Genomic DNA, 57185 nt, shown 5'->3' on the forward strand with positions numbered 1-57185 from the left:
GAACAAATGGATGATGAAACAAAGATTTCTTCTTTTATAAAGAAGGATCGCTAGCATTAAAAATGAGCTTATCGCTCTTTCTATAAACTAACTTCTGTTGGTCTTTAATGGAGAGTTTGATCCTGGCTCAGGACGAACGCTGGCGGCGTGCCTAATACATGCAAGTCGAGCGGGGTTGTTTAGAAGCTTGCTTCTAAACAACCTAGCGGCGGACGGGTGAGTAACACGTAGGCAACCTGCCCACAAGACAGGGATAACTACCGGAAACGGTAGCTAATACCCGATACATCCTTTTCCTGCATGGGCGAAGGAGGAAAGACGGAGCAATCTGTCACTTGTGGATGGGCCTGCGGCGCATTAGCTAGTTGGTGGGGTAAGGGCCTACCAAGGCGACGATGCGTAGCCGACCTGAGAGGGTGATCGGCCACACTGGGACTGAGACACGGCCCAGACTCCTACGGGAGGCAGCAGTAGGGAATCTTCCGCAATGGGCGAAAGCCTGACGGAGCAACGCCGCGTGAGTGATGAAGGTTTTCGGATCGTAAAGCTCTGTTGCCAGGGAAGAACGTCTTGTAGAGTAACTGCTACAAGAGTGACGGTACCTGAGAAGAAAGCCCCGGCTAACTACGTGCCAGCAGCCGCGGTAATACGTAGGGGGCAAGCGTTGTCCGGAATTATTGGGCGTAAAGCGCGCGCAGGCGGCTCTTTAAGTCTGGTGTTTAATCCCGAGGCTCAACTTCGGGTCGCACTGGAAACTGGGGAGCTTGAGTGCAGAAGAGGAGAGTGGAATTCCACGTGTAGCGGTGAAATGCGTAGAGATGTGGAGGAACACCAGTGGCGAAGGCGACTCTCTGGGCTGTAACTGACGCTGAGGCGCGAAAGCGTGGGGAGCAAACAGGATTAGATACCCTGGTAGTCCACGCCGTAAACGATGAATGCTAGGTGTTAGGGGTTTCGATACCCTTGGTGCCGAAGTTAACACATTAAGCATTCCGCCTGGGGAGTACGGTCGCAAGACTGAAACTCAAAGGAATTGACGGGGACCCGCACAAGCAGTGGAGTATGTGGTTTAATTCGAAGCAACGCGAAGAACCTTACCAGGTCTTGACATCCCTCTGACCGCTGTAGAGATATGGCTTTCCTTCGGGACAGAGGAGACAGGTGGTGCATGGTTGTCGTCAGCTCGTGTCGTGAGATGTTGGGTTAAGTCCCGCAACGAGCGCAACCCTTATGCTTAGTTGCCAGCAGGTCAAGCTGGGCACTCTAAGCAGACTGCCGGTGACAAACCGGAGGAAGGTGGGGATGACGTCAAATCATCATGCCCCTTATGACCTGGGCTACACACGTACTACAATGGCCGGTACAACGGGAAGCGAAATCGCGAGGTGGAGCCAATCCTAGAAAAGCCGGTCTCAGTTCGGATTGTAGGCTGCAACTCGCCTACATGAAGTCGGAATTGCTAGTAATCGCGGATCAGCATGCCGCGGTGAATACGTTCCCGGGTCTTGTACACACCGCCCGTCACACCACGAGAGTTTACAACACCCGAAGTCGGTGGGGTAACCCGCAAGGGAGCCAGCCGCCGAAGGTGGGGTAGATGATTGGGGTGAAGTCGTAACAAGGTAGCCGTATCGGAAGGTGCGGCTGGATCACCTCCTTTCTATGGAGAATCGTTTCCTGCGATGGAAACATTCAAATATGAAGTGTAAGCTTCAAAATTCATCATTCCATTTGTTCAGTTTTGATGGAACTTGTGAGGGGCCATAGCTCAGCTGGGAGAGCGCCTGCCTTGCACGCAGGAGGTCAGCGGTTCGATCCCGCTTGGCTCCACCAATTACAATTTCATCATAAACTGTATGAGAATCGTTAACTCCTTGGAGATTGATTGATAATCAAACAGCCTTGCACCTTGAAAACTGGATACCGAAACGAAATTGCGTTTTAGAATATTCCTTTAAGCTGATCTTGTGTAAACAAGTGAAATAAAGGTAGCAGGTAAGGAAAGATCTTTTGCCTCTGGCAAAAATCATTCTTTATCGAACATCGACATGTTCTTTCTTGGAAAGAAAAGTCTAGGTTAAGCTACAAAGAGCACACGGAGGATGCCTAGGCGCCAGGAGCCGACGAAGGACGTGGCGAACAACGATAAGGCCTCGGGGAGCTGTAAGCAAGCTTTGATCCGGGGATGTCCGAATGGGGAAACCCGGCTGTCTTCATCGACAGTCACTACTCACTGAATTCATAGGTGAGTGAGAGGCAGACCAGGGGAACTGAAACATCTAAGTACCCTGAGGAAGAGAAAACAATAGTGATTCCGTCAGTAGCGGCGAGCGAACGCGGATTAGCCCAAACCAAGGAGCTTGCTCCTTGGGGTTGTGGGACGTCTCACATGGAGTTACAAAGGAACCGGTTAGATGAAGAGGTCTGGAAAGGCCCGCCAGAGAAGGTAAAAGCCCTGTAATTCAAAACTTGTTCTCTCCGAGACGGATCCCGAGTAGTGCGGGGCACGTGAAACCCCGTATGAATCCGGCAGGACCATCTGCCAAGGCTAAATACTCCCTGGCGACCGATAGTGAAGCAGTACCGTGAGGGAAAGGTGAAAAGCACCCCGGAAGGGGAGTGAAATAGATCCTGAAACCGTGTGCTTACAAGAAGTCAGAGCCCTATTTATGGGTGATGGCGTGCCTTTTGTAGAATGAACCGGCGAGTTACGTTCCCGTGCAAGGTTAAAGTGAAGAGCTGAAGCCGCAGCGAAAGCGAGTCTGAATAGGGCGAATGAGTACGTGGACGTAGACCCGAAACCGGGTGATCTACCCCTGTCCAGGGTGAAGGTGCGGTAACACGCACTGGAGGCCCGAACCCACGCATGTTGAAAAATGCGGGGATGAGGTGGGGGTAGCGGAGAAATTCCAATCGAACCCGGAGATAGCTGGTTCTCCCCGAAATAGCTTTAGGGCTAGCCTCGGAAAGAAGAATCGTGGAGGTAGAGCACTGATTGGGTGCGGGGCCCGCAAGGGTTACCAAGCTCAGTCAAACTCCGAATGCCATAGATTTAGTTCCGGGAGTCAGACAGTGAGTGCTAAGATCCATTGTCGAAAGGGAAACAGCCCAGACCATCAGCTAAGGTCCCCAAGTGTGTGTTAAGTGGGAAAGGATGTGGAGTTGCACAGACAACCAGGATGTTGGCTTAGAAGCAGCCACCATTGAAAGAGTGCGTAATAGCTCACTGGTCGAGTGACTCTGCGCCGAAAATGTAACGGGGCTAAACACACCACCGAAGCTATGGCTTGATGCTTGCATCAGGGGTAGGGGAGCGTTGAATGCGGGTTGAAGGTGTACCGTAAGGAGCGCTGGACTGCATTCAAGTGAGAATGCCGGTATGAGTAACGAAAAGATCTGTGAGAATCAGATCCGCCGAAAGCCTAAGGGTTCCTGAGGAAGGTTCGTCCGCTCAGGGTAAGTCGGGACCTAAGGCGAGGCCGATAGGCGTAGTCGAAGGACAACAGGTCGAAATTCCTGTACCACCGTAATCCGCTATGAGCGATGGGGTGACGCAGTAGGGTAGTGACGCGGACGGATGGATGTCCGTCTAAGCAGTGAGGCTGGTGTGTAGGCAAATCCGCACATCGTTAAGGCTGGGCTGTGATGGGGAGCGAAAATTATAGTAGCGAAGGTCATGATCTCAGACTGCCAAGAAAAGCCTCTAGCCAGGAGAAGGTGCCCGTACCGCAAACCGACACAGGTAGGCGAGAAGAGAATTCTAAGGCGCGCGGAAGAACTCTCGTTAAGGAACTCGGCAAAATGACCCCGTAACTTCGGGAGAAGGGGTGCCTCGGTAGGGTGAATAGCCCGAGGGGGCCGCAGTGAAAAGGCCCAAGCGACTGTTTAGCAAAAACACAGGTCTGTGCGAAGCCGCAAGGCGAAGTATACGGGCTGACGCCTGCCCGGTGCTGGAAGGTTAAGGGGAGTGGTAAGCTCGCAAGAGCGAAGCTATGAACCGAAGCCCCAGTAAACGGCGGCCGTAACTATAACGGTCCTAAGGTAGCGAAATTCCTTGTCAGGTAAATTCTGACCCGCACGAATGGCGTAACGACTTGGGCGCTGTCTCAACGAGAGATCCGGTGAAATTTTAATACCTGTGAAGATGCAGGTTACCCGCGACAAGACGGAAAGACCCCATGGAGCTTTACTGCAGCTTGATATTGAATTTGGGTACGATCTGTACAGGATAGGTGGGAGCCGTCGAACTTTGAGCGCCAGCTTGAAGGGAGGCATCCTTGGGATACCACCCTGATCGTATCTAGGTTCTAACTTGGTACCGTAAACCGGTGCGAGGACAGTGTCAGGTGGGCAGTTTGACTGGGGCGGTCGCCTCCTAAAGAGTAACGGAGGCGCCCCAAGGTTCCCTCAGAATGGTTGGAAATCATTCGAAGAGTGCAAAGGCAGAAGGGAGCTTGACTGCGAGACCTACAAGTCGAGCAGGGACGAAAGTCGGGCTTAGTGATCCGGTGGTACCGCATGGAAGGGCCATCGCTCAACGGATAAAAGCTACCCTGGGGATAACAGGCTTATCTCCCCCAAGAGTCCACATCGACGGGGAGGTTTGGCACCTCGATGTCGGCTCATCGCATCCTGGGGCTGAAGTAGGTCCCAAGGGTTGGGCTGTTCGCCCATTAAAGCGGTACGCGAGCTGGGTTCAGAACGTCGTGAGACAGTTCGGTCCCTATCTGTCGTGGGCGTAGGAAATTTGAGAGGAGCTGTCCTTAGTACGAGAGGACCGGGATGGACGTACCGCTGGTGTACCAGTTGTTCCGCCAGGAGCACCGCTGGGTAGCTATGTACGGAAGGGATAAGCGCTGAAAGCATCTAAGCGTGAAGCCCCCCTCAAGATGAGATTTCCCAATTAGTAAGACCCCTTGAAGACGACGAGGTAGATAGGTTGGGGGTGGAAGTGCAGTAATGCATGGAGCTGACCAATACTAATCGGTCGAGGGCTTATCCTAAGATAAAACGCAAATAAGTTTCGGATCCAGTTTTCAGGGTGTAACCTTGAACGTATGTACAAGTGACATACAACAAGCGCATGGCTATTTGTTCACACGATATGTGATGAAGCTAATAACCTTACGGAAGAATTTGCATAGCAAATTCATGTTTGGTGGCGATAGCGGAGGGGTTCCACACGTACCCATCCCGAACACGACCGTTAAGCCCTCCAGCGCCGATGGTACTTGGACCGCAGGGTCCTGGGAGAGTAGGACGTCGCCAAGCAAAAGTGAAAAGGATGATAATCTCAATGAGATTATCATCCTTTTTTTATGCATTTTTAGATGGCCACCTGCTTCTAAGGTTGACAGAGAGAATGGGGTTTGCCACACTCTAAGTGTGTAATCTTTTTTATGGATGTCCAAGTATACGAGCGAGGTGATGAAGATATGGAGATCAGACAATTACAGCGTGAGGAATTTGAAGCGGCTATTGAATTATCTCAATATGCTTTTCAGTTTACAATGTCCCTAGAGGATCTGGAAAAGGCCAAGAAGAAATTCAAACCAGAACAAACATGGGGAATATTCGACGGACATGACTTAAATGCTAAACTGACTTTGTTACCGCTTCAGGTATACATAAATGGTCAGGTTTTTGATATGGGGGGCATTGCTGGTGTGGCGACGTGGCCAGAAAAGCGTCGCGGAGGCATGGTATCACGTTTATTGACGCATGCACTTGAAGAGATGAAGTCTGCGGGACAAAGTCTTTCTTTTTTGCATCCATTCTCCTTTGCCTTCTACCGTAAATTTGGATGGGAAACGTATACAGAGTACAAAAAATACGTCATTCCCATTGATAAATTCCCTGCAAAACTTAAAACAGAAGGTACAGTCAAACGCGATATCAAGGATATTTCAGAACTGGACCAAGTGTATCAAGCGTATGCATCTCGTTATAATGGCACGCTGGTACGAGATAAGGAATGGTGGCAAGAGCGGATTTTAAGTGAGAACTATCGAACTGCGGTATATTACTCAGAAACAGGCGATCCGCAAGGATATGCACTATACAAAATTGAAGATAAACAGTTGAATTGTGATGAGTTGGTATATGAAAATGAGACGGCTCGTCGGGCTTTATGGACTTATTTTGCAAATCATGACTCAATGATAACCCAAGGTAAATTTATTTACGTTCCAGCAGATGACAATTTGCCATTTTTACTTGATGATCCTCGAATTCAACAGGAAACTGTGCCTTATTTTATGGGGCGTATTGTGGATGCAGCTGCTTTTGTAGAAAGATTCCCTTTTGAGCAGATTGGAGAGGAAACAAGTTTAACCTTAAATCTGACTGATCGGTATGCTCCATGGAATGAAGGAGTATGGAGATTAACGATTACGACGAAAGGGCAAGGGTGTCTGGAGAGAGTGAACAAAAGCATTTCATCTAAAAATGCCATAGTAGTTGACTTGAAACTTGGGATTCAGTCACTGACGACTCTGATGCTTGGCTACCAGCAGGTTGATGATCTGTGTAAATGGGGGCGTATTGAAGGTAGCAGTGAGTATGTGTCTGCCCTTAAACGCGTAATACCAGTAAATCAAACGTTTTTATTGGATTTTTTCTGATAAAGGCCTATTTAGATCTTTTAAGCTCATCTTTCAGAGAATATAACTTGTGTGGTTATCATTATTTTCAACTCTTTCTGTAATGGGAAGAGTTTTTTTATGGTATTGTATAAAACATAATTAGATTGCGAAAAATGGTATTGACCCCTTGGCAAAAATGAATAATGTGCTATAATGTGAATATAGTCAAAGAAAGTCAAAGTCAATCAAACCTAGTGTGATTCTGTAGAAGTATTATGCTGATGGATTGGCCGTATGAAGTAATTTCGATAGTAAAGAAGCAAACGAGAATTGAAATGATTTGCGTATAGTTAGGAGCTGACTCTTATGAACATAAGAGAAGTGTATGATTAATCGCAAATAAAGGCCACACTAGAGACAAGACGGTACATTTCAATGGATGTAGAACAGGCAATAGCCTCAATACAGCTTAGATTCGTGACTTTACCGTTTGGTTAAGTTCAATATACGGCGGACTCTGTGGAGCGTGAAATGTACTTGAATACTTGCGTTTCCGTTAGTGGAGGATGATGAAATGCGCAATGTTTCCGATATTATTGAACAATATTTGAAGAGTATATTGCTGGAAAGTCCCCAAGGTTTGGTGGAGATTCAGCGCAATGATCTGGCTGACCGCTTTTCCTGCGTTCCGTCGCAAATTAATTATGTAATTAGCACCCGGTTTACGCTGGAAAAAGGCTATGTGGTGGAAAGTAAACGCGGTGGTGGGGGCTACATTCGTATTCAGCGAATTCAGCTACCCGCACAGCATGCCATCCATACACATCTTCATCAGAGCATCGGGGAGGAAATTAGCCAATCAGCAGCAGAAGGACTGATTTATCAGTTAGAGGAAGCCCATTTTTTAAGCAAAAGGGAAGCTAATCTAATGAAGGCTGCTTTATCGAGAGATACATTATTACTGAAGCTTCCCTATCGTGATCAACTGCGAGCAAGATTGCTTAAGGCTATGCTGATCTCGTTGCTGGCGACCAAATAGTGTGTGAATAGAGACTAATGTTTGGATGTAGGGTGGGTATTAAATCCTGACATTGAAGGAGGTGCTTTTATGCTGTGCCAAGAATGTAATATGCGGCCGGCAACTTTGCATTTCACCAAAATTGTGAATGGCGAAAAGACAGAGTTTCATATTTGTGAGACGTGTGCGAAGGAAAAAGGGGAGATGATCCCTGGAACACCTAACGGCTTTTCAATTCATAGCTTGCTGTCGGGGATGTTGGATTTTGACTCCAGTACAAAGAGCCAGTCTCCAGGCCACAGTGGTCCGCAGAACCTGCAATGCAAGGATTGTGGCATGACCTATGCACAGTTTAGTAAGCTGGGACGTTTCGGATGCCCGTCGTGCTATCAATATTTTGATAATCGTCTGGACCCTCTGTTCAAGCGTGTGCATGGCAGTACGAATCATGTTGGTAAAGTTCCGGTTCGCACTGGTGGCCGACTGAAGGTTAAACGGCAAATTGACGATTTGAAAAAAGAGATGCAACAGCACATTGTACAGGAAGAGTTTGAATCAGCTGCTGAGCTTAGGGATCAAATCAGAGAGCTTGAAAAAGAAATGACTGAAGAGTAAAGTTTGTGAAGAGTAGGAGGGATGCGTAATGCCCAATATTCGGTTTACGGAGAAGCCGCTAAGTGACTGGATGCGTGGTGATGCTGCGGATTCGGAGATTGTCATTAGCAGCCGGGTAAGAATTGCGCGTAACTTGCAGCATCTGCCTTTTCCCATGCTTGCTACCAATCAGCAGTCGGCAGAAGCACTTCAGCGCTTGACGGATATCCTTCAGTATGATGATTTAGGCGGTTTTGGTACTTTTCATACGTTGAAAATATCCGAGTTGGATGAGATCGACAAGCAGGTGCTGGTTGAGAAGCATTTGATTAGTCCTAATTTGGCGAACGAATCTCGTAACGGTGCTGTCTTAATTAGCGATGATGAATCGGTTAGTGTTATGATAAACGAAGAGGATCATCTGCGTATCCAGTGCTTATATCCGGGATGTCAGGTTAGAGAAGCTTGGGAACGCGCTATGGTTATTGATGATGCATTTGAAGCGCATGTTGATTATGCATTTGATGATCGGAGAGGTTTTCTAACCAGTTGTCCAACGAATGTCGGCACAGGTATGAGAGCTTCGGTGATGATGCATTTGCCCGCATTAGTCATGACTCATCAAATCAATCGTATATTGTCTGCTGTTTCACAGGTAGGTCTTACAGTTCGCGGCATTTACGGTGAAGGCAGCGAAGCGGTCGGAAATTTGTTTCAGGTGTCTAATCAGATTACACTGGGACAAACCGAAGCGGAGATTATTGAGAATCTACATGGCGTGGTGCTACAAATTATTGAGCACGAGCGTTCTGCCAGAGAAAGGCTAATGAATGAATCTATGCTGCGAATTACAGATCGGGTGATGCGTTCATTCGGTATTTTGTCGTATGCAGCAGTATTGGATTCCAAGGAGGCTGCACAGCGGCTGTCTGATGTACGTCTTGGCGTAGATTTGGGAATTTTGGAGCGTCCTTCCACCGCAGCGATGAATGAGCTGAATGTGATGACACAACCCGGGTTCCTGCAAAAAAGCTTTGGGGATAAAATGAATACCGAAGAGCGCGATATGTACCGGGCGAAGCTGATCCGGCAAAAATTAGGCACAACCCTTTAATATATAAAATGATCTGAAATACACACTGTGGAGGTGCAGGATATATGATGTTTGGAAGATTTACGGAACGTGCACAGAAAGTGCTTGCTTTGGCTCAGGAAGAAGCAGTTCGATTGGGACACAACAACATTGGTACAGAGCACATTTTGCTAGGCCTCATTCGTGAAGGTGAAGGAATAGCAGCGAAAGCCTTAATCGGTTTGGGCCTGGGACTGGAAAAAATCCAGGATGAAGTGGAAACGTTGATTGGACGCGGTCAAGAGCAACCGACGAACATTGCCTATACTCCACGTGCCAAAAAAGTCATCGAACTGTCTATGGATGAAGCCCGCAAACTGGGCCATACCTATGTAGGTACAGAACATATTTTGCTGGGTCTTATTCGTGAAGGCGAAGGCGTAGCAGCACGGGTACTGAATAACCTGGGCATCAGTCTGAACAAAGCGCGTCAGCAAGTGCTTCAATTGCTCGGCAGCAGCGAGGCTGTTTCCAGCCATCACGGTGCTCCAGCTAATGTCAGCACGCCAACCCTGGACAGTCTGGCACGCGATCTGACGGCATCTGCGAAGGAAAACAACCTGGACCCTGTTATTGGGCGTAGCAAGGAAATTGAACGCGTAATTCAGGTGCTCAGCCGCCGTACAAAGAACAATCCGGTTCTGATTGGTGAGCCTGGGGTAGGTAAAACGGCGATTGCCGAAGGATTGGCTCAAAAAATCATAGCGAATGAGATTCCCGAAACGTTGCGCGACAAGCGCGTAATGACACTGGATATGGGCTCTGTGGTAGCAGGCACCAAGTATCGTGGCGAATTCGAGGATCGTTTGAAAAAGATTATGGACGAGATTCGTCAAGCGGGTAATATCGTGTTGTTCATTGACGAGCTGCATACGCTGATTGGTGCTGGTGGAGCGGAAGGCGCAATTGATGCGTCCAACATCCTGAAACCTGCTCTGGCACGTGGCGAGCTGCAATGCATCGGTGCGACCACGCTGGATGAATACCGCAAATATATTGAGAAAGATGCTGCTTTGGAGCGTCGCTTTCAACCCATTACAGTGGATCAACCTTCTCCAGAAGAGGCGATTCAAATTCTGTATGGTCTGCGTGACCGTTACGAAGCGCATCACCGTGTAAAGATCACAGATGAAGCTATTGAAGCGGCCGTAAAATTGTCAGATCGTTATATCACCGACCGCTTCCTTCCAGATAAGGCTATTGATCTTATTGATGAAGCGGGCTCCAAAGTAAGGCTGAATTCTTACACTGTACCGCCAAACCTGAAACAGCTGGAAAACCGTCTGGAAGATATCCGGAAGGAAAAGGATTCAGCGGTACAAAGTCAGGAGTTTGAAAAAGCGGCAGCCCTGCGCGATACAGAGCAAAAAATCCGCGAAGAGCTAGACGTGACGAAAAACCAATGGAAAGAACAACAGGGGCGTACAGATTCTGAAGTTACCCCAGAGGATATCGCTCAAGTCGTTGCAATCTGGACAGGTGTTCCAGTCAGCAAGCTGAAAGAGGAAGAAACACACCGCTTGTTGAATATGGAAGAGTTGCTGCATGAGCGGGTAATTGGACAGGACGAAGCAGTTAAGGCAGTAAGCCGGGCGATTCGCCGGGCACGTGCCGGACTGAAAGATCCGAAGCGTCCAATTGGGTCCTTTATTTTCCTCGGTCCAACTGGGGTTGGCAAAACAGAGTTGGCACGCGCCTTGGCTGAATCCATGTTTGGAGATGAAAATGCGGTTATCCGTATTGATATGTCTGAATATATGGAGAAACACTCAACGTCTCGTCTGGTAGGAGCGCCTCCAGGGTACGTTGGATATGAGGAAGGCGGTCAACTGACCGAGAAGGTACGTCGTAAGCCTTACTCTGTTGTATTGCTGGATGAAATTGAAAAAGCACACCCAGAAGTATTCAATATTCTTCTGCAAGTACTGGAAGATGGTCGTCTGACAGATTCCAAAGGTCGTGTCGTTGATTTCCGTAATACACTCATCATCCTAACATCAAATGTTGGTGCACAGGCGATTAAACGTAACTCCACGCTTGGTTTTACAGCTGTAGTGGACGCTGGAGCGGATTACGATAATATGAAGGGCAAAGTGATGGATGAATTGAAGAAAAGTTTCCGTCCTGAGTTCTTGAACCGGATTGATGAAATTATCGTTTTCCATTCTCTCGAAGAAAAACATATTGCTGAAATTGTGTCACTCATGTCTGAGGAGCTGCGTAAGCGCCTGAATGAGTATGAAGTGGACTTCGAGTTGACAGACAATGCTAAAAAATTCCTTGCCAAGGAAGGCTTTGATCCAGCGTATGGTGCGCGTCCATTGCGTCGTGCAATCCAGAAGCATATTGAAGATCGCCTGTCCGAGGAACTATTGACTGGCAACATCACTAAAGGTGACTCTCTTTTCATTGATGAGGAGAACGGTGCATTGACTGTAACGAAAAAGGATAATGTATCTGCCAAGTCCTAAGGCAGTTTACTAAATAAATAGTAGAAAAGGGTGTCTCGCAGGCTGGAAAGCTATTGCGAAGACACCCTTTTTGTGTATAAAACACGGTGAAAAGGTTGGGTAAATGCTTTGGGAAAGTTTGTGATATTGCTTTACGTCCGCCAAGCTTCAATGGTAAACTTTTATTGTTACAGCTCTTTCTGGGCTGTATGAACATAAATTTGACATCATCGTCGTCAATAAGGAGCCAAGGAACAAAGTATGGCTAAAGTGAAAACTAAGTTTTCCTGTACGGAATGTGGATATGAATCGCCCAAATGGTACGGAAAATGTCCTGGATGCCAGGCATGGAATTCCATGGTCGAAGAAACGGAAAGCGTTGTAAAAACTCAAGGAATGGGGTCTTCCCTTCTTACTCATAGCACAAAAGACAAGCCACTCCCTATTATAGAGGTGGAGAGTGGCAAAGAAACACGAATTTTGACGGGGATTGGCGAATTGAATCGAGTACTCGGTGGAGGTGTGGTGCCGGGTTCACTCGTTTTGGTGGGCGGTGATCCGGGAATCGGTAAATCTACGCTTATGCTGCAAACATCTAATGAGCTGGCTTTAACTGGTTTAAAGGTGCTGTACGTGTCTGGTGAGGAATCTGTCCGTCAAACGAAACTACGTGCAGATCGACTCGGTGCCTTGTCCCCCAGCCTATACGTATTATGTGAGACGAATTTGGAGACGATTGAAGAAGCGGTGGACAGCTTGAAGCCGGAGTTTTTGGTCATCGACTCGATACAGACTGTATATTTGCCTGAGGTGACGAGTGCACCAGGTAGTGTGGCTCAGGTGCGGGAATGTACTTCACGCTTTATGCGAATTGCCAAGGGGCTAGGTATTGCTACGGTACTGGTAGGGCATGTGACCAAGGAAGGTGCCATTGCAGGTCCGCGTTTGTTGGAACATATGGTTGATTGTGTGCTTTATTTTGAAGGAGAGCGTCATCATACGTATCGGCTTTTGCGTGCAGTTAAAAATCGTTTTGGTTCTACAAATGAAATTGGTATTTTTGAAATGGCTGAAAGCGGTTTGCGTGAGGTATCCAATCCTTCCGAGTTGTTTCTGTCTGAACGCCCACTAGGGGTGGCGGGTTCTACTGTTGTAGCCAGTATGGAAGGAACCCGGCCTGTATTGGTTGAACTGCAAGCATTGATTGCAGCTACGCATTTTCCATCTCCACGCCGGATGGGCACAGGAGTCGATCATCATCGAATGGGATTAATCATAGCCGTGCTAGAAAAGCGGATGGGCATGTTTTTGCAAAACCAGGACGCTTATCTCAACGTAGCCGGAGGTGTAAAGTTGGATGAACCGGCGGTAGATTTGGCTATAGCTGTGAGTATTGCTTCCAGCTTTAGAGATGCTCCTACAAAGCCGTATGATGTGATTTTTGGCGAGGTGGGACTGACAGGTGAGGTGCGCGCGGTATCCCGAGCAGAACAGCGAGTACGAGAAGCGGAGAAACTAGGTTTCAAACGGGTGATCATGCCGGAGAAAAGCTTGAAGGGTTGGACACATCCGAAAGGGATACAAATTATAGGAGTAGGAACGGTGGCAGATGCACTAGCAGCCGCATTAGATTAGGGGGCATTGAGAATGAAAGAAGCGAGCCAACTGGATAAAATGAACGATTTGCTGCGGCTTGTGGCACCGGGAACTCCCTTTCGCGACGGGTTGGAAAACGTTTTGCGTGCCAAAACGGGTGCTCTTCTGGTCGTTGGCTATAGCCCAGAAGTTATGGAAGTCGTGGATGGCGGTTTCTCCATCAATTGTGATTTTTCACCGAACTATTTATATGAGTTGGCTAAAATGGACGGCGCAATCATATTAAGCGAGGATTTAAAACGAATTTTATATGCCAATACGCAACTGATTCCGGACTCCTCCATTTCTTCAATTGAAACAGGAATTCGGCACCGGACAGCAGAACGAGTTGCAAAGCAGACTGGCAAATTAGTTGTGTCTATTTCCCAGCGGCGTAATATTATTACCTTGTATCAGGGGACATTACGGTATGCGCTCAAGGAAATCGGGGTTATTTTAACGAAAGCCAATCAGGCTATTCAGACGTTAGAAAAATATAGATCTGTGTTGGGGCAAGCCTCTACGAATTTGACAGCATCTGAATTTGAAGAGCTGGTTACCATGCCGGAGGTCGTTAATGTCATCCAACGGATCGAAATGGTGCTGCGCATCAAAATGGAGATCAAACGATTTATTAACGAGCTCGGAAATGAGGGCCGTCTAATTAGTATGCAGATGGAAGAGCTTGTCAGCAATATTGAGGAAGAAGCATGGTTGTTGTATAAGGATTATGCCAAAGACGATAGCGACGAAAAGATTCGTGAAATTATATTGGGACTCAAACGTTCTACGGACGACGAATTGTTGGATGTGAATCATATTGTACGTTTACTAGGCTACCCTTCTTCAGCTGCGACATCAGAGGAGTATATTGCTGCACGCGGCTATCGGGTACTGAACAAGATACCGCGTTTACCGAATGTGATTATTCATAATCTGGTAGAGCGGTTTGGACGTTTTCCACATGTCATCACAGCAACGATAGAAGAACTGGATGAAGTGGATGGTATTGGAGAGGTTCGTGCGCGTACGATTAAAGAAGGTCTTAAACGTTTGCAGGAACAAGTTTTCATTGACAGGCAAATGTAAATGTAATACAGTGAAAGGATTATAATGGAACAATTCATACATTGAGGTGAAGAGATGATTACCAAATCAATTCCGAACTTGTGTACCTTAGGTAACTTGTTTCTCGGAATGATCGCCATTTTATTGGCTGTAGACGGAAAATACAGTCTTGCCGCTATTATGGTTATTGTCGCCATGTTGTTGGACGGACTGGATGGAAGAATGGCCCGGGTCCTGAATGCCCAAAGCGAATTCGGTAAAGAACTGGACTCCTTATCAGATATGATATCTTTTGGTGTTGCTCCCGCAGTTATTATGTACATGGTTGCTTTTCATGATGCGAATTCGGCTCTCGCTTGGACGGTTACTGCCATTTTCCCGATGTGCGGAGCGTTGCGTTTGGCTCGATTTAACGTACGTCCTGGTGTACCAGGTTATTTTACGGGTCTACCAATTCCGGCAGCAGGTGGCGTATTAGCCACTTTGTCCTTATTCCATAACGATATTTCTTTGTTATACATGTCGATTGCCATGTTGCTGGTCTCTTATTTGATGGTCAGCTCCATGAAATATCCAAATTTTAAAAAGGTTGGCCTCCCGAAAAAAGCAATTTGGGTGGCTCCATGGGTCGTAATTGCAGCGGTGGTGTTGGCTGTTAAATTCCCTGACCAGCTGTCGAAGCTGATTTTTGTGCCACTGGTGCTGTATGCATTGTATGGTATGAGGCTGAACATTCGTAAACTATCACGCAGACGTGGGCGTGATCGGGATCGTTCCAGTCAGGAAGAACAGGACGATCAATATCGTCATTCACAGCGGTAGTATCAAGCAAGTATAAGCATTTATTTCCTTGAATTATTTCAAGGAGATAAATGCTTTTTTTATGCATAAAAAGTGAAAACACAGGGTTAGTTATGTGGGAAATGGATCATACTGGTAAGAGAAATGCTATGTATCCAATAAATAGCAGACTAATGAAAAGAAAATAAAGGAGGTATAGAGATTCAATGTGGAGAAAGGCTATTTTAACTTTTACAGGATTGTGCGGAGCATGGTTTGGCTATACGTTATACCAGCGGGTAGGGGGCATTGTATCGTGGATGCCAGAATGGTTGAGTGATGGGTCTTTACCGGGAATGGTTGTTTGGATGATGGCGGGAGCAGTGTTATTTATGGCCGGGTGCTCATTCGCAGGAGCATCCGTGGCGAACCGGTTGCAACAGGGCATTGAAGGCTTGGTACGAATTCCGATGAACGAGATGATGGCAGGTGTGATTGGTTTAGCGGTGGGATTGATACTTTCCTTAGCAGTCTATCCGCTTTTTTCATGGTTGGGGGCCCCGGGTCAACTTATCCAGACGGCTGTTACCGTGATATGTGGATATGTGGGATTGATGGTTGGACTAGAAAAGCGGGACGAGCTGTCATCCTTTTGGAGTTCTGGCTTTTTTGGTCGGGGAACGGGTGCAGAAGAACGCAAGCTGGAGGAACATAAAATTTTGGACACCAGCGTCATTATAGATGGGCGTATTGCAGATATCTGCAAGACAGGTTTTATTGAAGGAACGATTGTGATTCCTGAATTTGTGTTAGAGGAGCTTCAGCATATTGCAGATTCATCAGATTTACTTAAGCGTAATCGTGGACGACGGGGCCTGGATATTTTGAATAAAATCCAAAAAGAGCTGGATGTGAATGTGCTCATTTACGAAGGTGATTTTGAGGAAATTTCAGAGGTTGACAGTAAGTTGGTCAAGCTGGCAAAGGTGTTACAGGGTAAAGTTGTAACTAACGATTTTAACCTGAATAAAGTATGCGAACTGCAAGGTGTATCAGTGCTGAATATTAACGATTTGGCGAATGCAGTGAAGCCTGTCGTACTGCCCGGTGAGGAAATTATGGTGCAGATTATTAAAGACGGCAAGGAGCATGGGCAGGGTGTAGCCTATCTGGATGATGGTACGATGATTGTTGTGGAAGGCGGACGTGACTATATTGGCTCTCTTATGGAGGTGCTGGTCACGAGTGTACTTCAGACCTCGGCCGGACGTATGATCTTTGCCAAACCGAAATTATTGGAAAAAGCTCAATAAACGCGGTATGATGAAGTAGATGTGTTATCATACGGATCGTCCAAGTGCGATCAGGGCAGGAGTTATTTGAATGAACAATCGGGTAGGAGTTGTCATTGTGGCAGCAGGGCGCGGCTCCCGTATGGGGACGCAGGAGAGCAAGCAATTTCTGCTTTTGCGGGACAAGCCCATCTTCATACATACACTTGAAATATTCGCAGCTATGCCCGAAGTGGATGAAATGGTGATGGTGACTGGGACAGCAGATGTGGAACGCTGCCGAGATTGGATTCATCAATACAAAATCGGTAAAAATGTACGGGTGGTGGCTGGTGGCAGTGAACGCCAGCATTCGGTCTATCGCGGTCTGCGCCACTTACAAGCGGATTGGGTGATGGTGCATGATGGTGTGCGTCCACTCATTCAACCTGAGCTTGTACGTTCATGCCTTGAGGCAGCCCAGCGTACTGGTGCTTCTGTAGCGGCAGTACCTGTAAAGGATACGGTCAAGCAAGTGAACGGGGATGGTATCATTACAGCAACGCCGGATCGCCGAAGTCTGTGGAGTATTCAAACGCCACAGACTTTTCGTCTTTCCGATCTGCTGCGAGCCTATGAGGAAGCGGAGCAGTCGAGATTCTTGGGAACAGATGATTCTATGCTGATAGAGCGGCTAGGCATTCCGGTTACTGTCGTTCAAGGCAGCTATAAGAACATCAAAATTACTACACCAGAGGATTTGGATATGGCGGCGCTATGGGTGAAAACAGAGGGAGAGGATATCAAATGATCAGAGTGGGACAAGGATTTGACGTCCACCAGCTGGTGGAAGGAAGGCCATGCATCATCGGAGGTGTGAATATTCCGTATGAAAAAGGTTTATTGGGCCATTCCGATGCAGACGTACTGTTGCATGCCATTAGCGATGCTATCCTGGGCGCGCTTGGCTTGGGAGACATCGGGAAGCATTTTCCAGATAATGACCCAGAATTTAAGGATGCTGACAGTCTTAAGCTACTGGAGCATGTGTGGGGGCTAGCTAAAGAGCGAGGATATCGCCTGGGGAATATCGATTCTACGATTATCGCACAAAAGCCCAAAATGGCATCGTATATTCCGCAGATGAATGAAGTCATCGCTCGGGCGCTGGAAGCAGAGGAGCTATCCCAGGTGAACGTCAAGGCGACCACGACAGAGCAACTCGGGTTTCCCGGCCGGGGTGAAGGAATCGCGGCTCAATCGGTTGTCTGTCTTATCAAGTAAATGCTATCATCTTGAGTAATTCAATTTGGAGGAGATTATATGAGCACGGAAGTTCGTGTACGTTATGCACCAAGCCCTACAGGGCATCTGCACATTGGAAATGCCAGAACGGCATTATTTAATTATTTGTTTGCCCGCAATCAAGGTGGGAAATTTATTATTCGTATCGAAGACACAGATGTGAAGCGCAATATTGAGGGCGGAGAAGAAAGCCAACTTAAATATTTGAAATGGTTGGGTATGGACTGGGATGAGAGCGTAGACGTGGGAGGAGAGTTTGGACCTTATCGTCAGACTGAACGCTTGGACATATATAAAACATACTGGCAGGATTTGCTGGATCGTGGTTTGGCTTACCGCTGTTACTGCACTGAAGAAGAGCTGGAGCGCGAGCGTGAAGAGCAGACGGCACGTGGGGAGACACCGCGCTATTCTGGAAAACATCGTGATCTAACAGAAGAACAGTGCCAGGCATTTGAAGCAGAGGGCCGTGTACCAAGTATTCGTTTTCGTGTACCGGAAGATCGTGAATATACGTTTGACGATATCGTTAAAGGACAAATTACGTTCAATTCCAAGGAAAGCGGCGATTTTGTTATCGTCAAAAAAGACGGTATTCCGACATATAACTTCGCTGTAGCAGTTGACGATTATTTGATGAAAATATCGCATGTACTACGGGGCGAAGACCATGTTTCCAATACACCGCGGCAGTTGATGATCTTTGAAGCTCTCGGGTGGGAACCGCCACGCTTCGGTCATATGACGCTGATTGTAGGTGAGGATCACAAAAAGCTCAGTAAACGTAACGAATCCATTATTCAGTTTATGGAGCAGTATGACAAGTTGGGCTATTTGCCAGAAGCTATATTCAACTTCATCGCACTGCTGGGTTGGTCCCCAGAAGGCGAAGAAGAGATCTATGATCGGGAACAACTGATTTCGATTTTCGATCCTAATCGTTTGTCCAAAAGTCCAGCTGTGTTTGATACAAATAAGCTTGCTTATTTGAACAATCACTATATTAAAAAGGCTGATCCTGAGCGAATTGCCAGCATGGCGATTCCACATCTCCAGACAGCGGGGCTGTTGCCTACTGAGCTGTCTGCGGAACAACTGGATTGGGCTAAGGCCCTTGTTCGCTTATACCAGGAACAGATGACATCTGCGTCCGATATTGTAACGTTGTCTGAGTTGTTTTTCCGTTCACATCTGGAACTGGATGCTGAAGCAGCAGCTGTATTGGCCGAAGAGCAGGTTCCTGAGGTACTTAGAGCTTTTGCAGGTAAAGTTGAAACGAGTGAGGAATTTACAGCTCCACAAATGGCTAAGCTGATCAAAGAAGTTCAAAAGGAAACCGGTTTTAAGGGGAAACAATTATTCATGCCGATTCGTGTGGCTCTTACAGGCCAAACGCATGGACGGGATCTGAATGAAACTATCTTTTTGCTTGGACGTGACAAGGTACTGGATCGTCTCAAGGCACAAATTAAAGGCTGATATTTCTTGTCAATTTGTTGTCTTTTCGCTATAATGACTCCATTGATACGGATTGATATTTACGTGTAAAGGCTGCGAACAGGAGAAGTACACTGCATAAGGGCATCTGCCAGAGAGGACGGTCGAGGGGAAACCCCAGGCTGAGAGCCGTCCAGTTGACCTGCGGAGGAAATGCGCCTGGGAGCCGTGCGCCCGAACCCTCATTAGCATCAAATGCTGATGTGACAAGGGCGTGCCGATTCGTTCCCGTTACAGGACGCCAAAGACGGATTATCTGCTTTTTATGCAGCAGATATGTTCGAAAGCAGAGTGGGACCACGTTCATGCGTCTCTGCAGCTTAGGCTGCGGAGGCGCTTTTTCTTTTTTATCAGACTCAGACTCGTTATAGATAGAAAAATGTCGAAGAGTGCTGGTGGATGCGAAAATTGGCGGAACGTGAAGTGTTGTGATGATGCGGCAAGGATATGAAGGGAATAGGAGGGCGACATGTTCAGACATTTCAAATCCGACATTCAGACTGTTTTGGATAATGATCCGGCCGCCCGGAGTAAGCTGGAGGTCATTTTTACGTATTCCGGTGTTCATGCCCTTTGGGCACACCGAATCGCACATTGGTTTTATTTGCGAAACTGGTGTACTCTAGCCCGTGTTATATCCCAGGTATCAAGGTTTATGACAGGCATTGAAATTCATCCTGGCGCTCGTATCGGAGATCGGCTGTTCATTGACCATGGCATGGGAGTTGTCATCGGGGAAACCTGTGAGATTGGCGACGATGTCGTATTGTATCAGGGGGTCACACTCGGCGGGACTGGGAAAGAGAAAGGGAAGCGCCATCCGACCATTGGGAATAATGTTGTTATCGGCTCTGGTGCGAAGATATTAGGCTCTTTCACGATTGGGGCACAATCCAACATTGGCTCTAACTCGGTTGTGCTCAAAGAAGTTCCACCAAACAGTACGGTGGTGGGCATCCCGGGGCGAGTTGTCAGACAGGATGGTAGGCGTCCAGACCGACTTAGTCATCAGTTGCCTGATCCGGTTGTGGATTCTATGCGAGAGCTTCAACGGGAAATAGAACGTTTGCGTGCAGAAATGTCTGATTTGAAGGATGGGGCATCCGCTCAGAAACATCAGGTGGCCCAAGAGAATACATTAGAAAAATGATTTTCATGAGGGAGGAACATAACAATGCCGCTTCAAATTTATAATACAATGACGAGGAGTCGGGAGCCTTTTGTGCCACTGGAGCCTGGAAAGGTTAAAATGTATGTATGCGGTCCTACCGTGTATGATTACATTCATATTGGCAATGCACGACCTGTAATTGTATTTGATGTGGTGCGTAGCTACCTGGAGTACTTGGGCTATGATGTAAACTATGTGGTGAATTTTACGGATGTCGATGATAAACTAATCCGCAAAGCTCGGGAACTTGACATGAATGTTTCGGCAGTTGCTGAGAAATTTATTGCTGCCTACCATGAGGATCTGACAGGATTGAATGTTCCTGCTGCCAGTATGAACCCTCGTGTAACAGAGAGCATGGATCTGATTATTGATTTTATTAAGGAATTGGTAGACAAAGACTATGCCTATGAGAATGATGGCGACGTGTTCTATCGGACCAAAAAGTTCAAAGATTACGGACAACTGTCAGGTCAAAATCTGGAAGAGCTTCAGTTCGGAATTCGTATCAATGTGGATGAACGCAAGGAAAATGCCGAGGACTTTGTACTCTGGAAGGCAGCGAAGCCGGGCGAAATTCATTGGTCGAGCCCTTGGGGAAATGGACGACCAGGCTGGCATATCGAATGCTCTGCTATGGCTCGCCATTATTTGGGGGATACACTGGATATTCATGGGGGCGGACAGGATCTGCAATTTCCGCATCATGAATGTGAATGCGCACAATCCGAAGTGATTACAGGTAAGCCATTATCCCGCTACTGGATGCATAACGGATATATTCGCATAGATAATGAAAAAATGTCGAAATCACTCGGTAATGGTATTTTAGTTAAAGATTTGCGCGCTCATCACAAGCCTGAGGCTATACGTTATTTTATGTTGTCGACGCATTACCGAAATCCGTTAAACTACAACCAAGAGACTATGAGTCAGGCGGAGAACAGTGTCGAACGGATCGCCAATGCAGTTGCCAATGTGAAGCATCGTTTAGCTAATGCGCTGAAAGGTAATGAGGGAGTATCGACGGAACTGCAAACGAAGCTCGACGGAATTTTGCAGCAGTTTGGCGAAAAAATGAATGATGATTTCAACACACCTGATGCGATTACTGCTGTATTCGATTGGGTTAGCGAAGCAAACCATTTGTTGCAACGAGATGTCGTACATCAGGCAGAATTACAAGCTGTATTGCATACCTTTCATTCGATGAATAACGTGCTTCGCATTTATTCGGAGCCGAGTGAAGAGTTGCTGGATGACGAAATTGAGCAGTTAATTGCAGAACGTGTCGAAGCTCGTAAGACCAGAAATTGGGGTAGAGCTGACGAAATTCGCGATCTGTTGGCTGCAAAAGGCATTGTGCTTGAAGATACGGCGCAGGGGATGCGGTGGCGGCGAAAATGAATGATAAGCCACTGAACTCAGGAGCATCGGAAGGTACGGGGAACTGGTTCCCGTACCCTGCGTCCAAGCCAGCACGTTTGATGCCTCCCATTGCACTAGCTTACATTGGTGATGCAGTGTACGAGGTAGCTGTCCGGCAATATTTGTTGGCACAGCCTAACCTGCGTCCAAATCATCTGCATCGGCGAGCCACAGGGCTAGTCTCCGCCAAGGCGCAGAGTCGCATGTTAGGGCTATTGGAAAATGTACTGACGGAAGAAGAACGCGATATTGTCCGACAAGGAAGAAATGCTAAATCAGGAAGTTTGCCCAAAAATGCTGATGTGCTTGAGTATCGGCACGCCACTGCACTGGAGGGGTTGATTGGATCTCTTTATTGTGATGGACATTTGGACAGATTAAGAGAGTTGATTACGTACGGAATTGCGCAAATGGAAAATACAGGAAAATCATAAATGGGAATGGACTGGATGGAACAAGTATCAGCCGTTTCCCGGGAGGAAGCTAGAGATGGAAGAAGAATGGATTGCCGGTAAGCATTCGGTAACGGAGGCATTGCGTTCAGGCAGAACAATAAATAAAATTTGGATTGCGGATAATGCGCAAAAACATTTGACACTGCCGATTACAGCTGAGGCGAAAAAAGCAGGAATTATTGTTTTGCAGGTGGACAAGCGTAAGCTGGATCAAATGGTTCCGGGCATTCAACATCAGGGAGTGGTCGCGCAAGCTGCGCCTTTTGCCTATGTTGAAGTGGAAGAATTGCTCGCAACTGCTCGTGATAAGGGAGAAGAGCCGTTTTTGATTTTGCTGGATGAGATTGAAGACCCTCATAATTTGGGCTCCATCCTTCGTACAGCGGACTGTACTGGAGCGCATGGTGTTATTGTGCCGAAAAGGCGTTCTGCAGCTGTAACTGTAACGGTGTCCAAAACATCGGCAGGTGCTGTGGAGTACGTTCCGGTGGCGCGTGTAAACAATCTGGGACAAACCATTGATCGTCTTAAAGAAGAAGGTGTATGGGTAGTTGGCACGGATGTTACAGCGACAGACCCTGTCTTTGGGAATGGAGTATTCACGGGACCAGTAGCCATTGTCATTGGTAACGAAAATAAAGGTATGGGCCGTTTGATTCGTGAGAAATGCGATGTACTCGTCAAGCTGCCAATGGCGGGGCAAATTAATTCCCTTAATGCTTCTGTAGCTGCAGGTGTTGTCATGTACGAAGTATTGCGCGGACGACAGGCACGGGGCTAACGATATGGCTGACACGCGGGATGTTCTGCTTGTGGACGGTTACAACATGATTGGAGCCTGGCCCGAACTTTCCGCACTGGTACAATCTGGTATGCAGGAAGCGAGGGACAGACTTCTTGAACGACTGGCGGATCATCAGGCGTATTCCGGCAGAAGAGTCATCGTCGTATTTGATGCTTACAGGGTACCAGGATTAGGTAAAACTTTTGCTCAGAGCAAAGTCCAGATTTATTTTACCAGAGAAAAAGAAACTGCTGATGAGTGCATCGAGCGATTGGTTCGGGAGCTGAGCAGTAAAAGAAGAAGTATTTACGTAGCGACAAGCGATCAGGTAGAGCAACATGTCGCATTTGGACAAGGTGCACTTAGGGTGTCGGCGCGAGAATTACTGATCGAGATTGAGGAATCCGAAAGAGAAGTGCAGAAGCGAATCCAGCAGGATAGTGCTAAGTTGTCCCGTAACTCGCTAGATTCCAAACTGAGTCCGGAGCTTCGAAAGTTGTTTGAACGATGGAGAAGAGAATAAACCAATAATTGGACGCCACTCCATTTTGAAACCATTGACAATTTTGTTAGCGCTCTTCTTTTTTAGGTTGTTGTGGTTGACGGTATCAGGTTACATCGCGTATACTTGTCGTATATTTGAGAGAGTAACGGGTACCTTGCGTTGCAGCCGGAGGGATTGTTAGTGAGTGTGGACCTCAAGGATATCATGTTGTCAAAGTTTGATTACAAAAATGATGAAGACATTGTCGGAGCAGTCCATGAAGGTGATGGGGAAGCGCTGGAGTTTCTGATCAACAAATACCGGAACTTTGTGCGGGCCAAGGCCAGATCCTACTTCCTGATTGGTGCTGATCGCGAGGATATTATTCAGGAGGGCATGATTGGTCTCTACAAATCCATTCGTGATTTTAAGGGAGACAAGCTTGCTTCGTTCAAGGCTTTCGCCGAGTTGTGCATTACACGACAGATTATTACGGCAATTAAGACGGCTACACGACAAAAGCACATTCCTCTGAACTCTTACGTGTCTCTGGACAAGCCCATCTATGATGAAGAGTCAGACCGGACGTTGCTCGATGTGATTTGCGGAACACAAGTAAGTGACCCTGAAGAGCTGATCATCAATCAGGAAGAATTTGTGGGCCTTGAGGACAAGATGTCCGAGATTCTGAGCGAACTGGAACGCAAGGTACTTATGTTGTATCTGGACGGACGTTCGTATCAGGAGATTGCAGAGGATCTTGACCGCCATGTGAAATCCATTGATAACGCGCTGCAACGGGTCAAGCGTAAACTTGAAAAGTATCTGGAAGTAAGAGATAGTTGAAAGTAGAGGCTGACAGGGAAAAAGGCTCGAGTCCGAGTCTTTTTTTATTCGTTATAGGTAGGCTATGCAGGTTTATAAGTGTTACAAATGATTTATACTAAAAAAGACGAATAATAGATATCGCCTTGATTTTTGAAGCGGCTTTTCAGAGAATAGTTTTAAAGGATGCACAGATGTTAAAATGCACCACAGTCGGGACTGCGAATTGTATGTAAACATTCGTTGACATGGAAAACCCCGTGTGATAAAGTGTTTTAGGTAGGCCTAAATTCGCGGTTTTTTTTAGGATCAATTATGAGACTTCCGGTGTTGGATGTCTTCGGGAGGTGCACATCATGCGGGTAATTATTACTTTGGCTTGTACAACATGCAAACAAAGAAATTACACAACGACGAAAAACAAGCGTAATCACCCCGACCGCATGGAGATGAAGAAATTCTGTAAGTCCTGTAACGAACAGACTTCTCATCGGGAAACCAGATAGTTTTTGGAGGTGTAGTCGGCGTGAAACGCAGTTTCAAGTCTCTGTTTTCCTTTTTCTCTGAAAGCTGGGCTGAACTCAAGAAGGTTCGCTGGCCCAATCGTAAAGAACTGACCAACTATACGCTGATTGTCATAGGGACAATTGCGTTCGTCACGATTTATTTTTGGGTTCTCGACATCGGCATTTCCGCTGTGATCGAAGCGATTATCTAGGAAGGGTTCCAGGTGGCTTGATATGGAAAAAAGATGGTACGTCGTTCATACCTATTCAGGGTATGAGAACAAAGTCAAAGCCAATTTGGAAAAACGCGTTGAGTCCATGGGCATGGAAGACAAGATATTCCGTGTTCTTGTTCCTATGGAAGAAGAACTGGTAACCAAGGACGGTAAGAAAAAAACCGTTATGCGTAAAGTCTACCCTGGTTATGTCTTAGTCGAAATGGTTCAAACCGACGACTCTTGGTATGTTGTACGCAACACACCAGGTGTTACGGGATTTGTAGGGTCAACAGGCTCGGGTTCCAAACCGACGCCATTGCTTCCAGAAGAAGTTGAACAGATTCTGAAGCATATGGGCATGGTAGAGCCGAAACCGAAGATTGAATTCGATGTTAAGGAATCCGTGCGAATTAAAGTTGGTCCTTTTGCGAATTTTGTGGGCTCCGTGGAAGAAATTTTGGTTGAGAAGAGCAAGCTTAAAGTTCACGTCAATATGTTTGGACGGGAAACCCCGCTTGAGTTGGATTATACTCAAGTGGAGAAAATATAGATTTTTCTTACAGGTTTCTTGTGGGAGGATCGATAGGTCCGTCTACCACTATTGAGTCAAGGAGGTGTCATCCATGGCAAAAAAGGTAATTAAAATGGTAAAACTGCAGATTCCTGCAGGGAAAGCTAATCCAGCGCCTCCAGTAGGTCCAGCTTTGGGTCAAGCAGGTGTCAACATCATGGCATTCTGTAAAGAGTTCAATGCTCGTACTGCTGATCAAGCAGGCCTGATTATTCCGGTTGAAATTTCGGTATTTGAGGATCGTTCTTTTACGTTCATCACCAAAACTCCACCGGCTGCTGTTCTGTTGAAAGTTGCTGCTAAAATCGAAAAAGGTTCCGGTGAACCGAATAAAACGAAAGTTGCAACTGTAAATCGCGCTGCTGTTCGTCAAATTGCAGAGCAAAAAATGCCTGACCTTAACGCAGCTTCCGTAGAATCGGCAATGCGTATGGTTGAAGGTACTGCTCGCAGCATGGGTATCACCATCGTAGATTAATTTTATTAATCTACGTGTGCCGGCAGTTTGACTGTCCGGCAAGTGTGGGAGGAATATCCGCTAATACCACATAAGGAGGAAAACATTATGGCTAAACATGGTAAGAAGTACCTGGAAGCTGCTAAGCTGATTGACAGCGAAGCAACTTACGAGCCTTTAGAAGCCGTTGAACTGGTGAAAAAGGCTGCGACTGCTAAATTCGACGAAACCGTTGAAGCTGCAGTTCGTCTGGGCGTAGATTCCCGTAAACAAGACCAGGCTGTTCGTGGTGTTGTTGTCCTGCCGCATGGTACGGGTAAAACACAACGCGTTCTGGTATTTGCAAAAGGTGACAAAGTGAAAGAAGCGGAAGCTGCTGGCGCTGATTTTGTTGGCGATCAAGATATGATCAACAAAATCCAACAAGGCTGGTTTGAATTCGACGTCTGCGTTGCGACACCTGATATGATGAGTGAGGTTGGTAAACTGGGTCGTTTGCTCGGTGGTAAAGGTTTGATGCCTAACCCTAAAGCAGGCACAGTTACTTTCGACGTTGCCAAGGCTGTTCAAGAAATTAAAGCCGGTAAAATCGAATACCGTCTCGACAAAGCCGGTCAAATTCATGCGCCAATCGGCAAAGCTTCCTTCAGTGCTGAACAGCTGAACGAGAACCTTAAAGCCTTGGTTGAAGCCTTGAACCGTGCGAAGCCAGCGGCTGCTAAAGGTGTATACCTGAAAAACATCGCTATTTCTTCGACTATGGGACCAAGTGCACGTGTGAACGCATCTGTTTACAGATAATATTTTGATTGACATGTTCAATCAAAATTGTTATTCTATAAAAGTTGTGAGTCCTTGTGACTGACCATTAAAGTTGAATATGCTTACCGTAGACAGTAGGTGCCTTAGGGCTTAATTTCCTACCGAGGTGTTATGATAGAACGTTTCATGTGACGGGCTTGTCCCGTCCATGTAGATTTATCAAGCCTTCGTACTCTACGGAGGCTTTTTTCATGCTTATGAAAGCAAGCTTTGTGAGATCACCAGATCGGGTGCTTCGAACAAAGCGGATAAATTGATCAGGAGGTGTACAGTTTGGCAAATGCAAAGGTGATTCAAGCAAAACAAGAAGCTGTTGAAGTTGTAGCTGCAAAATTACGTGAGAGCGTAACGACTGTGGTTGCAGACTATCGCGGTCTGAATGTTGCCCAAGTAACTGAGCTGCGTAAGCAGCTTCGCGAAGCCGGAATCGAATTTCAAGTGCTGAAAAACACACTGCTCCGCCGTGCAACTGCGGCAGCAGAATTGACTGAACTGGACGCAGTATTGACAGGTCCTACTGCAATCGCGTTCGGCAAAGATGATGCAGTGTCTGCAGCTAAAATCTTGAACGATTTCGCTAAGAAGAACAATGCACTGGAACTGAAAGGTGCAGTTGTAGAAGGTCGCGTTATCGGTGTTGAGGAAATCAAAGCACTGGCAGAACTGCCATCCCGCGAAGGTCTCCTTTCCATGCTCCTCAGCGTGCTTCAAGCTCCTGTGCGCAACTTCGCGCTTGCAGTTAAAGCTGTTGCAGAAAAAGAAGAGCAAAGCGCATAAGTTAGGGATTAAACCTGCTGTATAGCAGTTGAGAACAAAAAAATACGAATTTAAATGGAGGTTCAACCATGAGTAAAGAGCAAATCTTGGAAGCAATTAAAGGTATGTCCGTATTGGAACTGAACGATCTCGTGAAAGCAATCGAAGAAGAATTCGGCGTAACTGCAGCAGCTCCAGTAGCTGTAGCAGGTGGCGCAGCAGGTGGCGCAGCTGAAGCTGAGCAATCCGAGTTCGACGTAATCTTGACAAGCGCTGGCGGTTCCAAAATCAACGTTATCAAAGCAGTTCGCGAAATCACAGGTCTTGGCCTGAAAGAAGCAAAAGAACTGGTTGACAACGCTCCAAAACCACTGAAAGAAAAAATCGCTAAAGAAGAAGCTGAATCCATTAAAGCAAAATTGGAAGAAGCAGGCGCTTCTGTAGAAGTGAAATAATTGACTGCTTTCTAGCAGACAATGAACTAAAACAAACCCCTTGAGGTGATCTTCAAGGGGTTTGTTGCTGTAAAACGGTAGTGCCAGCATGTCTGAAAGGTAATTGTAAAGGCTATGATGGTAGTACAACCGAAAGAGGTGGGCATGAATGGCTGATCATTACTACTCCAAGCGGCCAGAGACGGCGCATGAAAGACGGAGCCTGGAAACAGTGCTGCGGGGGCGGTCATACCGTTTTGTCAGCGATTCAGGCGTTTTTTCGAAGCAGGGCATTGATTACGGGAGTCGCGTGCTGATTGAAGCGATGCAGCTTCCTGCACAAGCCTCGGTATTGGATGTAGGATGCGGTTACGGGCCGATTGGTTTGGCGGCGGCCGCGCTTGTCCCAGAAGGACACGTCACAATGGTTGATATTAATGAGCGAGCCGTTCAACTAGCGATAGAGAATGCGGAACGTAATGGGGTTAAGAATGTCACCATTAAGCAAAGCGATTTGTTTGCGGAAGTGAAGAATGAACGTTTTGACGTGATTTTGACGAATCCTCCTATACGTGCAGGAAAAGAAACAGTGCATACCATTTTTGAACTTGCTTATGAGCATTTAAATGAGGGTGGAGCTTTGTGGGTAGTCATTCAGAAAAAGCAGGGGGCCCCTTCGGCGAGTGCTAAGATAGAGAGTCTTTTCGGTCATGTGGAGGAAGTTACAAAGGATAAAGGCTATCGGATTTTGAAGGCCAAAAAAAGTTTTTAAGAAAATGCAATAGGACCATTGACTTGAATCCTGGTCTGTGATATCATTATAAAATGTCAGTATTAGGATGCCCTCCATGGCTTTAGTTTGTTGAAATGTCAATAGATTTATGCGTAGTAGGTATAGTGTTTATCGCTATTACGTATAATACAACCATTTTGGGCAAATCTACAAGTGATGAAGATCTTCCGGTAAGAGGATTCTGCAGATACATTGCTCTTTTTTCGAATGCATTCGAGTAAGGGCTTTTCTGTATTTGTAAGATTGAATCTTCTGTATGTGTCTTATTATAAGGTCACAAACAGAGGTTCGCAATGTATTTTTAAAGTGAGTAGACATGAGGGGTGAGTTTAAGTTGGCAGGACATCTTGTTCAATATGGTCGACGCACTCGGCGCAGTTATGCACGTATTAATGAGGTACTCGAGGTTCCGAACCTGATTGAGATCCAACAAAAATCCTATGATTGGTTTTTGGAGGAAGGATTACGGGAAATGTTTCGGGATATTTCACCAATTCAAGATTTCACTGGAAATCTGATTTTGGAGTTTATCGACTATTCTCTCGGAGAACCCAAATATACCGTTGACGACGCAAAGGAACGCGACGTTACGTATGCAGCACCGCTTCGGGTAAAAGTCCGGCTTATTAATAAAGAGACCGGGGAAGTGAAAGAGCAGGAAGTATTCATGGGAGACTTCCCGCTGATGACTGAAACGGGTACGTTTATTATTAACGGTGCGGAACGGGTTATTGTCAGCCAGTTGGTTCGCTCTCCCAGCGTCTATTTCAGCACAAAAGTCGACAAGAATGCGAAAACAACATACACCGCAACGGTAATTCCTAACCGGGGGGCTTGGCTCGAACTGGAGATGGATGCGAAGGATATTATCTATGTCCGGATTGACCGTACCCGTAAAATTCCGGTTACGGTGTTGCTGCGTGCACTTGGCTTTGGCACTGATGCTGAGATTCTGGATTTGCTCGGCAATGACGAATATATCCGCAACACACTTGATAAAGACAATACGGATTCCACGGAGAAAGCGCTGATTGAAATTTATGAGCGTCTTCGCCCGGGTGAGCCACCTACACTGGATAACGCAAAGAGCTTGCTTGTTGCACGCTTCTTTGATCCAAAACGTTATGATCTGGCCAACGTAGGCCGTTACAAAATCAATAAAAAGCTTCACATCAAAAACCGTCTGTTCAATCAACGTCTTGCTGAGACATTGATTGATACAACAACTGGTGAAATTATCGCTGAAGCAGGACAAATGGTGGATCGTCGCCTGTTGGACGAGATTTTGGCCCAACTGGAGGAATCAGTAGGACACCGCACGTATCATGTTGCTAGCGGCGTGCTGGAAAGCAATGATATTCCACTTCAAACGATTGATGTATTCTCGCCAATTGAGGACGGTAAAGTAGTAAAACTGATTGCTAACGGAAATATTGATAAATCGGTTAAGAATATTACGCCTGCCGATATTATTTCCTCCATCAGTTATTTTATTAACTTGCTTCACGGTATCGGAAGTACGGACGATATTGACCATTTGGGTAACCGTCGTTTACGTTCTGTAGGTGAGTTGCTCCAAAACCAGTTCCGTATCGGTTTATCCCGTATGGAACGCGTGGTGCGTGAAAGAATGTCGATTCAGGATGCTAATGTAATTACGCCACAAGCGTTGATTAACATACGTCCAGTAATTGCTTCGATTAAAGAGTTTTTTGGTAGCTCGCAGCTGTCACAGTTTATGGATCAGACAAACCCGCTTGCTGAATTAACGCACAAACGTCGTCTGTCCGCACTCGGACCCGGCGGTTTGACGCGTGAACGCGCAGGCATGGAAGTGCGTGACGTCCATCCAAGTCACTACGGCCGTATGTGTCCTATCGAGACACCAGAGGGACCAAACATTGGTTTGATCAACTCTTTGTCCACATTTGCACGTATCAACGAGTACGGATTTATCGAAGCTCCTTATCGTTGGGTAGATCCGAAAACCGGAAAAGTTACAGACCAGATTGATTACCTGACTGCTGATGAAGAAGATAACTACATCGTAGCTCAGGCGAACGCGGAATTGACGGAGGAAAACACCTTTAAGGATGAGGTCGTCATTGTCCGTTATAACAAACAGTCTGATAACATTATTCCAATGGCTAGTAGCCGTGTCGATTACATGGACGTATCACCTAAACAGGTCGTATCAGTTGCGACAGCACTGATTCCGTTTCTGGAGAATGATGACTCTAACCGCGCATTGATGGGTTCCAACATGCAACGTCAGGCTGTCCCACTTTTGATTCCAAAGTCTCCATTGGTCGGAACAGGAATGGAGCACAAGTCTGCAAAAGATTCTGGTGTTTGCATTGTATCCAAATACAACGGAGTTATCGAACGCTCTTCGGCTAACGAAATTTGGTTGCGTCGTATCGAAACTGTAGATGGTGCTGAAGTGAAGGGCGACATTGTTAAGTATAAATTACACAAATTCATGCGATCTAACCAAGGAACTTGCATTAACCAACGTCCGATTGTGAACAGAGGAGATATTGTCAAAGTTGGCGATATTCTTGCGGATGGTCCATCTACAGAGATGGGTGAGTTGGCGTTGGGACGTAACGTTGTCGTTGCCTTCATGACTTGGGAAGGTTACAACTACGAGGATGCGATCCTGCTGAGTGAGAAACTGGTTAAGGAGGATGTATACACCTCGATCCATATTGAGGAATACGAATCCGAGGCTCGTGACACGAAACTTGGACCTGAAGAAATCACTCGTGACATTCCAAATGTCGGTGAAGAGGCGCTTCGCAACTTGGATGAGCGTGGAATCATTCGTATTGGTGCCGAAATCGGTGCAGGTGACATTCTTGTTGGTAAAGTTACACCTAAAGGTGTGACTGAATTGACAGCTGAAGAACGTCTCTTACACGCAATCTTTGGTGAGAAGGCACGCGAGGTTCGCGATACTTCTTTGAGAGTTCCTCACGGAACAGATGGGATTGTTGTAGATGTAAAGGTGTTTACACGTGAAAATGGCGATGAACTGCCACCAGGTGTAAATCAGTTGGTTCGTGTATATATTGCTCAAAAACGTAAAATCTCCGAAGGCGATAAAATGGCTGGACGTCACGGTAACAAGGGTGTCGTTGCCCGTATTTTGCCTGAAGAAGATATGCCGTTCCTGCCGGATGGCACACCAGTACAGGTCGTTCTGAACCCGCTGGGGGTACCTTCACGGATGAACATCGGACAGGTGCTTGAAGTCCATCTGGGTATGGCTGCAATGCGTCTTGGTATTCATGTGGCAACTCCAGTATTCGATGGTGCCAAGGAGTATGACGTGTTCGATACAATGGAAGAGGCAGGCATGCAGCGTAATGGTAAGACTGTGTTGTATGACGGACGTACGGGTGATCGTTTTGAACGTGAAGTTACTGTCGGTGTCATGCACATGATCAAACTGGCGCACATGGTCGATGATAAAATCCATGCTCGTTCTACAGGTCCTTACTCTCTCGTTACGCAGCAACCATTGGGTGGTAAAGCTCAATTCGGTGGACAGCGCTTCGGGGAGATGGAAGTATGGGCATTGGAAGCCTACGGCGCGGCGTACACGCTTCAGGAAATTTTGACTGTGAAATCCGATGATGTGGTTGGACGTGTTAAAACTTACGAATCCATTGTCAAAGGTGAAAATGTACCTGAACCGGGTGTTCCAGAATCATTTAAGGTCTTGATCAAAGAGCTGCAAAGCTTGGGTATGGACGTGAAGATTCTGTCTGAAGACGAACAAGAGATCGAAATGAGAGAGCTTGATGATGAGGATGACACAAGCGGCGATAAGCTGAGTTTGAATCTGGAAGGCTCTGAGGTTGGCGTAGAGTAGTTTGACTGCTAACTGACTCATATCAGCTTTGTTATATACCTTGATCCATTCTAGGATGGATCAGGTTTCTTGATACCGCCCGGTGCTGCTGGGCGGTATCAAACCTAAAAACTCAGGATTTGGTTAAGGAGGGTTGCTCCTTGTTGGACGTTAACAATTTCGAATATATGAAAATCGGGCTTGCTTCCCCCGAAAAGATTCGTTCTTGGTCCCGCGGAGAAGTCAAAAAACCGGAGACGATTAACTATCGTACGCTTAAACCGGAAAAAGAAGGACTATTTTGCGAGAAAATTTTCGGACCTACGAAAGACTGGGAATGTCATTGCGGTAAGTACAAACGTGTACGCTATAAAGGTGTTGTCTGTGACCGTTGTGGAGTAGAAGTTACTCGCGCTAAGGTTCGCCGTGAGCGTATGGGCCATATTGAGTTGGCTGCTCCTGTATCGCACATTTGGTACTTCAAAGGCATTCCAAGTCGTATGGGTCTTGCTCTTGATATGTCTCCAAGATCTCTGGAAGAGATCATTTACTTCGCATCTTATGTTGTAACCGATCCAGGAGATACGCCTTTGGAGAAAAAACAACTCCTGTCCGAAAAAGAATACCGTAGCTACCGTGAGAAATACGGCTATGGCTTCCAGGCAGGTATGGGTGCTGAAGCGGTTAAAAAGCTTCTTCAAGATTTGGATATAGACAAAGAGTTAGAATTTTTGAAAGAAGAGCTGCGTACAGCTCAAGGACAACGCCGTAACCGTGCGATCAAACGCCTTGAAGTTATTGAGGCCTTCCGTAACTCAGGCAACCAACCGGATTGGATGATCATGGACGTACTTCCTGTTATTCCTCCTGAGCTTCGTCCAATGGTACAGTTGGATGGTGGTCGTTTCGCTACCTCTGACCTTAACGACTTGTATCGTCGTGTTATTAACCGTAATAACCGTCTGAAACGTCTGTTAGATCTAGGTGCGCCAGATATTATCGTACAAAATGAAAAACGGATGTTGCAGGAAGCTGTTGACGCCTTGATTGATAATGGTCGTCGTGGTCGTCCTGTTACAGGTCCAGGTAACCGTCCTTTGAAATCCCTCAGCCACATGCTGAAAGGTAAACAAGGACGTTTCCGTCAAAACTTGCTCGGAAAACGTGTTGACTACTCTGGTCGTTCCGTTATCGTTGTAGGTCCGTACTTGAAAATGTATCAATGCGGTTTGCCAAAAGAAATGGCGTTGGAACTGTTCAAACCTTTTGTTATGAAAGAACTGGTGAACAAAGGTTTGGCGCACAATATCAAGAGCGCGAAACGTAAAGTAGAGCGTGTGAGTGCAGAAGTATGGGATGTGCTGGAAGAAGTAATCAAGGAGCATCCGGTTCTTCTGAACCGTGCCCCTACGTTGCATAGACTCGGTATCCAGGCGTTCGAACCGATTTTGGTTGAAGGTCGTGCGATTCGTCTGCATCCGCTCGTATGTACTGCATATAATGCCGACTTTGACGGTGACCAAATGGCTGTTCACGTTCCGTTGTCTGCGGAAGCCCAAGCTGAAGCTCGTTTGCTTATGCTAGCATCCGGCAACATTTTGAATCCGAAAGACGGCAAGCCAGTTGTTACACCTTCCCAGGATATGGTTCTTGGTTCTTTCTATCTGACTATGGATAACAAAGAAGAAGAAGGAAGTAATATGATCCTTCGCAACATGAATGAAGCTATATCGGCTTACCAACGTGGTACAGCTGGACTTCATGCTCGTGTAGCTATTCCGGTTAAAGCTTTGAATAAAACGAGCTTTACGGAAAAACAACAGGAAGCGATGTTGATCACAACGGTTGGTAAAATTATCTTTAATGAAATTTTCCCGGCAAGCTTCCCGTACATCAATGATGCTACCCGTGCGAACCTGCTTTATGGTACTGCGGAGGAGTTCTTTGTTTACGAGAAGGGTGTAAATCTTACAGAAGCCATTCAAAACGCTCCGCAAGCTAGCGGGGTAGGCAAGGATTACCTTGGTAATATCATTGCCCGTTGTTTTGAGACTTACCATACAACAGAAACAGCTGTAATTCTGGATAAAATCAAGCAGCTTGGCTTTACGTATTCCACTCGTGCAGGGGTAACGGTTGCTGTATCGGACGTAATCGTGCCGGTGGAAAAACAAGAGATTCTTAAGGGATCCGAAGACAAAGCGCAAGTTGTAACGAATCAGTACCGTCGTGGTCTGATTACGAATGAAGAACGCTATGACCGGATTATCGATATTTGGTCTAAAGCGAAAGATGATATTACTGAAGTATTGATGAAGTCCATGGATCGCTACAACTCCATCATGATGATGGTGGACTCCAAAGCGCGGGGTAACAAATCACAGATTACTCAGCTCGGCGGTATGCGTGGTTTGATGGCGAATCCATCCGGACGTATTATCGAACTCCCAATCAAATCAAACTTCCGTGAAGGTCTGACAGTACTCGAGTACTTCATCTCCACTCACGGAGCGCGTAAAGGTTTGGCGGATACTGCCCTTCGTACGGCTGACTCGGGTTACCTGACTCGTCGTCTCGTAGATGTCGCACAGGATGTTATCGTGCGTGAAGAAGACTGCGGAACGGATAAAGGCTTCACAGTAAGTCGTATCCAGGATGGTAAAGAAGTAATTGAAGATCTCTATGACCGTCTGGAAGGTCGCTATTGCTTTGAAACGGTACGTCATCCTGAGACTGGCGAGATTTTGGCTAGACGTAACGAATTGATTGACTCCGACAAAGCTGAAGCGATTGTTAAAGCTGGCGTACACAAAGTTCAAATACGTTCTGTATTAAGTTGCCGTGCTAAACATGGCGTCTGCAAGAAATGTTACGGTCGCAATCTGGCGACTGGTAAACACGTTGAGATTGGTGAAGCAGTTGGTATCATCGCTGCACAATCCATCGGTGAGCCGGGAACACAGCTTACTATGCGTACGTTCCACACAGGCGGCGTAGCGGGTGACGATATTACACAAGGTTTGCCTCGTATCCAGGAGCTTTTTGAAGCGCGTAATCCTAAAGGTCAGGCAACGATTAGTGAAATTGACGGTACAGTTAAAGAAGTTCGTGAAGGTAAAGACCGCCGTGAGATCGACATTCAGGGTGAAGCTGAAACGAAAACATACTCAGTAACGTATGGTTCCCGCCTGCGCGTAAGCGAAGGTATGACTGTTGAAGCTGGGGACGAACTGACGGATGGTTCAATTGATCCTAAAGAAATGCTGCGTATTAAAGGTATTCGCGGGGTACAGAACTATATCCTTCAGGAAGTTCAACGCGTATACCGGAACCAGGGCGTAGAAATCAACGACAAGCACGTAGAAGTTATGATTCGTCAAATGTTGCGTAAAATCCGTATCATTGATGCGGGCGACACAATCTTACTTCCAGGCTCCTTTGTTGATGTCCATGAGTATGAAAATGCGAACAAGATAGCGATTCTCAGCGGCCAAGAACCAGCGGTAGCTAAGCCAGTACTGCTCGGTATTACCAAGGCATCTCTGGAAACTGACTCCTTCTTGTCAGCAGCATCCTTCCAGGAAACTACTCGTGTCCTGACTGATGCAGCTATTAAAGGCAAGGTTGATCAGCTGCTTGGACTGAAAGAGAACGTAATTATTGGTAAATTGATTCCTGCGGGAACAGGCATGAACCGTTACCGTAGCGTGAAATTTGCCCAGCCGGAAGAGGGGCAGTCTCCATCTGAGGAGCTCGAACCAATTTCGGCAGAGTAATACAAAAATAGTATGATTACCGGAACACCGCTGACATAAGCTTTGTATAAAAGCTGCAGTAGACGGTGCTCCGGTGCTTTTTTCAAAAATGAATCGTGTTATTCTGTTTAAATGAATTATGGTTTATATTTGTCTTGACATTACTTATAGTCAATGCTAATATAGCAAAGGTGCGTGAGCAGCCTATATGCTATTGGGTCTTTTCGGAGGAATGAGATATGTCTAAAGAACAGGGACTGCAAGATGCTCATGTCAAAATCGGTACCAAACAAACCATTCGTATGGTAGAATTGGGCTTTGCCTCAGAAGTATATGTGGCAGAAGACGCAGATCAGCGTCTCACTTCCAACATCATTGCTTTGTGCAACAAGCAAGGAGTCAAAGTGACTCTCGTAGACACAATGAAAAATCTCGGAGCTGCATGTGGGATTGAAGTGGGAGCCGCAATGGCTGCTATCGTAAAACAATAGGGTAAGGAACGTTTTTGTCTAAGGAATCGTTATTCTTGGCGGCAAAGACTTTTCATTTGTTCTTTTATGAACCGCCTGGGTCTGTGGGCTTAGATAAGGTTTGTAAAGTAACAGCAAAAATTGAGGAAGGGGGTGGCAACCAACATGCCAACTATTAACCAACTGGTTCGTAAAGGACGTCAAGCCAAAATCGAGAAATCGAAATCACCGGCTTTGCAAAAAGGTTTTAATGCCTTGAAACGTGAAGCTACCGACATCAGTGCCCCGCAAAAACGCGGAGTGTGCACTCGTGTAGGTACTATGACTCCGAAAAAACCAAACTCCGCACTTCGTAAATATGCTCGTGTTCGCTTGACGAACCGTGTAGAGGTGACTGCTTACATTCCAGGTATTGGACATAACCTTCAAGAACACAGCGTAGTGCTGATTCGCGGCGGTCGTGTAAAAGACCTTCCGGGTGTGCGTTACCATATCGTTCGCGGTGCTTTGGATACTGCAGGCGTAAACAACCGCATGCAAGCTCGTTCCAAATACGGCGCAAAACGCCCTAAAGCTAAAAAATCCTAATGAATATAAACCGCGTATGTCGGTTTAACATGTAAGAAAGGGGGATATCCATGCCACGCAAAGGTCCAGTTACCAAAAGAGACGTGTTGCCAGATCCGGTATACAACAGCAAGTTGGTTACCCGCTTGATCAATCGCATCATGCTCGACGGAAAACGAGGCGTTGCTCAAAGCATTCTGTACAATGCGTTCAAGCTTATCCAAGAACGTACGGGGAATGACCCGATGGAAGTTTTTGAAGCAGCTATCAAGAATATCATGCCAGTCCTGGAAGTTAAAGCACGCCGTGTCGGCGGTGCCAACTACCAAGTACCAATCGAGGTAAAACCAGAAAGACGTACGTCCCTGGGATTACGTTGGCTCGTAAACTACTCCCGCAACCGCGGTGAGAAAACCATGGAAGAGCGTTTGGCGGCTGAAATTATCGATGCTTCCAACAACACAGGCGCTTCCGTGAAAAAACGTGAAGACACGCACAAAATGGCTGAAGCGAACAAAGCGTTTGCTCACTATCGTTGGTAGGATTCAGCTCAAAAAAATAACTTCAATTTTGAAGGGAGACCCATTTCATGGCAAGAGAGTTCTCCTTGAAAAATACACGTAATATCGGGATCATGGCTCATATTGACGCGGGTAAAACCACAACAACAGAGCGGATCTTGTTCTACACAGGCCGTACGCACAAAATCGGTGAAGTTCACGAAGGCGCTGCGACAATGGACTGGATGGAACAAGAACAAGAGCGCGGAATCACGATTACTTCCGCTGCGACGACCGCTGCCTGGAAAGGTCATCGCGTCAATATCATCGACACCCCGGGGCACGTTGACTTCACTGTTGAAGTTGAACGTTCCCTTCGTGTATTGGACGGAGCAGTTGGTGTTTTCAGTGCGAAAGAAGGCGTTGAGCCTCAGTCCGAAACCGTATGGAGACAGGCTGATCGCTACGGCGTTCCACGGATCGCATATGTAAACAAAATGGATATCATTGGTGCCGACTTCCTGAATGTTGTCTCTGACATGCGTGATCGCCTTCAAGCGAACGCAGTTGCGATTCAATTGCCAATCGGCGCAGAAAATGATTTTACTGGTATTATCGATATCGTTGAACAAAAAGCTCATATGTACAAAGATGATCTTGGTCAAGATATCGAAGAAGTAGAAGTTCCTGCGGAATTCAAAGATCAAGTTGAAGAACTTCGTAATGAATTGATCGAGAAGGTTGCTGAACTGGACGAAGAATTGACAATGAAATACCTGGAAGGCGAAGAAATTTCGGTTGCCGAAATTAAAGCCGCTCTCCGTAAAGGTGTTGTAGAAGTTAAAATCTTCCCAGTTATCTGTGGATCTTCTTACCGCAATAAAGGTGTTCAGCTGATGTTGGATGCTGTTCTCGACTATTTGCCGGCTCCTATTGATGTGCCAAGTATTCAAGGGCATTTGGAAGACGGTACGGAAGTTGAACGTCACTCTTCCGATGAAGAGCCATTCTCCGCATTGGCATTCAAAATCATGACGGATCCTTACGTTGGTAAGTTGACATTCTTCCGCGTATACTCCGGTGTTCTTCAATCCGGTTCTTACGTATTGAATGCAACAAAAGGTAAACGCGAACGTATCGGACGTATTCTTCAAATGCATGCGAACAGTCGTCAAGAAATCACTGTAGTTTACTCTGGTGATATTGCGGCTGCCGTAGGTTTGAAAGATACAGGTACAGGTGATACACTGTGTGATGAGAAGAGTCCTGTTATTCTCGAGTCCATGAACTTCCCTGATCCGGTTATCGAAATCGCGGTTGAGCCTAAAACCAAAGCTGACCAAGATAAAATGTCTGTAGCTCTCGGTAAGTTGACTGAAGAGGATCCGACTCTTCGCGCTCATACTAACGAAGAAACAGGTCAAACCATCTTGGCGGGTATGGGTGAGCTTCACTTGGACATCATCATTGACCGTATGCGTCGTGAGTTCAAGGTAGAAACAAATGTGGGTAAACCACAGGTTGCTTACCGTGAAACGTTCCGTGCTCCAGCACGTGTCGAAGGTAAATTCGTTCGTCAGTCCGGTGGTCGTGGTCAATATGGTCACGTATGGGTTGAGTTCGAACCGCTTGAGCCAGGTACTGGTAGTCAATTCGAAAGTAAGGTAGTCGGCGGCTCTGTTCCTAGAGAGTACATCGCTCCTGCTCTTGCTGGTATTGAGGAACAAATGAAAAACGGCGTTATCGCAGGCTTCCCGCTTGTGGACGTTAAAGCTACAATCGTGGACGGATCATACCATGATGTCGATTCCAATGAAATGGCATTTAAAATTGCCGGATCAATGGCGCTGAAAGCAGCGAAAGACAAATGTAAACCAGTATTGCTCGAGCCGATTATGAAAGTTGAAGTAACGGTTCCTGAGGAATATATGGGTGACGTAATGGGTATGTTGAACTCCCGTCGTGGTCGGATTGAAGGTATGGATTCCCGCAGTGGAGCTCAAATCATTCGTGCGAAGGTGCCTTTGTCCGAAATGTTCGGATACTCGACTACACTTCGCTCCGGTACACAAGGACGCGGTGTGTTCTCCATGGAACTTTCTCATTATGAAGAAGTTCCGAAGAGCATTGCTGAAGAGATCGTTGCCAAAACCAAAGGCGGCGAGTAATACAATGTATCAGCTGACCGGTATGCTCTGGGTTTTACCAAAAGGGCATCTGGCAGCCTAAAATAATACAAGTTATTGAGGAGGAATTGTTCAAATGGCAAAGGCTAAGTTTGAGCGTAACAAACCGCACGTTAATATCGGTACTATTGGTCACGTCGATCATGGTAAAACTACTTTGACTGCTGCAATCACAACTGTATTGTCCAAAACTTACGGTGGTGCTGCTGTAGCATTCGATCAAATCGATAAAGCTCCAGAAGAGCGCGAACGCGGTATCACAATCTCCACTGCACACGTGGAGTATGAAACACCTAACCGTCACTATGCACACGTTGACTGCCCAGGTCACGCCGACTATGTTAAAAACATGATCACTGGCGCTGCACAAATGGACGGAGCGATTCTGGTTGTATCTGCAGCTGACGGCCCAATGCCGCAAACTCGCGAGCACATCCTGTTGTCCCGCCAAGTTGGTGTTCCTTATATCGTTGTATTCTTGAACAAATGCGACATGGTTGAAGACGAAGAGTTGCTGGAATTGGTTGAAATGGAAGTTCGCGACTTGCTGAGCGAGTATGACTTCCCAGGCGACGACACTCCAATCACTCGTGGTTCCGCTCGTGAAGCACTGCAAAACCCAGATGGCGACTGGGCTAAGAAAATCGTTGAAATGTTCGAAACAATCGACACTTACATCCCAACTCCAGAACGCGACACTGACAAGCCTTTCCTTATGCCTGTCGAGGACGTATTCTCCATCACTGGTCGTGGTACAGTTGCTACAGGCCGTGTAGAGCGTGGTACAGTTAAAGTGGGCGACGAAATCGAAATCATCGGTATTCAAGAAGAATCCCGTAAATCCGTAGTAACAGGCGTAGAAATGTTCCGTAAATTGCTTGATTCCGCTCAAGCTGGTGACAACATCGGCGCACTGCTTCGCGGTGTAGATCGTGCACAAATCGAGCGCGGCCAAGTATTGGCTAAACCAGGTTCTGTTAACCCACATACAGAATTTTCTGCTCAAATCTACGTTTTGACTAAAGAAGAAGGCGGACGTCACAAACCTTTCTTCACTGGTTACCGTCCACAGTTCTACTTCCGTACAACTGACGTAACTGGAATCATTACTTTGCCAGAAGGTTCCGAAATGGTAATGCCTGGTGATAACATCACGGTTACTGTTCAACTGATCAACCCGATCGCTATCGAAGAAGGAACTAAGTTCTCTATTCGTGAAGGCGGACGTACAGTTGGCGCTGGTGCCGTAGCAACAATCTCCAAATAAGAAGGCTTTTGCCTTTAAATAGAGCAACAGTGTACTGGAACGAGTAACGTTGTATTGGAACGAAGCTTAACGAGCCCCTGCCCTGGTGCGGGGGCTTTTCTCTTGAAAAAATCGCGAGCTGCGAGCACAATTGTATCTTTTGAAAATAAGATGCATTGTTTTTTCGTTTTTGCTTGCAATAGGCAGAACTATTCGATATAATAACTAATGTTGTTTGTGACTGTGCGATGATGTGAGAGGTTACTGACACACCCGGCCCCTTTGCCATGGGAGGGCTGTCGGAAAATTTTCACGGAGTATGTCCGATACCAAATTGGGCGATAGAAGGAGGGACTAAAATGGCAAAGCAAAAAATTCGTATCCGTTTGAAAGCTTACGATCATAGAATTCTTGATCAATCCGCTGAGAAAATTGTTGAAACAGCAAAACGTTCGGGCGCAGGTGTATCCGGGCCAATTCCGCTGCCAACTGAAAAACAAATCATTACTATTCTCCGTGCGGTACACAAGTACAAGGATTCCCGGGAGCAGTTCGAAATGCGCACACACAAGCGTTTGATCGACATTGTTAACCCGACTCCACAAACTGTGGATGCCTTGATGCGCTTGGACCTGCCGTCCGGTGTAGATATCGAAATTAAATTGTAATATGTAATTAGGAAAAGAAATGAGGTGTCAACATGAAAGGTATCTTAGGAAAAAAACTCGGAATGACTCAAGTGTTTACCCCTGAAGGTAACGTACTTGCTGTTACGGTTATCGAAGCAGGTCCTTGTGTTGTTCTGCAAAAGAAAGATCTGGAAAACGATGGATACGAAGCTATCCAACTCGGTTTCTCTGATAAAAAAGAAAAAAGATCCAACAAACCTGAAGCAGGACATGCGAAAAAAGCAAATACTGCACCTAAGCGCTACGTTCGTGAACTTCGTGGCATCGACCTTGCTGCGTACGAGGTTGGCCAAGAACTGAAGGCTGATGTCTTCACAGAAGGCGAGTTCGTTGACGTAACAGGTATTTCTAAAGGTAAAGGTTTTGCCGGCGTTATCAAACGTTGGGGACAAAGCCGCGGACCAATGGCACACGGCTCGCGTTACCACAGAGGTCCAGGTTCTATGGGTTCCATTCAAGCTAACCGCGTTCCTAAAGGTAAACACCTGCCAGGACACATGGGGCATGAAACGGTAACTATCCAACGTCTTGAAGTTGTTAAGATCGATACAGAACGTAATGTGTTGCTCGTGAAAGGTTCCATTCCAGGACCTAAAAATAGCTTCGTTAAAGTATTAGAAACGGTGAAAAAATAAACAACTGAAGAAAGGAGGAACACGAAATGCCAAAAGTAGCACTATTTAATATTAGCGGCAGCCAAGTTGGTGAAATTGAATTGAACGACGCAGTGTTCGGTATCGAGCCGAATAAGCACGTTCTTCATGACGCTGTTGTTATGCAATTGGCTTCCCTGCGTCAAGGTACTCACAAAGTAAAAGGACGTTCTGAAGTACGTGGTGGCGGACGTAAACCTTGGAAACAAAAAGGTACTGGCCGCGCTCGTCAAGGTTCGATCCGTGCACCGCAATGGGTTGGTGGCGGTACTGTATTTGGTCCGACTCCACGCAGCTATGCATACAAATTGCCTAAGAAAGTTCGTCGTCTGGCGATCAAATCGGCGTTGTCATCCAAAGTGATTGAGAATGAAATTATCGTATTGGACGCTCTTACACTGAACGGACCTAAAACGAAAGAATTCGCAGCCATTTTGAATAACCTTAAAGCTGATCGTAAAGCATTGATCGTAGCTCCTAGCTATGATGATAATGTAGCACTGTCCGCTCGTAATATTCCTGGTGTGAAGTTTGTAGCCGCAGATGGCATTAATGTTCTTGATGTGCTCGGACACGACAAACTGATCATTACGAAGGAAGCAGTTCAGAAGGTAGAGGAGGTGCTCGCGTAATGAAGGATCCTCGTGATATTATCAAACGTCCGGTTATCACCGAACGTACGGCTGGTATGATGAATGACTTGAAATACGTTTTCGAGGTTGACATTCGTTCTAACAAAGTCGAAGTTAAAAAAGCAATCGAAGCCATTTTTAACGTGAAAGTAAGTAACGTAAATACGCTTCGTGTTCCTGCAAAACCAAAACGCTACGGACGTCATTCCGGCTATACGAGCGAGTGGAAGAAAGCGTTCGTAACGCTGAGCAAAGACAGTAAGCCGCTTGAGTTTTTTGAAACGGTATAATTGAAACTGTAAAGTAAGGAGGGAAACTCAGTGCCAATTAAAAAGTATAAACCAACGTCCCCGGCCAGACGTGCTATGTCTGTATCTACTTTCGAGGAGATTACAACTAATCAGCCCGAGAAATCGTTGCTGGCACCTCTGAGCAAGCAAGCTGGACGCAATAACCAAGGTAAAATTACGGTTCGTCATCATGGCGGCGGACACAAACGTAAGTACCGTATTATTGACTTCAAACGTAACAAAGATGGAATACCGGGCCGCGTTGCTACGATCGAATATGATCCAAACCGTACGTCCAACATCGCACTTATCCACTATGTGGATGGTGAAAAACGTTACATCATCGCTCCTAAAGGTCTGAAAGTAGGAGACGAAGTGGTATCCGGTGCAGGTTCCGATATTAAAATCGGTAACTCTTTGCCATTGGAAAACATTCCAGTAGGTACGGTTATCCACAACATCGAATTGAAACCGGGTAAAGGTGGCCAACTCGTTCGTGCCGCTGGTACGGAAGCCCAACTTCTTGGTAAAGAAGAAAAGTATGTTACAATTCGTTTGACTTCTGGTGAAGTTCGCCGCATTCTGAAAGTTTGCCGCGCGACAATCGGTTCTGTAGGTAACGAAGACCATGAACTGGTGAAAATCGGTAAAGCTGGTCGTAGTCGCTGGTTGGGACAACGTCCTGAAGTTCGCGGTGTTGTAATGAACCCTAACGATCACCCACACGGTGGTGGTGAAGGTCGCGCTCCAATCGGACGTAAATCTCCAATGTCTCCATGGGGTAAACCAACCCTTGGTTACAAGACACGTAAAAAAGGTAAAGCATCTGATAAGTACATCGTTCGTCGTCGTACTAAGTAATAAAACGTGCGCTTAAGTCGCACGTTAACATATTAAGGAACGACTACGTTTTAACGAAGGGAGGATTCATAAATGGGTCGCAGTCTCAAAAAAGGACCATTCATTGATGGTTACCTGTTGAAAAAAGTAGAGGTTTTGAACGAGTCGGAGAAAAAAGTGGTAATCAAAACTTGGTCCCGTCGCTCTACGATTTTCCCGCAATTTATCGGACATACGTTTGGTGTATACGATGGCCGTAAACACGTGCCAGTATACGTAACGGAAGATATGGTCGGACACAAATTGGGCGAATTTGCTCCAACACGTACGTACAAAGGCCATACGGATGACGATAAGAAAACAAGAAGATAATCAACACAGCGTAGTGTTTGAGAGGAGGTAAACTCAATGGAAGCAAAAGCACATGCTAAATCCGTACGGATTTCTGCTCGCAAAGTGAAACTTGTTATCGATTTGATTCGCGGTAAGCAGGTTGGTGAGGCGATTGCAATTCTTCGTCACACTCCAAAGTCCGCTTCTCCAGTCGTTGAGAAATTGTTGAATTCTGCGATTGCAAATGCAGATCACAACTACTCTTTGGACGTAAATAAATTGGTAGTATCTCAGGTTTTTGTAAACCAAGGTCCTACAATGAAACGATTCCGCCCGCGTGCAATGGGTCGTGCAAGCCGTATTAACAAACGCACCAGTCATATTACTCTGGTGGTATCTGAAAAATAAGGAGGGAAAACGTGTGGGCCAAAAGGTAAATCCCGTCGGACTCCGAATCGGTATTATCCGTGATTGGGAATCCAAATGGTATGCAGGCAAAGATTTCGGTGATCTTTTGCTGGAAGACGTTAGAATTCGTGAACATCTGAAAAAAAGATTGAAAGACTCCGCTGTATCCCGTGTTGAAATCGAGAGAGCAGCTAACCGTGTCAATGTAACGATTCACACTGCGAAACCAGGTATGGTTATCGGTAAGGGTGGTTCCGAAGTTGAAAATCTGCGTAATGAAATTACTAAAATCGCAGGCGGTAAAAAGGTGCACATCAATATTTCTGAAATTAAAAATCCTGAACTGGACGCAATCTTGGTTGCTGAAAGCATTGCACAACAATTGGAACGTCGTGTTTCTTTCCGTCGTGCTTTGAAACAAGCGATTCAAAGAACTATGCGTTCCGGAGCAAAAGGAATTAAAACTCAAGTAGGCGGACGTCTTGGCGGTGCCGAAATCGCTCGTTCCGAAGGGTACAGCGAAGGAACTGTTCCACTGCATACGCTTCGTGCCGACATTGACTATGGTACAGCGGAAGCTCATACTACTTACGGCCGTCTTGGCGTAAAAGTATGGATCTATCGTGGAGAGGTTCTTCCTCCAGCTAAGAAACAAGCTCCTCAGGAAGGAGGCAACTAATCATGTTGGTACCAAAACGCGTAAAACATCGTAAACAACAACGTGGTCATATGAAGGGTCGTGCAAAAGGCGGTACTACACTGAACTTTGGTGAGTACGGTTTGCAAGCTACTGAACCTGCATGGATTACTAACCGTCAAATCGAAGCTGCTCGTATTGCGATGACTCGTTACATCAAACGTGGTGGTAAGGTTTGGATTAAAATTTTCCCTGATAAACCAATTACTCAGAAGCCTCTTGAGGTTCGTATGGGTAGTGGTAAAGGTAACGTAGAAAAATGGGTTGCAGTAGTGAAACCAGGCAAGATTATGTTTGAACTTGCTGGTGTTCCGGAAGAGATTGCTCGTGAAGCAATGCGTCTTGCCGCTCACAAACTGCCAATCAAAACTAAGTTTGTGAAACGTGAAGAATTGGGTGGTGAAGCAAATGAAGGCTAGTGAATTCCGCAACCTAACCACTGCTGAAATCGAACAAAAGATCTCCGGTTTTAAAGAAGAACTTTTTAACCTTCGTTTTCAACTCGCTACCGGTCAGCTTGATAACCCGACTCGGATCGGCGCTGTGCGTAAGGAAATTGCTCGTGCTAAAACTGTGATCCGTGAAAGAGAACTTGGGATTAGCTAAGATATCAGACCGGGTGGAAAATCTGCCTGTAATTAGGAAGGAGGCCAACAATGAGCGAACGTAATGCCCGTAAAGTATTAGTCGGTAAAGTAGTCAGCGACAAAATGGATAAAACGATTGTGATTGCTGTAGAAACTTACAAAAAACATGATCTCTACCATAAACGCATTAAAGTAACTAAGAAATTCAAAGCTCATGATGAAAACAACACTGCACAAATCGGTGATACTGTTAAAATCATGGAAACTCGCCCTTTGTCCAAAGACAAAAACTGGAGACTGGTCGAAATCGTTGAAAAAGCTGTTATAATCTAATGTAGTGTAGTTTTTCCGAAAGGAGGATAAATAAATGATTCAACCATTTACACGTTTGACTGTAGCTGACAATTCCGGCGCGAAGGAACTGATGTGTATCCGTGTGCTCGGTGGTACGGGACGTCGTACAGCTCAAATTGGTGACCTGATCGTTTGTTCCGTAAAACAAGCAACACCAGGCGGCGTTGTCAAAAAGGGTGATGTAGTAAGAGCGGTTGTTGTTCGTACTAAACGTTCTATCCGCCGTAAAGACGGTTCCTACATCGGATTTGACGAGAACGCAGCAGTGGTCGTTAAAGAAGACAAGAGCCCACGTGGTACTCGTATTTTCGGACCAGTTGCTCGCGAACTTCGTGACAAGGACTTCATGAAAATCGTTTCCTTGGCTCCGGAAGTGATCTAAACTCACCTTAAAATGTGCCCGTAGGAGGTGTACGAAATGCCAAAAGTGAAAAAAGTTCTGGAATCCCATAACAACAAGCTGCACGTCAAAAAAGACGACACTGTTCTGGTGATTACAGGTAAAGATAAAGGTAAAAAAGGTCGCGTTATCGCTGCCTACCCTCGTCAAAACCGTGTGCTTGTGGAAGGTGTTAACATGATTAAAAAACACCAAAAGCCTAATCAGCTGAATCCACAAGGCGGCATCATCGAGAAAGAAGCTCCGATTCACGTTTCCAACGTTATGCACATTGATCCGAAGAGCGGAAAAGTAACCCGTGTTGGTTACAAAGTTTTGGACAACGGAAAAAAAGTGCGCATTGCAAAACGTTCTGGCGAAGTGATCGACTAATTATTTTTTAAAGAAAGGAGGTATATGATTCATGGCTACAACAAGAATGAAAGAACGTTTCTTGAAAGAAATCACTCCTGCCTTGATGCAGAAGTTCAACTATACAACAGTGATGCAAGTGCCTAAAATCGAGAAAGTTGTAATCAACATGGGTGTTGGCGACGCAGTCCAAAACTCCAAAGTGCTTGATTCAGCTCTCAACGACATGCAGCTGATCGCTGGTCAAAAGCCAGTAATCACTCGCGCGAAAAAATCTATCGCAGGTTTTAAATTGCGTGAAAACATGCCAATCGGTGTAAAGGTAACACTTCGTGGCGAGCGTATGTATTATTTCTTGGACAAATTGTTCAACATTACTCTTCCTCGCGTACGTGACTTCCATGGTGTATCAACAAAAGCTTTCGACGGACGTGGTAACTACACGCTTGGTCTGAAAGAACAGTTGATCTTCCCGGAAATCGAGTATGATCAAGTTGATAAAGTTCGTGGTATGGACATCGTTATCGTAACGACTGCCAAAACTGACGAAGAGTCCCGTGAGCTTCTGACTCAGCTGGGCATGCCTTTCGCAAAATAATGTTGGCATAACGTTTCGGGCGTCTGATTTTAAAGACACCCTGTTCTCCGAAACTATTTAGGAGGTGTCAGGCTAAGTGGCAAAAACTTCGATGAAAGTCAAACAACAACGCGCACCAAAGTTTAAAGTTCGTGCTTACACTCGTTGCGAGCGTTGTGGTCGTCCACATTCGGTACTGCAAAAGTTTAAGATCTGCAGAATTTGCTTCCGTGAATTAGCTTATAAAGGCCAGATTCCTGGCGTGAAAAAAGCAAGCTGGTAAAAAGTCCTGTTTGGGAAGGAGGTTTATACACAATGACTATGTCTGATCCAATTGCAGATATGCTTACTCGTATTCGTAACGCGAACACAGTTCGTCACGAAACAGTAGAAATGCCTGCATCTACAATGAAAAAACAAATCGCCGACATCCTGAAACGTGAAGGATTCATTCGTGATGCGGAATTTGTTGAAGATAGCAAACAAGGGATCATCCGTATTTTCTTGAAATACGGTGCGAACAACGAGCGTGTTATCACAGGTTTGAAAAGAATCAGTAAACCAGGTCTTCGCGTTTACACGAAGAGCAATGAGATTCCACGCGTACTGGGTGGACTCGGGATCGCAATCATTTCAACATCCAAAGGTATCATGACCGACAAAGAAGCACGTCAGTCTAAAGCCGGCGGAGAAGTTGTTTGCTACGTTTGGTAAGATAACGTTTAAAAGATAGGAGGTGCAACAGATATGTCCCGTATTGGTCGTAAACCAATCACAGTACCAAGTGGTGTTGACGTGACTTTGAACAACACAGCGATCACAGTTAAAGGTCCTAAAGGAACATTGACTCGTGAGCTTCATAAAGACATGTCCGTTACTGTGGAAAACAATGAAATTAATGTAGTTCGTCCTTCGGACAACAAACTTCACCGCTCTTTGCATGGAACAACCCGCAGCGTTGTCAGCAACATGGTAAGTGGTGTAACTGAAGGATTTTCAAAATCTCTGGAGCTGGTTGGGGTCGGATATCGTGCAAGCAAATCCGGAGATAAAATCGTTCTGAACGTTGGATATTCTCATCCGGTTGAAATCACACCGGAAGCGGGCATCGAATTCGAAGTTCCTTCGAACACTAAAATCATCGTTCGCGGAATTGATAAAGAGCGTGTAGGTGCCTACGCTGCTAAAATTCGTTCCGTTCGTGAACCTGAACCGTACAAAGGTAAAGGGATTAAATACGAAGGCGAGCGCATCATCCGTAAAGAAGGTAAAGCCGGTAAGAAGAAATAAGTTTCTTACCGACTTTGTGCGGTCTTTCTGCTGGAAAGACTTCGTACTTCTTTTTTACCCAGTGCGTCTTAGTATAAAGATTTAAAAGGCAAACTGAAGGGAGTGAAAACTTGAGATGATTACAAAACAAGATAAAAATAAAGCACGTGTCAGAAGACATCTGCGTGTACGTAAGAAAATCGAAGGTACGGCTGTACGTCCTCGTTTGAACGTATTCCGCTCTTCCAAGCATATCTACGCACAACTGATTGATGATGTAGCTGGTGTAACATTGGTATCTGCATCCACTATGGATAAAGAACTGAGCAGTGAAATCAAAAACGGCGGTAGTGTAGAAGCAGCTCGTAAGGTTGGCGAACTCGTTGCTAAACGTGCGAAAGAAAAAGGTCATGCTAACATCGTATTTGACCGTGGTGGATACTTGTATCATGGACGGATTCAAGCTTTGGCTGATGCAGCTCGCGAAGCAGGCCTTGAATTCTAAGACATTTCTCAAAAGGAGGTTAACGACTTGCGTGTAGATCCGAATACTTTGGAACTGACTGAAAGAGTAGTAAATATTAATCGTGTAGCTAAAGTTGTCAAAGGCGGACGCCGTTTCAGCTTCAGCGCTCTGGTAGTAGTGGGCGACGGCAACGGCTGGGTAGGCGCTGGAATCGGTAAAGCTGGCGAAGTACCTGATGCAATTCGCAAAGGTATTGAAGATGCTAAGAAAAACCTGGTTCACGTTCCACTCGTAGGAACAACAATTCCTCACCTTGTTACAGGTAAGTTCGGTGCTGGCCGGGTTCTGTTGAAACCGGCATCGGAAGGTACTGGAGTTATCGCTGGCGGTCCGGTTCGTGCTGTACTGGAACTTGCTGGTGTAGGTGATATCTTGACAAAATCTTTGGGTTCTTCGAATTCCATGAATATGGTCAATGCGACTTTGGAAGGTTTGTCCCGTTTGAAACGCGCTGAAGAAGTTGCAAAATTGCGCGGCAAATCCATCGAAGAGCTGCTGGGCTAAGGAGGGAATATCATGGCGAAATTAGAAATTACCCTCGTTCGTTCGTTGATCGGCCGTCCTGGTAATCAGAGAACGACTGTTAAAACGCTCGGCTTGCGTAAAATCAACCATAAAGTAGTTCAACCCGACAATGCAGCTATTCGCGGGATGATTAATCAAGTTAGCCATTTGGTTTCTGTTAAAGAAATTGAGGCTTAAGAAATAAAGTATTTTAACAATAATCAAGGAGGTGCAACGAACGATGAAGTTACATGAGCTTTCCCCAGCTCCAGGCTCCCGCAAAGAACGTAAACGTTTGGGTCGTGGTCCTAGTAGTGGTACGGGTAAAACTTCTGGTCGTGGTCATAAAGGTCAAAACGCTCGTTCCGGCGGTGGTGTACGTCCGGGCTTCGAGGGTGGTCAAAACCCACTGTATCGTCGCTTGCCTAAACGCGGTTTCGTAAATCCTACTCGTAAAGAGTATGCGGTTTTGAATATCGAAGATTTGAACAGTTTTGCAGCGGGTACAGAAGTAAGCCCTGAGTTTTTGCTGAACAATGGCATTGTGAAAAACGCCAAATCCGGAATTAAAATTCTGGGTAACGGTGAAATCACTGTGAAATTGACAGTTAAAGCGAACAAGTTCTCTCAATCTGCGGTAGAGAAAATTGAAGCTGCCGGCGGTAAAACCGAGGTGATCTAATGTTCAAGACCCTGAAAAATATATGGCGGGTTGAGGATCTTAGAACCCGAATCCTGTTCACCCTGTTTATACTCTTTGTATATCGTATTGGCTCCTTCGTGCCGGTTCCCGGCGTGAACAAGCAAGTCTTTACTTCTCAGGATCAAGCAGGAAGCGAGTTGTTTGGACTCCTTAACACCTTCTCAGGGGGCGCATTGTATCAGTTTTCGATCTTCGCCCTCGGGATTATGCCATATATTACAGCGTCCATCATTGTACAGTTGCTGTCAATGGACGTGATTCCGAAACTTGCGGAATGGGCTAAACAAGGAGAGCATGGTAAAAAGAAGTTGGCTCAAATTACGCGTTATGGTACGGTAATACTTGGCCTGATTCAAGCATTCGGAACGTCGATTGGCTTTAATCGACTGTACGGTGCAGCGATGATTCCAGGAGCCACTTTTGCAGATTATCTGGTCATTGCCATTGTGCTTACAGCAGGAACTACGTTCCTTATGTGGCTCGGTGAGCAAATTACCGAAAAGGGAATCGGCAATGGTATCTCTATTGTTATCTTCGCAGGGATTGCGGCGGGTATTCCAAGACATATTCGGACGGTTGTAGAATCTCAGTTTATTCAGGCGGATCAGCTGTTTATGAATATTCTGAAGGCAATTATAATTGCTCTGGTGATTGTTCTGATTATTGTTGGTGTTATCTACATCCAGCAAGGTATTCGGAAAATCCCGGTACAATACGCGAAACGTGTAGTTGGCAACAAAATGTACGGTGGCCAGAATACGCATATTCCGATGAAAATTAATGCGGCAGGCGTTATTCCGGTAATCTTTGCGGTATCATTGCTGCAATTCCCGACAATTATTGCGAGTTTCTGGGCAGATCATGTTTGGGCTAAGTGGGTTACCACTTACTTGTATTATGACAAGCCGCTGGGCATGGTTTTGTATGTCGTAATGATTATCGGTTTCACATTCTTCTATACCTTTGTACAGATGAATCCGCAGCAAATGGCCGACAATATGAAGAAAAACGGCGGTTATATTCCGGGAATTCGTCCGGGTAAAGCCACGGAGAAATACTTGACACGAGTAATGTCACGTTTGACAATGACAGGAGCTTTGTTTCTGGCAGTCATATCCGTTTTGCCGGTATTCTTCGGTTCGCTTTCGGGCTTGCCTCGTTCCGTGCAAATTGGCGGTACTTCATTGCTCATCATCATTGGTGTAGCATTGGATACAATGAAGCAAATCGAAAGCCAACTGATCAAACGCCATTACAAAGGCTTCATCAACAAATAGGCAATAGGTACCGGCTTAGGATGTTCGCATGCTTACCGGCACCTTTTGTGCTGTTTCTTGTGTAGGGGTCGTCTTGAGGAGTGACAGATTGTGAATATTTTGATCATGGGCCCTCCGGGGGCTGGTAAAGGTACACAAGCAGATGTCATTGTGAAGGAATTCGGCATTCCTCATATCTCGACAGGTGATGCTTTTCGCCTAGCGATGAAACAGGGAACACCTATTGGCATTAAAGCTAAAGAATATATCGACAAGGGTGAACTTGTTCCGGATGACGTAACAATCGGCATCGTTGAAGAACGGCTGCAACAGCCAGATTGCAAGAAAGGGTTCTTGCTGGACGGTTTTCCAAGAACTTTGGCTCAGGCTGAAGCCTTGGATCAAATTTTGGGTCGTTTGAATACGAAGCTAGATGACGTTATTAACTTGAAAGTGGATAGTGACAACTTGTTGGCACGAATCACAGGACGGCGGGTTTGTAAAACCTGCGGAACTAGCTATCATATTGTCTTTAATCCTCCTAAGGTTGAAGGCATTTGCGACAAAGACGGTGGGGAACTCTATCAGCGTCCTGACGATAATGAAGATAGCGTAAGAACACGACTTGACGAATATAGTAATAAAACAGCACCACTCCTCACGTTTTATGAGAACCAGAATCTTCTGCGTCATATCGACGGAGAACAGGATATTGATGTGGTTTCCCAAAATATCGTGTCCTTGTTGCGGGGTTAGCTGTAATGATCATTTGCAAGTCGGGGGCGGAATCAAGCTTTATGAGGAAAGCTGAGAGAATAGTTACGGAAACGGATCATTTCTTGGCAGGACACATCGAGCCCGGTATTACGACCGGTGAACTTGATCATTTAGCTGATCGGTATATTCGCAGTCAGGGAGCTGTGCCGTCTTTTAAAGGTTATAACGGTTTTCCTGCTAGCATTTGCGCTTCAGTCAACGAACAACTGGTGCACGGATTTCCCGGCAAACGCAAGTTAAACAAAGGCGATATCATCGCGAAAACTCGCCAGTTTACAATGTCGCATGCCATTCGGCAATATATTGAGAATCCAAACCGTGGTATTCCTGAGCAGGGGCCGAGGCTGAAAACCGGCATTGTGCTGGCTATTGAATCTATGATTCAAATAGGTTCTCACCATGTAGGGACGCTGGAAGACAACTGGACGGTCGTTACGATGAACGTAACCTCATGTGCTCATAACGAGCAAGCGGTGACGTGCGAAACGGGCGGCATGGACATTTTCACGAAACTGAGTGCGTAGGTGATTGGAATGATTCAGCAAGGAAACCTGCAAATCGGTCAGCTGGTGAAGATTCTGAAAGGCAGAGGTGCCGGACAGATTGCGGTTGTCGTTTCAGTAGCAGATAGCAGGTTTGTATATATTGCGGATGGGGATAAACGAAAGTTTGATCAAGCGAAGAAGAAAAATGTTCTTCATTTGGTGCCTCAGCCAAAGATTAGTAGCGAGATTGTAAACAGTTTAAACGAAAGCGGTCGGGTGACGAATGGAAAGCTGCGCCATGCAGTGAAAACTTTCCTGGATTCGTCCGAATACCAAGCTGAAGAGAAAGGAGACTGACTTTGGCCAAAGAAGATGTCATTGAGGTTGAAGGTACGGTAATCGAGCCACTGCCGAACGCTACGTTCAAGGTAGAGCTGGAGAACGGTCATCAAATTCTTGCTCATGTTTCCGGAAAGCTGCGGATGCACTTTATCCGTATTTTGACAGGCGACAAGGTGGTTGTACAGTTATCGCCTTACGATTTAACCAAAGGCCGTATAACGTACCGCAAGTAATTCATGCAGGTTTTTATTAAACGTATATCATTTAAAAAAACTTGTTTTGCTCGGCAAAACGATGTGAATGTTCACGAAGCGAGTTTTACCAGGGTAAAGCTTGGAGGAGGTAATCAACATGAAGGTAAGACCTTCTGTAAAACCTATTTGCGAAAAATGCAAAGTCATTCGCCGCAAAGGGAATGTAATGGTTATTTGCGAAAATCCGAAACACAAACAAAAACAAGGTTAATAGAAGGGGGTGTAGCGTAAAATGGCTCGTATAGCTGGTGTGGATTTGCCACGTGACAAACGCGTTGAGATCGCCTTGACTTACATTTTCGGAATCGGTAAAACGACTTCTCAGAAAATCTTGAAGGAAACAGGCATCAGTGCAAACACGCGTGTTCGTGATTTGACTGAAGATGAAGTGAGCAAATTACGTGAAACGATCGACAAAGAAGTTAAAGTAGAAGGCGATCTGCGTCGTGAAATTTCCTTGAATATTAAACGTCTGACTGAGATTGGCTGCTACCGTGGTGTTCGTCACCGTCGTGGGTTGCCTGTTCGCGGACAACGTACTAAAACTAATGCTCGTACGCGTAAAGGTCCTCGTCGGACTGTAGCGAACAAAAAGAAATAAGAAGGGAGGATAACATTCAATGGCTAAACCGAAAAAAGTTGTACGTACAAAACGCCGTGACCGTAAAAATATCGAGACTGGCGTGGCACACATCCGTTCCACGTTCAACAACACGATCGTTACGATCACAGATCCACACGGTAACGCAATCTCTTGGGCCAGCTCAGGCGGCATGGGATTCCGTGGTTCCCGTAAATCTACTCCATTCGCAGCGCAAATGGCCGCAGAAACTGCTGCTAAAGCTGCTATGGAACACGGCATGAAAACTGTCGAAGTCATGGTTAAAGGACCTGGTGCAGGTCGCGAAGCAGCAATCCGCTCTTTGCAAGCTGCTGGTTTGGAAGTTAACCTGATCAAAGACGTAACTCCGGTACCTCATAACGGATGCCGTCCTCCAAAACGTCGTCGCGTCTAATGAGATTTCTCCTCTGCGTGTAGTATAGATCCGGCACAAACTGCCAAGAATGGATGTTTAGGTATACTGCATGATAGACTATGGATAAGGTGAATGTTTCATATAGGAGCGACGTTTTGAAGGAGGGATATTGCAGTGATAGAAATCGAAAAGCCGAAAATTGAGACGGTTGACGTCAATGATGATGGCACCTATGGAAAATTCGTAGTAGAACCGCTGGAACGCGGATACGGTACGACGCTTGGAAACTCGCTTCGCCGTATTCTGTTATCCTCGTTACCGGGGGCAGCAGTCACATCGGTTCAAATCGATGGGGTTCTGCACGAGTTTGCAACGGTTCCCGGTGTGAAGGAAGACGTAACGGAGATCATTCTGAACTTGAAAGCTTTATCGCTTAAAATCCACTCGGATGAAGAGAAAGTACTCGAAATCGATGCGGAAGGCGAAGGAGTTGTAACGGCAGGAGATATCCGTGCGGATAGTGATGTGGAAATTCTTAATCCGGATCTTCACATTGCTACGCTCGGACCGGGTTCGAGACTTCACATGCGTATTTTTGCCAATCGCGGTCGCGGTTACGTTAAGCAGGATCGGAACAAACGTGATGACCAGCCGATCGGCGTCATTCCCGTCGACTCCATCTACACTCCGATTGCACGCGTGAACTACGGCGTAGAAAATACGCGTGTCGGCCAGGTTACGAATTATGACAAGCTGACACTTGAGGTTTGGACTGACGGAAGTATTCGTCCCGAGGAAGCAGTGAGCCTTGGAGCCAAAATTTTGACCGAGCATGTGATGTTGTTCGTGGGTCTCACGGACGAGGCTAAAGATGCTGAAATTATGGTTGAAAAAGAAGAAGACAAGAAAGAAAAAGTTCTTGAAATGACGATCGAAGAGCTGGATCTCTCCGTCCGTTCCTATAACTGCCTTAAGCGCGCTGGTATCAATACGGTACAAGAACTCACGACTAAATCTGAAGAAGATATGATGAAGGTCCGTAACTTGGGTCGCAAATCTTTGGAAGAAGTACAAGAGAAGCTTGAGGAACTTGGTTTAGGACTTCGTACGGAAGAATAGTACAGCGACGTTTTTGTGAAGGAGGGGAAATTACATGGCATACCAAAAATTGGGCCGTAACTCCAGTGCCCGTAAAGCTTTGTTTCGTGATTTGGTAACCGATCTGTTCTTGTATGAGCGTATCCAAACTACTGAGGCTAAAGCAAAAGAAGTTCGTTCTATTGCTGAAAAACTGATCACCAAAGCGAAAAAAGGAGATCTGCACGCACGTCGTCAAGTGGCTGCGTTCGTTCGCCGTGAAACTTTGGATGGTGAGCAGGATGCAATCCAAAAGCTGTTTAGCGAATTGGCTACACGTTACACTGAGCGTCCAGGTGGATACACTCGTATCTTGAAATTGGGACCTCGTCGTGGCGACGCCGCTCCAATGGTATATCTGGAATTGGTTGACCGCGCGTAAACAGGCGAAGATGAGGGAAGGGTGGACAGAATCGGCTTGATTCTGAACAACCCTTTTTTTCTCTTGGAGGAGTCCTTGAGGGACTTCTCCTTTGTTATGTTCGGTTATTCCTTGTAAGGCCAGAGACTACCCCTATAAAGG

Annotated in this window: 64 protein-coding genes, 1 tRNA gene, 3 rRNA genes and 1 other annotated feature; all 68 genes read left to right on the top strand. The window is 46.1% G+C overall.

Annotated elements, in window-relative coordinates; genetic code table 11:
• Positions 1–104: 104 nt before the first annotated feature.
• The 68 genes from ACEN8J_RS00005 (at position 105) to rplQ (ending at position 57044) form a co-directional block, all read left to right on the top strand.
• Positions 105–1660 (top strand): 16S ribosomal RNA (locus ACEN8J_RS00005).
• Positions 1661–1757: 97 nt separating this feature from the next.
• Positions 1758–1833: transfer RNA gene (locus ACEN8J_RS00010), tRNA-Ala, on the top strand.
• A gap of 242 nt (positions 1834–2075) precedes the next feature.
• Positions 2076–5003, top strand: a 23S ribosomal RNA gene (locus tag ACEN8J_RS00015).
• A gap of 151 nt (positions 5004–5154) precedes the next feature.
• Positions 5155–5271: ribosomal RNA gene (gene rrf / locus ACEN8J_RS00020) — 5S ribosomal RNA — on the top strand.
• Together the 16S, 23S and 5S rRNA genes with 1 tRNA gene alongside form the textbook arrangement of a ribosomal RNA operon.
• A 164-nt stretch (positions 5272–5435) precedes the next feature.
• Entirely contained in the window at positions 5436–6623 is a 1188-nt protein-coding gene (locus ACEN8J_RS00025; protein WP_029514507.1) for a GNAT family N-acetyltransferase, read from the top strand.
• A 535-nt stretch (positions 6624–7158) separates the two neighbouring features.
• The gene (locus ACEN8J_RS00030) at positions 7159–7623 is read left to right on the top strand and encodes a CtsR family transcriptional regulator (protein WP_013312188.1); all 465 of its coding nucleotides are present in this window, start codon (positions 7159–7161) and stop codon (positions 7621–7623) included.
• A gap of 69 nt (positions 7624–7692) precedes the next feature.
• Positions 7693–8217, top strand: coding sequence for a protein-arginine kinase activator protein McsA (gene mcsA / locus ACEN8J_RS00035; protein WP_029514506.1), 525 nt, complete (start codon positions 7693–7695; stop codon positions 8215–8217).
• A gap of 28 nt (positions 8218–8245) precedes the next feature.
• On the top strand, positions 8246–9310 hold the full coding sequence (gene mcsB / locus ACEN8J_RS00040) for a protein-arginine kinase McsB (RefSeq protein ID WP_029514505.1): 1065 nt from the start codon (positions 8246–8248) through the stop codon (positions 9308–9310).
• Between the two features lie 44 nt (positions 9311–9354).
• Positions 9355–11799: an ATP-dependent protease ATP-binding subunit ClpC gene (gene clpC / locus ACEN8J_RS00045; protein WP_023990572.1), complete on the top strand. Its 2445-nt coding sequence runs from the start codon at positions 9355–9357 to the stop codon at positions 11797–11799.
• A gap of 240 nt (positions 11800–12039) precedes the next feature.
• Complete coding sequence (gene radA, locus ACEN8J_RS00050; RefSeq protein WP_013312184.1) at positions 12040–13413, top strand: DNA repair protein RadA; 1374 nt, start codon at positions 12040–12042, stop codon at positions 13411–13413.
• A gap of 12 nt (positions 13414–13425) precedes the next feature.
• Positions 13426–14502, top strand: coding sequence for a DNA integrity scanning diadenylate cyclase DisA (disA, locus tag ACEN8J_RS00055; protein WP_013312183.1), 1077 nt, complete (start codon positions 13426–13428; stop codon positions 14500–14502).
• Between the two features lie 54 nt (positions 14503–14556).
• Complete coding sequence (gene pssA / locus ACEN8J_RS00060) at positions 14557–15303, top strand: CDP-diacylglycerol--serine O-phosphatidyltransferase (RefSeq protein ID WP_029514503.1); 747 nt, start codon at positions 14557–14559, stop codon at positions 15301–15303.
• Positions 15304–15488: 185 nt separating this feature from the next.
• The gene (locus tag ACEN8J_RS00065; RefSeq protein ID WP_029514502.1) at positions 15489–16574 is read left to right on the top strand and encodes a PIN/TRAM domain-containing protein; all 1086 of its coding nucleotides are present in this window, start codon (positions 15489–15491) and stop codon (positions 16572–16574) included.
• Between the two features lie 70 nt (positions 16575–16644).
• On the top strand, positions 16645–17343 hold the full coding sequence (gene ispD / locus ACEN8J_RS00070; RefSeq protein ID WP_029514501.1) for a 2-C-methyl-D-erythritol 4-phosphate cytidylyltransferase: 699 nt from the start codon (positions 16645–16647) through the stop codon (positions 17341–17343).
• Entirely contained in the window at positions 17340–17816 is a 477-nt protein-coding gene (gene ispF, locus ACEN8J_RS00075) for a 2-C-methyl-D-erythritol 2,4-cyclodiphosphate synthase (RefSeq protein WP_025723806.1), read from the top strand. Before ispD ends, ispF begins: the two co-directional genes overlap by 4 nt.
• Before the next feature lie 39 nt (positions 17817–17855).
• Positions 17856–19316, top strand: coding sequence for a glutamate--tRNA ligase (gene gltX, locus ACEN8J_RS00080; RefSeq protein WP_029514500.1), 1461 nt, complete (start codon positions 17856–17858; stop codon positions 19314–19316).
• A 487-nt stretch (positions 19317–19803) separates the two neighbouring features.
• The gene (gene cysE / locus ACEN8J_RS00085; protein ID WP_029514499.1) at positions 19804–20484 is read left to right on the top strand and encodes a serine O-acetyltransferase; all 681 of its coding nucleotides are present in this window, start codon (positions 19804–19806) and stop codon (positions 20482–20484) included.
• 24 nt (positions 20485–20508) lie between these two features.
• Positions 20509–21912, top strand: a complete 1404-nt coding sequence (gene cysS / locus ACEN8J_RS00090) for a cysteine--tRNA ligase (RefSeq protein WP_029514498.1) — start codon at positions 20509–20511, stop codon at positions 21910–21912.
• Positions 21909–22367, top strand: a complete 459-nt coding sequence (locus ACEN8J_RS00095; RefSeq protein ID WP_029514497.1) for a Mini-ribonuclease 3 — start codon at positions 21909–21911, stop codon at positions 22365–22367. The genes cysS and ACEN8J_RS00095 overlap by 4 nt, the downstream gene beginning before the upstream one ends.
• A gap of 55 nt (positions 22368–22422) precedes the next feature.
• A complete protein-coding gene (rlmB, locus tag ACEN8J_RS00100; protein WP_013312173.1) occupies positions 22423–23169 on the top strand; it encodes a 23S rRNA (guanosine(2251)-2'-O)-methyltransferase RlmB in 747 nt (248 codons plus the stop codon).
• Positions 23170–23173: 4 nt separating this feature from the next.
• On the top strand, positions 23174–23695 hold the full coding sequence (locus tag ACEN8J_RS00105) for an NYN domain-containing protein (RefSeq protein WP_029514496.1): 522 nt from the start codon (positions 23174–23176) through the stop codon (positions 23693–23695).
• A 162-nt stretch (positions 23696–23857) separates the two neighbouring features.
• Complete coding sequence (gene sigH / locus ACEN8J_RS00110) at positions 23858–24502, top strand: RNA polymerase sporulation sigma factor SigH (protein ID WP_016324748.1); 645 nt, start codon at positions 23858–23860, stop codon at positions 24500–24502.
• A gap of 335 nt (positions 24503–24837) precedes the next feature.
• On the top strand, positions 24838–24987 hold the full coding sequence (rpmG, locus tag ACEN8J_RS00115; RefSeq protein WP_023990562.1) for a 50S ribosomal protein L33: 150 nt from the start codon (positions 24838–24840) through the stop codon (positions 24985–24987).
• 20 nt (positions 24988–25007) lie between these two features.
• The gene (gene secE / locus ACEN8J_RS00120; protein WP_013312170.1) at positions 25008–25199 is read left to right on the top strand and encodes a preprotein translocase subunit SecE; all 192 of its coding nucleotides are present in this window, start codon (positions 25008–25010) and stop codon (positions 25197–25199) included.
• A gap of 22 nt (positions 25200–25221) precedes the next feature.
• Entirely contained in the window at positions 25222–25755 is a 534-nt protein-coding gene (gene nusG / locus ACEN8J_RS00125) for a transcription termination/antitermination protein NusG (protein WP_007432596.1), read from the top strand.
• A gap of 73 nt (positions 25756–25828) precedes the next feature.
• Positions 25829–26254: a 50S ribosomal protein L11 gene (gene rplK, locus ACEN8J_RS00130; RefSeq protein ID WP_007432595.1), complete on the top strand. Its 426-nt coding sequence runs from the start codon at positions 25829–25831 to the stop codon at positions 26252–26254.
• 87 nt (positions 26255–26341) lie between these two features.
• Positions 26342–27034, top strand: coding sequence for a 50S ribosomal protein L1 (rplA, locus tag ACEN8J_RS00135; RefSeq protein WP_013312169.1), 693 nt, complete (start codon positions 26342–26344; stop codon positions 27032–27034).
• Between the two features lie 68 nt (positions 27035–27102).
• Positions 27103–27254 (top strand) — a sequence feature (ribosomal protein L10 leader region).
• A gap of 74 nt (positions 27255–27328) precedes the next feature.
• Positions 27329–27832, top strand: coding sequence for a 50S ribosomal protein L10 (rplJ, locus tag ACEN8J_RS00140; RefSeq protein ID WP_013312168.1), 504 nt, complete (start codon positions 27329–27331; stop codon positions 27830–27832).
• 68 nt (positions 27833–27900) lie between these two features.
• A complete protein-coding gene (gene rplL, locus ACEN8J_RS00145) occupies positions 27901–28266 on the top strand; it encodes a 50S ribosomal protein L7/L12 (protein WP_029514495.1) in 366 nt (121 codons plus the stop codon).
• Positions 28267–28414: 148 nt separating this feature from the next.
• Positions 28415–29017, top strand: coding sequence for a class I SAM-dependent methyltransferase (locus tag ACEN8J_RS00150; RefSeq protein ID WP_039274943.1), 603 nt, complete (start codon positions 28415–28417; stop codon positions 29015–29017).
• 355 nt (positions 29018–29372) lie between these two features.
• The gene (gene rpoB, locus ACEN8J_RS00155) at positions 29373–32918 is read left to right on the top strand and encodes a DNA-directed RNA polymerase subunit beta (protein WP_029514493.1); all 3546 of its coding nucleotides are present in this window, start codon (positions 29373–29375) and stop codon (positions 32916–32918) included.
• Between the two features lie 140 nt (positions 32919–33058).
• Positions 33059–36673: a DNA-directed RNA polymerase subunit beta' gene (gene rpoC, locus ACEN8J_RS00160; RefSeq protein WP_029514492.1), complete on the top strand. Its 3615-nt coding sequence runs from the start codon at positions 33059–33061 to the stop codon at positions 36671–36673.
• Positions 36674–36891: 218 nt separating this feature from the next.
• Positions 36892–37143 carry a ribosomal L7Ae/L30e/S12e/Gadd45 family protein gene (locus ACEN8J_RS00165; protein ID WP_007432588.1) on the top strand — a complete coding sequence of 84 codons (252 nt, stop codon included), beginning with the start codon at positions 36892–36894 and terminating at the stop codon, positions 37141–37143.
• Positions 37144–37287: 144 nt separating this feature from the next.
• The gene (gene rpsL / locus ACEN8J_RS00170; RefSeq protein ID WP_007432587.1) at positions 37288–37710 is read left to right on the top strand and encodes a 30S ribosomal protein S12; all 423 of its coding nucleotides are present in this window, start codon (positions 37288–37290) and stop codon (positions 37708–37710) included.
• Positions 37711–37760: 50 nt separating this feature from the next.
• Complete coding sequence (gene rpsG, locus ACEN8J_RS00175; protein ID WP_007432586.1) at positions 37761–38231, top strand: 30S ribosomal protein S7; 471 nt, start codon at positions 37761–37763, stop codon at positions 38229–38231.
• 47 nt (positions 38232–38278) lie between these two features.
• Positions 38279–40357, top strand: coding sequence for an elongation factor G (gene fusA / locus ACEN8J_RS00180; protein ID WP_029514491.1), 2079 nt, complete (start codon positions 38279–38281; stop codon positions 40355–40357).
• 94 nt (positions 40358–40451) lie between these two features.
• Positions 40452–41642, top strand: a complete 1191-nt coding sequence (gene tuf, locus ACEN8J_RS00185; protein WP_023990558.1) for an elongation factor Tu — start codon at positions 40452–40454, stop codon at positions 41640–41642.
• A gap of 338 nt (positions 41643–41980) precedes the next feature.
• Entirely contained in the window at positions 41981–42289 is a 309-nt protein-coding gene (gene rpsJ / locus ACEN8J_RS00190; protein WP_005544556.1) for a 30S ribosomal protein S10, read from the top strand.
• Positions 42290–42321: 32 nt separating this feature from the next.
• Positions 42322–42945 carry a 50S ribosomal protein L3 gene (rplC, locus tag ACEN8J_RS00195; RefSeq protein WP_013312161.1) on the top strand — a complete coding sequence of 208 codons (624 nt, stop codon included), beginning with the start codon at positions 42322–42324 and terminating at the stop codon, positions 42943–42945.
• A gap of 26 nt (positions 42946–42971) precedes the next feature.
• A complete protein-coding gene (rplD, locus tag ACEN8J_RS00200) occupies positions 42972–43595 on the top strand; it encodes a 50S ribosomal protein L4 (protein WP_013312160.1) in 624 nt (207 codons plus the stop codon).
• Positions 43595–43885: a 50S ribosomal protein L23 gene (rplW, locus tag ACEN8J_RS00205; RefSeq protein ID WP_013312159.1), complete on the top strand. Its 291-nt coding sequence runs from the start codon at positions 43595–43597 to the stop codon at positions 43883–43885. Before rplD ends, rplW begins: the two co-directional genes overlap by 1 nt.
• A gap of 30 nt (positions 43886–43915) precedes the next feature.
• The gene (rplB, locus tag ACEN8J_RS00210) at positions 43916–44746 is read left to right on the top strand and encodes a 50S ribosomal protein L2 (protein ID WP_029514490.1); all 831 of its coding nucleotides are present in this window, start codon (positions 43916–43918) and stop codon (positions 44744–44746) included.
• A 72-nt stretch (positions 44747–44818) separates the two neighbouring features.
• Positions 44819–45097 carry a 30S ribosomal protein S19 gene (rpsS, locus tag ACEN8J_RS00215; protein ID WP_029514489.1) on the top strand — a complete coding sequence of 93 codons (279 nt, stop codon included), beginning with the start codon at positions 44819–44821 and terminating at the stop codon, positions 45095–45097.
• Between the two features lie 36 nt (positions 45098–45133).
• Positions 45134–45466, top strand: a complete 333-nt coding sequence (rplV, locus tag ACEN8J_RS00220; RefSeq protein WP_013312157.1) for a 50S ribosomal protein L22 — start codon at positions 45134–45136, stop codon at positions 45464–45466.
• 13 nt (positions 45467–45479) lie between these two features.
• Positions 45480–46145 (top strand): 30S ribosomal protein S3, encoded by a 666-nt coding sequence (rpsC, locus tag ACEN8J_RS00225; RefSeq protein WP_013312156.1) that lies wholly within the window; start codon positions 45480–45482, stop codon positions 46143–46145.
• Positions 46146–46147: 2 nt separating this feature from the next.
• Positions 46148–46582, top strand: a complete 435-nt coding sequence (gene rplP, locus ACEN8J_RS00230; RefSeq protein WP_007432576.1) for a 50S ribosomal protein L16 — start codon at positions 46148–46150, stop codon at positions 46580–46582.
• Positions 46572–46769: a 50S ribosomal protein L29 gene (gene rpmC / locus ACEN8J_RS00235; RefSeq protein ID WP_007432575.1), complete on the top strand. Its 198-nt coding sequence runs from the start codon at positions 46572–46574 to the stop codon at positions 46767–46769. Before rplP ends, rpmC begins: the two co-directional genes overlap by 11 nt.
• A 50-nt stretch (positions 46770–46819) precedes the next feature.
• Positions 46820–47083: a 30S ribosomal protein S17 gene (gene rpsQ / locus ACEN8J_RS00240; RefSeq protein WP_007432574.1), complete on the top strand. Its 264-nt coding sequence runs from the start codon at positions 46820–46822 to the stop codon at positions 47081–47083.
• Positions 47084–47117: 34 nt separating this feature from the next.
• Positions 47118–47486 carry a 50S ribosomal protein L14 gene (rplN, locus tag ACEN8J_RS00245; protein ID WP_007432573.1) on the top strand — a complete coding sequence of 123 codons (369 nt, stop codon included), beginning with the start codon at positions 47118–47120 and terminating at the stop codon, positions 47484–47486.
• 36 nt (positions 47487–47522) lie between these two features.
• Positions 47523–47876: a 50S ribosomal protein L24 gene (gene rplX, locus ACEN8J_RS00250; RefSeq protein WP_013312155.1), complete on the top strand. Its 354-nt coding sequence runs from the start codon at positions 47523–47525 to the stop codon at positions 47874–47876.
• A gap of 31 nt (positions 47877–47907) precedes the next feature.
• The gene (gene rplE, locus ACEN8J_RS00255; RefSeq protein WP_007432571.1) at positions 47908–48453 is read left to right on the top strand and encodes a 50S ribosomal protein L5; all 546 of its coding nucleotides are present in this window, start codon (positions 47908–47910) and stop codon (positions 48451–48453) included.
• Positions 48454–48529: 76 nt separating this feature from the next.
• Positions 48530–48715, top strand: a complete 186-nt coding sequence (locus tag ACEN8J_RS00260; RefSeq protein WP_010348808.1) for a type Z 30S ribosomal protein S14 — start codon at positions 48530–48532, stop codon at positions 48713–48715.
• 32 nt (positions 48716–48747) lie between these two features.
• The gene (gene rpsH, locus ACEN8J_RS00265) at positions 48748–49146 is read left to right on the top strand and encodes a 30S ribosomal protein S8 (protein ID WP_007432570.1); all 399 of its coding nucleotides are present in this window, start codon (positions 48748–48750) and stop codon (positions 49144–49146) included.
• A gap of 33 nt (positions 49147–49179) precedes the next feature.
• Entirely contained in the window at positions 49180–49722 is a 543-nt protein-coding gene (gene rplF / locus ACEN8J_RS00270) for a 50S ribosomal protein L6 (RefSeq protein WP_029514488.1), read from the top strand.
• A gap of 115 nt (positions 49723–49837) precedes the next feature.
• Positions 49838–50206 (top strand): 50S ribosomal protein L18, encoded by a 369-nt coding sequence (gene rplR / locus ACEN8J_RS00275; protein ID WP_007432568.1) that lies wholly within the window; start codon positions 49838–49840, stop codon positions 50204–50206.
• A gap of 27 nt (positions 50207–50233) precedes the next feature.
• Positions 50234–50731 carry a 30S ribosomal protein S5 gene (gene rpsE / locus ACEN8J_RS00280; protein WP_013312151.1) on the top strand — a complete coding sequence of 166 codons (498 nt, stop codon included), beginning with the start codon at positions 50234–50236 and terminating at the stop codon, positions 50729–50731.
• A gap of 12 nt (positions 50732–50743) precedes the next feature.
• Complete coding sequence (gene rpmD, locus ACEN8J_RS00285; RefSeq protein WP_013312150.1) at positions 50744–50929, top strand: 50S ribosomal protein L30; 186 nt, start codon at positions 50744–50746, stop codon at positions 50927–50929.
• Positions 50930–50972: 43 nt separating this feature from the next.
• On the top strand, positions 50973–51413 hold the full coding sequence (gene rplO, locus ACEN8J_RS00290; protein ID WP_013312149.1) for a 50S ribosomal protein L15: 441 nt from the start codon (positions 50973–50975) through the stop codon (positions 51411–51413).
• Positions 51413–52711, top strand: a complete 1299-nt coding sequence (secY, locus tag ACEN8J_RS00295; RefSeq protein WP_013312148.1) for a preprotein translocase subunit SecY — start codon at positions 51413–51415, stop codon at positions 52709–52711. The genes rplO and secY overlap by 1 nt, the downstream gene beginning before the upstream one ends.
• A gap of 90 nt (positions 52712–52801) precedes the next feature.
• Positions 52802–53446 carry an adenylate kinase gene (locus ACEN8J_RS00300; protein WP_029514486.1) on the top strand — a complete coding sequence of 215 codons (645 nt, stop codon included), beginning with the start codon at positions 52802–52804 and terminating at the stop codon, positions 53444–53446.
• A 5-nt stretch (positions 53447–53451) separates the two neighbouring features.
• On the top strand, positions 53452–53991 hold the full coding sequence (locus ACEN8J_RS00305) for a M24 family metallopeptidase (protein ID WP_069011496.1): 540 nt from the start codon (positions 53452–53454) through the stop codon (positions 53989–53991).
• Positions 53992–54000: 9 nt separating this feature from the next.
• Complete coding sequence (locus tag ACEN8J_RS00310; RefSeq protein WP_013312145.1) at positions 54001–54309, top strand: KOW domain-containing RNA-binding protein; 309 nt, start codon at positions 54001–54003, stop codon at positions 54307–54309.
• 2 nt (positions 54310–54311) lie between these two features.
• Positions 54312–54527 carry a translation initiation factor IF-1 gene (gene infA / locus ACEN8J_RS00315; protein WP_006212898.1) on the top strand — a complete coding sequence of 72 codons (216 nt, stop codon included), beginning with the start codon at positions 54312–54314 and terminating at the stop codon, positions 54525–54527.
• A gap of 118 nt (positions 54528–54645) precedes the next feature.
• Entirely contained in the window at positions 54646–54759 is a 114-nt protein-coding gene (gene rpmJ / locus ACEN8J_RS00320) for a 50S ribosomal protein L36 (protein WP_003333770.1), read from the top strand.
• Positions 54760–54780: 21 nt separating this feature from the next.
• On the top strand, positions 54781–55149 hold the full coding sequence (gene rpsM / locus ACEN8J_RS00325) for a 30S ribosomal protein S13 (RefSeq protein WP_007432560.1): 369 nt from the start codon (positions 54781–54783) through the stop codon (positions 55147–55149).
• A 19-nt stretch (positions 55150–55168) separates the two neighbouring features.
• Positions 55169–55564: a 30S ribosomal protein S11 gene (rpsK, locus tag ACEN8J_RS00330; protein ID WP_013312144.1), complete on the top strand. Its 396-nt coding sequence runs from the start codon at positions 55169–55171 to the stop codon at positions 55562–55564.
• A gap of 135 nt (positions 55565–55699) precedes the next feature.
• Entirely contained in the window at positions 55700–56644 is a 945-nt protein-coding gene (locus ACEN8J_RS00335) for a DNA-directed RNA polymerase subunit alpha (RefSeq protein WP_007432558.1), read from the top strand.
• Positions 56645–56678: 34 nt separating this feature from the next.
• Positions 56679–57044 (top strand): 50S ribosomal protein L17, encoded by a 366-nt coding sequence (gene rplQ / locus ACEN8J_RS00340; RefSeq protein ID WP_013312143.1) that lies wholly within the window; start codon positions 56679–56681, stop codon positions 57042–57044.
• Positions 57045–57185: the final 141 nt, after the last annotated feature.

This window comes from Paenibacillus sp. Paensp38 (assembly GCF_059491915.1).

Coding starts and splice junctions, on each gene's coding strand:
- ACEN8J_RS00025 (WP_029514507.1), top strand. CDS start 5,436: ATGGAGATCAGACAATTACAGCGTGAGGAATTTGAAGCGGCTATTGAA.
- ACEN8J_RS00030 (WP_013312188.1), top strand. CDS start 7,159: ATGCGCAATGTTTCCGATATTATTGAACAATATTTGAAGAGTATATTG.
- mcsA (WP_029514506.1), top strand. CDS start 7,693: ATGCTGTGCCAAGAATGTAATATGCGGCCGGCAACTTTGCATTTCACC.
- mcsB (WP_029514505.1), top strand. CDS start 8,246: ATGCCCAATATTCGGTTTACGGAGAAGCCGCTAAGTGACTGGATGCGT.
- clpC (WP_023990572.1), top strand. CDS start 9,355: ATGATGTTTGGAAGATTTACGGAACGTGCACAGAAAGTGCTTGCTTTG.
- radA (WP_013312184.1), top strand. CDS start 12,040: ATGGCTAAAGTGAAAACTAAGTTTTCCTGTACGGAATGTGGATATGAA.
- disA (WP_013312183.1), top strand. CDS start 13,426: ATGAAAGAAGCGAGCCAACTGGATAAAATGAACGATTTGCTGCGGCTT.
- pssA (WP_029514503.1), top strand. CDS start 14,557: ATGATTACCAAATCAATTCCGAACTTGTGTACCTTAGGTAACTTGTTT.
- ACEN8J_RS00065 (WP_029514502.1), top strand. CDS start 15,489: ATGTGGAGAAAGGCTATTTTAACTTTTACAGGATTGTGCGGAGCATGG.
- ispD (WP_029514501.1), top strand. CDS start 16,645: ATGAACAATCGGGTAGGAGTTGTCATTGTGGCAGCAGGGCGCGGCTCC.
- ispF (WP_025723806.1), top strand. CDS start 17,340: ATGATCAGAGTGGGACAAGGATTTGACGTCCACCAGCTGGTGGAAGGA.
- gltX (WP_029514500.1), top strand. CDS start 17,856: ATGAGCACGGAAGTTCGTGTACGTTATGCACCAAGCCCTACAGGGCAT.
- cysE (WP_029514499.1), top strand. CDS start 19,804: ATGTTCAGACATTTCAAATCCGACATTCAGACTGTTTTGGATAATGAT.
- cysS (WP_029514498.1), top strand. CDS start 20,509: ATGCCGCTTCAAATTTATAATACAATGACGAGGAGTCGGGAGCCTTTT.
- ACEN8J_RS00095 (WP_029514497.1), top strand. CDS start 21,909: ATGAATGATAAGCCACTGAACTCAGGAGCATCGGAAGGTACGGGGAAC.
- rlmB (WP_013312173.1), top strand. CDS start 22,423: ATGGAAGAAGAATGGATTGCCGGTAAGCATTCGGTAACGGAGGCATTG.
- ACEN8J_RS00105 (WP_029514496.1), top strand. CDS start 23,174: ATGGCTGACACGCGGGATGTTCTGCTTGTGGACGGTTACAACATGATT.
- rpmG (WP_023990562.1), top strand. CDS start 24,838: ATGCGGGTAATTATTACTTTGGCTTGTACAACATGCAAACAAAGAAAT.
- nusG (WP_007432596.1), top strand. CDS start 25,222: ATGGAAAAAAGATGGTACGTCGTTCATACCTATTCAGGGTATGAGAAC.
- rplK (WP_007432595.1), top strand. CDS start 25,829: ATGGCAAAAAAGGTAATTAAAATGGTAAAACTGCAGATTCCTGCAGGG.
- rplA (WP_013312169.1), top strand. CDS start 26,342: ATGGCTAAACATGGTAAGAAGTACCTGGAAGCTGCTAAGCTGATTGAC.
- rplL (WP_029514495.1), top strand. CDS start 27,901: ATGAGTAAAGAGCAAATCTTGGAAGCAATTAAAGGTATGTCCGTATTG.
- ACEN8J_RS00150 (WP_039274943.1), top strand. CDS start 28,415: ATGGCTGATCATTACTACTCCAAGCGGCCAGAGACGGCGCATGAAAGA.
- ACEN8J_RS00165 (WP_007432588.1), top strand. CDS start 36,892: ATGTCTAAAGAACAGGGACTGCAAGATGCTCATGTCAAAATCGGTACC.
- rpsL (WP_007432587.1), top strand. CDS start 37,288: ATGCCAACTATTAACCAACTGGTTCGTAAAGGACGTCAAGCCAAAATC.
- rpsG (WP_007432586.1), top strand. CDS start 37,761: ATGCCACGCAAAGGTCCAGTTACCAAAAGAGACGTGTTGCCAGATCCG.
- fusA (WP_029514491.1), top strand. CDS start 38,279: ATGGCAAGAGAGTTCTCCTTGAAAAATACACGTAATATCGGGATCATG.
- tuf (WP_023990558.1), top strand. CDS start 40,452: ATGGCAAAGGCTAAGTTTGAGCGTAACAAACCGCACGTTAATATCGGT.
- rpsJ (WP_005544556.1), top strand. CDS start 41,981: ATGGCAAAGCAAAAAATTCGTATCCGTTTGAAAGCTTACGATCATAGA.
- rplC (WP_013312161.1), top strand. CDS start 42,322: ATGAAAGGTATCTTAGGAAAAAAACTCGGAATGACTCAAGTGTTTACC.
- rplD (WP_013312160.1), top strand. CDS start 42,972: ATGCCAAAAGTAGCACTATTTAATATTAGCGGCAGCCAAGTTGGTGAA.
- rplW (WP_013312159.1), top strand. CDS start 43,595: ATGAAGGATCCTCGTGATATTATCAAACGTCCGGTTATCACCGAACGT.
- rpsS (WP_029514489.1), top strand. CDS start 44,819: ATGGGTCGCAGTCTCAAAAAAGGACCATTCATTGATGGTTACCTGTTG.
- rplV (WP_013312157.1), top strand. CDS start 45,134: ATGGAAGCAAAAGCACATGCTAAATCCGTACGGATTTCTGCTCGCAAA.
- rplP (WP_007432576.1), top strand. CDS start 46,148: ATGTTGGTACCAAAACGCGTAAAACATCGTAAACAACAACGTGGTCAT.
- rpmC (WP_007432575.1), top strand. CDS start 46,572: ATGAAGGCTAGTGAATTCCGCAACCTAACCACTGCTGAAATCGAACAA.
- rpsQ (WP_007432574.1), top strand. CDS start 46,820: ATGAGCGAACGTAATGCCCGTAAAGTATTAGTCGGTAAAGTAGTCAGC.
- rplN (WP_007432573.1), top strand. CDS start 47,118: ATGATTCAACCATTTACACGTTTGACTGTAGCTGACAATTCCGGCGCG.
- rplX (WP_013312155.1), top strand. CDS start 47,523: ATGCCAAAAGTGAAAAAAGTTCTGGAATCCCATAACAACAAGCTGCAC.
- rplE (WP_007432571.1), top strand. CDS start 47,908: ATGGCTACAACAAGAATGAAAGAACGTTTCTTGAAAGAAATCACTCCT.
- rpsH (WP_007432570.1), top strand. CDS start 48,748: ATGACTATGTCTGATCCAATTGCAGATATGCTTACTCGTATTCGTAAC.
- rplF (WP_029514488.1), top strand. CDS start 49,180: ATGTCCCGTATTGGTCGTAAACCAATCACAGTACCAAGTGGTGTTGAC.
- rplR (WP_007432568.1), top strand. CDS start 49,838: ATGATTACAAAACAAGATAAAAATAAAGCACGTGTCAGAAGACATCTG.
- rpmD (WP_013312150.1), top strand. CDS start 50,744: ATGGCGAAATTAGAAATTACCCTCGTTCGTTCGTTGATCGGCCGTCCT.
- rplO (WP_013312149.1), top strand. CDS start 50,973: ATGAAGTTACATGAGCTTTCCCCAGCTCCAGGCTCCCGCAAAGAACGT.
- secY (WP_013312148.1), top strand. CDS start 51,413: ATGTTCAAGACCCTGAAAAATATATGGCGGGTTGAGGATCTTAGAACC.
- ACEN8J_RS00305 (WP_069011496.1), top strand. CDS start 53,452: ATGATCATTTGCAAGTCGGGGGCGGAATCAAGCTTTATGAGGAAAGCT.
- ACEN8J_RS00310 (WP_013312145.1), top strand. CDS start 54,001: ATGATTCAGCAAGGAAACCTGCAAATCGGTCAGCTGGTGAAGATTCTG.
- rpmJ (WP_003333770.1), top strand. CDS start 54,646: ATGAAGGTAAGACCTTCTGTAAAACCTATTTGCGAAAAATGCAAAGTC.
- rpsM (WP_007432560.1), top strand. CDS start 54,781: ATGGCTCGTATAGCTGGTGTGGATTTGCCACGTGACAAACGCGTTGAG.
- rpsK (WP_013312144.1), top strand. CDS start 55,169: ATGGCTAAACCGAAAAAAGTTGTACGTACAAAACGCCGTGACCGTAAA.
- rplQ (WP_013312143.1), top strand. CDS start 56,679: ATGGCATACCAAAAATTGGGCCGTAACTCCAGTGCCCGTAAAGCTTTG.